Source organism: Sphingomonas sp. JC676, from assembly GCF_014489075.1.
Classification (GTDB): Bacteria; Pseudomonadota; Alphaproteobacteria; order Sphingomonadales; family Sphingomonadaceae; genus Sphingomonas.
Genome location: NZ_JACTGR010000006.1, coordinates 329671 through 374443, shown reverse-complemented (window position 1 = coordinate 374443; position 44773 = coordinate 329671). Strand labels below are relative to the sequence as shown.

Here is a 44773-nt window from a genome sequence, read left to right as displayed (position 1 = left end):
CAATGACCGACAATGGGCGCAAAGCGGACATGACCGGTGCCGGGTCGCCTCATAAAATCTCACGTCTTGTGTGGGGAAAAATGTGGGGTAGCCGCCCCTAGCTGCAAAGATTTCGCTGAAAAATCAGATCACTATCTCAGAATCTGAGATTCCTCCCGCTCCGCCACTTCCCTGTTTATTTGCCGCCGTTCCCTCCCCGGGCCGGCATCGCGATCAGCGCGATCGGGATGCCGACGAGCAGGATATGGATCCCGAGCGGCGTGAGCACCGATGCGAGGGTGACCGCACCACTTCCCGGAGCGGGCGGGAAGCGCAGCGGCAACACGATCCAGTACATGATCCCATAAAGCAGCGCGCCATAGACCCCGCCGATGAGCAGGCGCGGCCCCCGCAACCAAGGCAGCAGGTTCGTCACAGCGACAAACGCGGCGACCATCGCGGCCATGATGGCGACGTGCACCGCGAGGCCCGTAGCAGCGCCCGCCCAGCCGCTTGCCAGCGGCCATTCCCCGAACGGACCTGAGGCGATCCCTTGCAGCATGCGCGGGACCGATTTTCCGCGCAGCAGCGTCATGCCGATCGCCGCCGCGATATCGAGCGTGCCCGCAACCAGCGTTGCAACGGCGATCAGCTTCCCGCGCATATCGTTCCTCCCTCTCGTGCGGGCGGGGTGACCGGCGCGACCCGGTTTCGCCAGCCGCATGCAGCCCGGCGAAGCTGGCTGGCCCTGTGAAGCGGGCGAACGTCGGAAATTCGCAGTCGAACGTCGTCAAGCCGATGGGGCGGCTCGTCGGCAGCTAGTCGTGTGCGTTCGCCCGCTGGCGAATTGGAATGGTGGCCGCCTTCTCCTTTTGTGGATCGGATAAGCAAAAGGGGCAACTTCATGATCATCACTACTCGTGCACGCCTTCTCGCGACGGCCGTCCTGTTGTTGAGCGCGGCGACACCCGCGTTCGCCCAGGATAGCACCGCGACCGCTCCCCCAACCCAGGCCGATAGCGGCGACACCCAGGAGGAGATCGTCGTCACCGGCTCGCTCTTCGCCAGCTCCACGATCACGCCCTCGCCGGTCACCGTGCTGAGCGCTGAGTCGATTGATCAGCGTGGCCTCAACACCGTGCAGGATGCCGTGCAGCAGCTATCGTCGAACAACGGCCCGGCGCTCACCAATTCGTTCACCGCGAACGGCGCTTTCGCCGGCGGCGCCTCGGCGGTGTCGCTGCGCGGTCTCTCGACCAGCTCGACCCTGGTGCTCTTCGACGGCCTTCGCGCCGCCTATTTCCCGCTGGCGGATGACGGCTCGCGCAACTTCGTCGACCTCAACACCATCCCCGACGACATCGTCGACCGGATCGAGGTGCTGCGCGACGGTGCCTCGTCCAGCTATGGCGCCGATGCCATCGCCGGCGTCGTCAACATCATCACCAAGCGCGATTTCAAGGGATTTGCCGGCCGCGCGGAGGCGGGAATCTCCGAGGACGGGCTGGGCGCGAACCAGCGGCTGACGCTCACCGCCGGTACGGGCGATCTCGATAGCGACGGGTACAACGCCTATCTCAGCGGCTTCTATTTCCGCACCGAGGCCGTCTACAACAAGGACCTGCGCGCACCGTTCAACTCCGACGACCTTCGCGGCATCTGCAGCGACCGCACGGGGTCGCAGCATTGCGGCCCGAACAATGTGATGAACGGGCTCGACGGCGACGGCCATTTCCCCAATCTCGGTTTCGTCGTCGGCGCCTCGACCTTCTTCGTGCGCCCCTATGACGCGACCAACTCCGCCGCGCTGGGTCGCTACCAGATCCTCAACGCCGCCGCCGGCTGCCGCGTGGGAACTTCCTACAGCCCCACCGCGGCGGAGCTCGCCGCGAGCAACAACGGCTCGGTCCCGACCAGGCTCTGCCAGCAGGACACGACCAACGCCTATGCGCCGGTCTCGCCCAATATCGAGCGGTTCGGCGCCTCGGCGCGCTTCACCACCAAGGTGGGCGACAATGCGGAAGCCTATCTGCTGTTCAACTTCCAGCAAAGCACGACCAATTTCACCGGCGGCCCGGCGGCAATCCGCGCCAACGCCAATACCGGCATCCGCTATCCGCGCTTCTCGACATCGACGGCGGCCGGCGCGGTGGCGCCGGGTTCGGGCATATTGACGCTTCCAGTCTATGTGTGCCCCCAGGGCGTGGGTTCGGCGAATGGGCTGGGCACCGGCTGCAACGCGGGTAACGGCGTGCTCAATCTGAACAATCCATTCGCGGCCCAGGGCCAGGTTGCCCGCCTGGTCGGCACGCTGGCGGACACCCGCACCTTCAACGAGACGCGCAGCAAGGTGTATCGCGCGGCCTTCGGGATCAGCGGTACGGCCTTCGACGACTGGAACTACAGCCTCAACGCCACGGCGATGCACACCGACCTGCGGCTGCGCACCGCCGGCTTCGTGTACATCCAGCATCTGCTCGATGCGATCGCGCAAGGGACGTACAATTTCGTCAATCCGGAACGGAACAGCGCCGCGATCCGCGACTATCTCTCGCCCGAGAACATCACGCACGACAGCTCGGACCTCTACCAGGCGCAGTTCACCGTGGCCAAGAAGCTGCTCGACCTGCCGGGCGGTCCGCTCCAGCTCGGCTTTGGCGGCTCGATCTTCTACGAAGCGGTCGACGCACCGAGCGCGAACGACGACTATAACGGCCCGACCCAGCGCTATTTCACGCTCAATGCCTTCGGTACCAAGGGCAACCGCACCGTCACCTCGGCCTTTGGCGAGATCAACGCGCCGATCCTCGACATGCTCGAGGTCAACGCCTCGGGCCGCTACGACCATTATTCGAGCGGGCAGAGCAATTTTTCGCCCAAGATCGGCGCGAAGTTCACGCCGATCCGCGAAATCGCGCTGCGCGGCACCTATTCGCGTGGGTTCCGCATTCCAAGCTTCGGCGAGGCGAATGCGCTGCCGACGACGGGGTTCGTCTCGCAATCGGTCGCCAATATCCCGGCGAACTTCCTGGCGCAGTATGGCGCCGCCTGCCGGCCCGACAATGCGGCCGGCTGCCCCACCTATGTCACCGCATATTCGATCGGCCTGACGACGCTCGCGTCCCCCAATCTGAAGCCCGAAAAATCACGCAGCTTCACCGCCGGAATCCTGTTCGAGCCGATCCGGAATCTCTCAGTCACGGTTGACTATTTCAACATCAAGAAGACCGGGGCCATCACTGCGCCGTCATCGGATCCCGCAATCTCGGCCTATTATGCCGGCGCCGCGATCCCCGCGGGCTATAACGTTATCGCCGACGCACCCGATCCGAACCATCCCAATGCGCTGCCCCGGATCGCGTTCGTCGAATCCCAGCTGATCAACGCCAATACGATCAAGTCCGAAGGCTTGGATTTCGGAGTCAATTTCACGCACGATTTCGGTGGCTTGCGCTGGACGAGCAATCTCGACGCGAGCCTGATCCTCGAGCTCAGCACGACGTTCCCGGACGGCAGCAAGGAAACCTATGTCGATACGCTCGGCAACTTTAACCTGACCGCCGGATCGGGCACGTTCCGCTGGCGCGGAAGCTGGATGAACACCATCGAAAGCGGGCCCTTCGCCGCAACCGGCACGGTCAACTACACTTCGGGCTACGATATGTCGGCGATGGACCAGGGCACCGATTATGAGGATTGCGGCCTGGCGCCCGACTATGTCGGCTGCCGCGTCAAGCGCTACATCACGGTGGATCTGAACGCGACGGTGAAGGTCACCGACCATTTCAGCTTCTACGTGAACGCGATCAACCTGCTCGACGCGATGCCGGGCATCGACCCGGTCACCTATGGCGCGTTCAACTACAATGCCGTGCAGGTCGGCAACAACATCCTCGGCAGGCAATACCGTGCGGGCGCGAAGTTCCGCTTCTGACATTTGGAGGGCGGCGGTTCCGACCCGCCGCCTTTCCTACGCCTGGTCGCGCAGCATTTCGCGCAGACGCCTGGCGTAGACGCGGCCCGTGGCGATCCGCGTGCCGTCGCGCAGGATGATGTCGCGCCGACCGGTGGTCGACTGGCGCAGCTGCGCGATCGCGGCCAGCCGGACCAGTGCGGCGCGATGGACGCGGACGAACTTCGCCGAATCGATGCGCGCCGAAAGCGCCTTGATCGAGATCCGCAGCAGATGCGAACCGGTGGGCGTGTGCAGCCGCACATAATCGTCCTCGCTGCTGACCCAGTCGACCTGGTCGAGCGCGACATGGGTCAGGCTGCCGCTGATCCCGCGAATCCACAGCTCGGTCTCGTACGGCGAAGGGCGGCCGGCATGGAACTCGGCGCGGAGGTCGGCGATGATCCGCCGCATCTCCTCGATCTCGCGCGAGGAATTGTCCGCCGACAGCCGCTCATGCGCACGCCCGATCGCCTCGTGCAGTCGCACCGCCTCGATCGGCTTGAGCACATAATCGACCGCCGAAACCTCGAAGGCGCGGATGGCGAAATGATCGAACGCGGTCGTGAAGATGACCGCGGGCCTCACCCCGGACGGCAATTGGTCGAGGATATCGAAACCGGTGCCGTCCCGAAGGCGGATATCGAGCAGGACGACATCGGGCCGCAACTCGACGATTGCGCGAACCGCGTCGCGGCAGGAGGCGGCCGATCCGATCAACCGGACGCCGGGCATCGTCTTCAGCACGATCTCGAGCCGCCGCAGCGCCAGCGGCTCGTCATCGACGGTGAATATGGTGCAGTCGGTCATCGCGTGAAGGCCAGCGGCATCGTCACCCGTGCCGCGAACGATCCTCTGGCAGGCGTGAGAGTGAGGCTCTGCGCATCTCCGAAATATTCGGCGAGCCGTTGGCGCACATTGGCGATGCCGATCCCCTCGGCCCCCGACAGCTTGCGCTCGACTTCGGGGTTGCCGGCATCCTCCACCAGGATCGACAACCTGTCGCCGATCCTTTCGGCGGTGATCGAGATGCGCGTCGGTGGGCGGGACAGCGCCACGCCATGCTTGATCGCATTTTCGACCAATGGCTGGATGATCAACGCCGGCACTGCGGCGGACCGCAGCTCGTCCGGCAACACGATCTCGACGGTCAGATCGGGATAGCGCATCTGCTCGATTGCGAGATAACGCTGGTGCAGTTCGAATTCCCGATCGAGCGGCACGTCCATCAGCGGATCGATCGCAAGCGTCGTGCGGAAGAAGGTCGAGAGGCGCGCCAGCATGCGCTCCGCCTCCTGCCCGCGGCCGTCGAGGATCAGCGCGGAGATCGAGTTCAGGCTGTTGAACAGGAAGTGCGGGTTGATCTGGTTCGACAGCGCCCGGAGCTTGGCGGTATGCGCCATGCCGCGCAGTTCCGCCGCACGCTGCGCCTCGTGGCGCGCATCGAAATTATACTCGATCGCCAGATAGAGCCCGGTCCAGGCGATGAAGAACCAGGTCCACATCGACAGCACATACACCGCGTCGTTCCAGTCGACGATCACCAGTCGCGCGGCGCGGCCATACAGTGCGGCGAAGGCGAAATAGTTCGCCCAGGCATAGGTCTCCGCAACAAAGGGCGCGACTGCGGACAGGACGATCGCGCGCGTGCGGAACGAACGATGCGAGAGCCGGCGCAGCAAACGGTGGAAGCCGTAACAGATCGCGATGCCGACCGCCGACATCGCGATCCGAAGCACGGCCGCGTCGAAGGCCCTGTGGCTGCCCTGCAGGATGGTCCCGAGCGTGAAGAGCGCGAAACTCGCGCCCCACATGCTGAGCGTGAGCGTCAACTTGGCCCATATCTCGGCGCGTGCCTGTGGCCGTCTCGCGCCGGGGCCCACCTCCTCGACGAGAAAGAATTCGCGTTGGTCAGCGGGCATGGGAGCGTCCACGCCGCTTTAATTGCAGAACGGCCCAGACGTGTCGACATACGCTCAGCCGCTCAGAATCGACGTTCGGCCTCCCGTCCCGATATGGGCGCGGCAGCCGGCCAGGCCGAGGGATCGCCGAACTGGCAGCCGCGCTGCTCCGCGTTTCCGATCCACAATGCGGTCGATCCGCGGGCGTCGGGCTCCACCCGCAACACTAGGCCCCAGCCGCGACGGGCTTCGATCGGATCGCTGGCGCCGGCGGCCGCGAACTTGCGGCGGATACGATAGGTGATCACGTCCAGCGAAGCCGCGCTGGCCCCGGCCCCGGCCAGCGCCTCGGCGATATCGCGATGCGCCGCTCGGCCGCGCCGGACCAGCAAGGCCATCAATGCCGTTTCCGCGGGTGACAATCCCATTGCCGTGCCATGCACGAATATCTCCGGCGGCTCGGTCGTCACCGCCAGCGCGCCGCGCCACAACAATGCCGGTTGCTCGCCCGGATGGAACGAGACGAAGCTGCGCTCGATCATGCCGCGTTGGTAAGGTCGATGGCGCGGCGCGATCGAGTGCGCCGCTGCCGAACGACTTGTGGAAACAGCCCAACGGCGGTGGGGCGATCGAACGCTCGATTCCGACGGGCCGGCCGACGCTCTCCTACCCCTTCAGTGCCTGTACTCGCGTCATCGCCAGCGCCGCAAGCAGCAGCGAACCGGCGGCAAAGGCCATCGTCCAGATCGGCTCGGTGGGGAAGAAATACTTGGTCACCGAGCCCATCACCGTGGCCACGAGCAGCTGCGGCACCACCACGAAGACGTTGAACAGCCCCATATAGATGCCGAGCTTGCGCTGCGGCAGGCTGGAGGCGAGGATTGCATAGGGCATTGCGAGGATCGAGGCCCAGGCGATGCCGACGCCGATCTCGCTGATCAGCAGGAATTTGGGATCGCGGATCAGGAAGAAGCTGGCATAGCCCGCCGCGCCGCACAGAAGCCCGAAGATATGCGTGCGCGCCTGGCCGATCCGGCGCGACAGCAGCGGCAGCAAGGTGAGCGCGGCGATCGCCGCAACGCCGTTATAGGTGGCGAACAGCACGTCGACCCAGTTCGCCCCCTCCTGATAGAGCGGGCTCTTCGCGTCCGGCGCGCCGTAGAATGCGCCGGCGACGATCGGCGTGGTGTTGATCCACATGATGAACAGCGCGGACCAGCTGAAGAACTGCGCCAGCGCCAGCCGCTTCATCAATGGCGGCATGCCCGAGAAATCGCCGACGATATTACCGAGCATGCCCGCGGTTCCGCCCCGCTTCACGCTGACGATCGCGATCATGCTGGCAAGTCCATAAGCGGCGAGCAGCCCGCCCAGGAGATAGACCTCCTTCTCGAGCCCGAACGCCACGACCGCCGCGATCGTTGCCGCCCCCGCGCCGATCCAGGCCAGGCTGGGGCCGAAACCGCGGGCGGCGAGCGCCTGCACGGTGTCGCCACTCTCCTCGACGGCATCGTGGTGGAACCCGGCCATCTCGTCGGGGGAATATTCACGGGTGGTCAGCACGGTCCACAGCACTGACAGGAACAGTGCCGCGCCGCCGAACCAGAAGGCGTAGCGCACCGTATCGGGAACGCCGCCACCCATCGCCTGGTTCGAGACCCCGAGATGCTCGAGCGCCCAGGGGAAGATTGATCCGACCACCGCGCCGGTACCGATGAAGGCGGTCTGCACGGCATAGCCGGCGGCGTGCTGGTCCTTGTCGAGCATGTCGCCGACGAACGCGCGGAACGGCTCCATCGAGATGTTGAGCGACGCGTCCAGCACCCAGAGCATCACCGCGGCGAAGAGCAAAGCCGGGCTTTCCGGCATCACCAGCAACGCAAAGGCCGCGAGCAACGCACCGGCGAGGAAATAGGGGCGGCGGCGGCCGAGCCGGCCCAGCCAGGTGCGGTCGCTCATATGCCCGATGATCGGCTGGACCAGCAGCCCGGTGAGCGGCGCCGCGACCCACAAAGCGGGCAGATCGTCCAGGCTGGTGCCGAGCGACTGGAAGATGCGGCTCATGTTCGCATTCTGCAGCGCAAAGCCGATCTGGATCCCGAAGAACCCGAACGAGATGTTCCACAGCCCCGCCCAGCTCTGGCGCGGTCGGCGCGTAGCGGCCTCGTCGGTCATGTTTTCCCCTCCCGTTTCGCGCTTCATGCGGTTCGCTCCGCCAGCACCATCGCATGATCGCGGAAATTGAGCAGGCAGCCGTCGAGAAACGCATCGATTCCGGCCAGATCGGCGACCGGGGCCGAGGGGCGCAGCCGCGCGGCATCGGGGAAGGTGCCGTAACCGGCGAGCAGCACTTCCCACGACATCGGCGCATAATAGCCGGCAAGATCGCGATCGGTGACCACCGCGCCCACGTCGCGGCCGGTGAACCAGGCAGTCATGATCGCCTTGAGATCGTCGGACAGCCGGTCGTTGGCGGCATTGTCGCTCCAATAGGGCGTGTCGGCGCGCCGGTTCATCCGGTAATGCGCGACGATATAGTCACGCACGCCTTCGTAGCGCCGGGCGATGCGGGCGTTGAAGGCGTCGCGCTGCGCGGGCGTGAAGCCGCCTTCGGCATAAGCGCGGATAAAGCCTTCGACCGTCGCCTGGACGATATGCAGCGCGGTTGCCTCGAGCGGCTCGATGAATCCCTGGGCGAGCCCGATCGTCAGGCAATTGGCGGCCCAGCTCCGCTCGACCCGGCCGACCTTCATCGTCAGGCGCCGCGCGGTGACGTCGCTGTCCAGCAGTCCGAGATGCGCGCGCAGCTCGGTCTCTGCCGCGTCGTCCGAAAGATAGGAGGATGCATAGACATAGCCGTTGCCGGTGCGGCTGGTGAGCGGGATATCCCATGCCCAGCCGCACGAGAGCGCGGTCGAGGTCGTATGCACGTTGAGGCTTTCGCCGCGCGGCGTCGGCATCACCACGGCACTGTCGTTGAACAGATTGCTGGCGAACGGGAGGAAGCGCACGCCGAGCGCCTCCTGCGCGATCACCGATCGGAAGCCGCTGGCATCGACGAACAGGTCGGCGGCGAGCGGAGCGCCCTCCTCCAGCTCGAGCTGCGCCACATTGCCATCCTCGCCCAGCACGACTTGGGTGACACGCCGCGCGAGATGGGTGACGCCCCGCGCGACAGCATGATCGCGCAGGACATGGCCGACCTTATGCGCGTCGAAATGATAGCCATAGCCGATCGCGAAGGGGAAATTGGGCGGCGCCAGCGGCGCGCGGCGCGCGGCGGCGATACGGCTGTTGAGGAAGAAGCGGTCGGGCTGTGCGGGGACGTCCGCGCCGGTGCGGCGAGCGAGCGCGCTTGCCTGGAAGGCGGGCTGCGTATGGAGATCGATCCCGCCCGCGAAGGGGTGGAAATAGCCGGGTGTGTCGGCTGCCCAGCCATGGAACGCGATGCCGGCCTTGTAGGTCGCGTCCGCCGCCGGCATCCAGCCTGCCTCGGCGATGCCCAGCGTGTCGAACAGCGCCTTGAGCTGTGGCGTCGATCCTTCGCCGACGCCGACGATTCCGATCTCGGGGGATTCGACCACGGTGATCGCGGCGCCCGGCCATGCCTGAGCCATCAGGCATGCCGCCATCCAGCCGGCGGTGCCGCCGCCCAGGATGGCGATGCGGAGGGACGACGGCGCCGCGGAGGCACCGCCGTGCGCGGTTGTCACCGCCGCCTGGCCTTCTTGCCGCTCGCGACGAAGCGCACCGCCTCGCCGCCGCCCGGGGCCAGCTGCAAGCTCAGCTGCTCGCCCTTCTTCACCTCGCGCCGCTCGATCGTGATCGAATGCTGCGCGTCGGTGCGATAGTCGGCGCCGGGGCCGTCGCGATAGATCTCGGCGGTATAGCTGCGGCCGGCGTCGAGGAAGTCGAGCGACACGGTGAGCGTGCGCGCATTCTCGTCGGTGACGCTGCCGAGATACCAATTGTCCGATGCGCTGTCCTTGCGGGCGACGGTGACATAGTCGCCGACCTCGCCGTTCAGCACGCGCGTATCGGACCAATCGACCGGAACGTCGCGGATGAACTGGAACGCGCCCATATGCTTGGCGTAATTCTCCGGCGTATCGGCGGCCATCACCACCGGGGAATAGATGACGACATAGAGCGCGAGCTGCTTGGCCTCGGTAGAATGGATGCGGCTTCCGCCCGATCCGGTGAGGCTCAGCACGCCGGGGGTGAAGTCCATCGGGCCGCCCAGCCACTGGGTGAAGAACATGTTCGCTTCGTGCTCGGGCGGATTCTTCCCGGCCCAGCTGTTATATTCCATGCCACGGCCGCCCTCGCGGCTGACCCAGTTCGGATAGGTGCGGCGGAGCCCGGTGTCCTTGATCGGCTCGTGGCTGTCGATTGACACCTTGTACTTCGCTGCCGTCTGGACGACGCGGAGATAGTGGTTCGACATCCACTGGCCTTCGTGCCACTCGCGATGCTTGCTGCCATCGGCGTCGACACGCTCGATCTGGCCGGCATCGGTGACATAGCCGGTCTTCACCACCGGGATGCCATGGTCCGCCGCGAACTTGAAGGCGCGGTCCAGCTGGTCGTCATAATGGCTCGCCGATCCGCCGGTCTCGTTATGGCCGATCAGGTGCACGCCCTTCGACTTGGCATAGCGGGCCAGCTCGGTGGCATCGAAATCGGGCGTCGGCGTGTCGAACTGCATGTCGTTGCCGTTGCCGAACCAGTCGCCGTCCCAGCCGACATTCCAGCCCTCGACCAGCACGCCGGGAATGTTGTTGGCGGCAGCGAAGTCGATATATTTCTTCACGTTCGCGGTGGTGGCGCCGTGCTTGGGCCCGGTCGCCCAGGTCCATTCGCCCTTGATCATGTTCCACCACACGCCGACGAACTTGCCGGGCTTTATCCAGCTGACATCGCCCAGCTTGTTCGGCTCGTTCAGGTTGAGCTCGATGTGCGACATGTAGAGCCCGGGTGCGTCGTCGGCTAGGATCACGGTGCGCCACGGCGTGGCGAACGGGGCGTCGCGGCTGACCTTGGGCGCGCCGGCGCCGGGGGTGAGCACCGCGGTCAACGTGTTGCCGTCGCTCCGCTGCAGGTTCATCGCCGAATAGTCGACCAAAGCCGCCTCGTGCACCGCCGCGTGCGTGCCGTCGGCGAGCTTGACCGTGAACACGGTCTGCGCGGTGCCGACCGCGTTCAGCGGTGTCCGGTTGTAGACATATTCCTCGCGGTTCCACCCGAAGGCTGGCTTCCACCAGGCGGTGCCGTCCTGCGCGAAGGCGAACTGGGTCAGCTCCTCGGCGATGTTGGCGTGGTGGAGGTTGGGCTGGTCGGGGAAGGAGTAGCGGAAGCCGATCCCGTCGTCGAAGATGCGGAACGTCACGTCCATCTCGCGTTTCAGACCGGTCTTTTCGCGGAAACGCAGCGCGAATTCGGTGTGATTGTCGCGGATGGTCTTCCACTCGCCATAAGGCTGGGCCCAGCTCGTATCGCTGGAAGTGGTCGATTTACTGATCAGTTCCACGTTGCGCTCGATCTTGGGCGCATCGGTGAACATCATGCCCAACCGGCTCTCGGCCAGGATCGGCTTGCCCTTGCGGGCGACGGTGTAGGAGGGACGGCCATCGCCATCGATGAAGATCGAGACGGCAATCGACTTGTCAGGAGAGGTCGCGGTGGCGAGCGGCTTGGCGGCGGGGGCTGCGGCCTGCTCGACCGGATTGGCATCCTGCGCGCGCGCGCCGGTCGCGGCCAGCAGCGCCAGCGTGATCGCTGCGCCGATCGTCGGGTTCTTCATGATCCTCATCCCAATTTCGTTGTGACCAGGGCGCCATAGCCCTCGAAGTGCCAGCTTTGCACGCCGGTTTCCATGACCGGCCGCCAGCGATCCGGCTGGGACGGGCTCCAGATTTGCGGTTCGGGCGACAGGTTGAAGACGCAGAGCAGGGTCTCTTCGTCGCTCAAACGCTCGAAGGCGAGCATCGCCTCGCCCGCTTCCACCACGCGGATGTCGCCGGTCAGCAGCGCTGGATGCTCCTTGCGCAACGCAAGCACCTGCCGCGTCCAGTTGAGGAGCGAGTCCGGATCCGCCTCCTGCCGGTCCACCGCCAGGGCAGTGTGATCGGCGCCGACCGGCAGCCACGGATCGACCGAAGAGAAGCCGAGCTGCGCCGCGCCCGACTGCCAGGGCATCGGCGTACGCGCGCCGTCGCGGGAAAGGGTGCGCGGCCAATTGGCGATCGCCTCGGGATCCTGCAGATCATCGAACGGCACGTCGACCTGGGTTAGGCCGAGCTCCTCGCCATAATACAGGAAGATGTTACCGCGCAGCGCGGCGAGCAGCAGCATCTTCATGCGGGTGAAGCGCTCGCGATGCTCGAGGGACGCCCATCGCGACACGGCACGGGGAGCATCGTGGTTCTCGAACGCCCAGCTGGGCCAGCCCGTGCCGGGGCGCTCGGGCCATTTCGCCACCGCGTCGGCAACCGCTTTGGGCGTGAGCGCCGGCGCATAGAGGAAATCGAAGCCATAGGCGCTGTTGAGGCGGCGGTCCTCGGCAGTGAACAGCTTCATCTCGCCGTCGCTGTTCGGGCCGCCGACTTCGGCGACGGTGAAGCGGGCGTCATATTCATCGAACACGCCGCGGAGGCGTTCGAGGAAGCCGGGGATCGCGGCGTGGCTCTGATTGTATTTGTGGAGCTGGAAATCGAACGGGCGCGTGCGCGGCTTGCCATTGTCGGGCGCGGGCGGATTGTCGCGGAATTCGGGATCGAACATCATGAAATTGATCGCGTCGATGCGAAACCCGTCGACGCCGCGATCGAGCCAGAAGCGGGTGATGTCGATAAAGGCGGCCTGCACGTCGGGATGATGGCCGTTGACCTGCGGCTGCTCCTTGAGAAAATTGTGCATGTAATATTGGCCGCGGCGCGCGTCCCAGGTCCAGGCCGGACCGCCGAACACCGATTGCCAGTTGTTGGGCGGCGAGCCGTCCGGTTTGGCGTCGCGCCAGACATACCAGTCGGCGCGCGGATTATCGCGGTTGGCGCGACTCTCGACGAACCAGGGATGCTGGTCCGAAGTGTGCGCCCAGACCTGATCGATGATGAGCTTGAGGCCCAGTTCGTGCGCACGCGCAACCAGCGCATCAAAATCGGCGAGCGTGCCGAAGATCGGATCGACGTCGCGATAATCGGCCACGTCATAGCCGAAATCGGCCATCGGCGACTTGAAGAAGGGCGACAGCCACACCGCTTCGACGCCCAGCTTCGCGACATAGTCGAGATGCGCGGTGACCCCTTGGAGATCGCCGATGCCGTCGCCGTTGGAATCGGCGAAGCTGCGCGGATAGATCTGGTAGATCGCGGCACCGCGCCACCATTCGCGGTTGGCGCCGGACTGGGTAAGCGGAACTGGAAGGGTCATCGAGGGGCCTTCATGGCGCATACGGCATAGCCGAACGGCGCGAGGGTGATGGTCAGGCTGCCGGGCGCCGAGGCGCGGGCGGCGCACCCGGCGCCGGCCAGGGTTTCGGCGGAAACGGCTTCGGCGCCGATCTCGACCTGGCGCTGGAGCGGCACGGCGGAGGAATTGAACGCCAGCAATATTTCGGTCCCCGTCGTCGGATCGAAACGCGACAGCGCGAGCAGACCGGGCGCATCGCTGCGCGCACGCAACATCTCGCGACCGCGGGTCAGCGCCGGCGTCGCGACGCGCAGGCGGGCGAGTTTGGCGATTTCCTGGAACAGGGGATTGTCCTGCCCGAAATGTGCCGTCGCAGTGGTGGTATCGGTCCCGAGCAGGCGGTTGTCGTTGTAGCTGGCGACCTTGCTGGCGAACATGTCCTCGCGCGCATCACGGTCGCGCCCGTCGCCCACGAAACCCTGCTCGTCGCCCGCATAGATGGTGGGCACCCCGCGCAAGGTCAGCAGCATCGCATGCGCGAGCTCGACCCGCGCCAGTATCTCGGCCTCGCTTGCGGCAGGGAATGCCTTGCGCACGAAAAAGGCGAGCCGGCCGTCATCGTGATTGCTGATAAAAGTCGGCAGCTGTGCGGCGGTCTCGAAGCCGTTCGGATAGAGCGCGTCGCCATTCACCAGTCTGTCCCAGGCGCCGGGCTCCTGCGTGCCGGTGACGGTCTGCAGGATCGCCTGGCGCGTGGCGAAATCGAGTACGGCCGGCAGGCGATCGACCAGAGTGTGCCGCGCCAGCATCCCGACATCGAGCGTCTGCAGCGCGACTTCGCCGAAGATGTGGAAATTGGGGATGCCCTTGGCCTTCGCCCGGGCCAGCATCGCCGGCACGAACGCCTGCCAGAATTCGGGCTCGACATGGCGCGCGGTGTCGATGCGGAAGCCGTCCACGCCGTAGCGGTCGATCCAGCCGCCGAAAATGTCGATCATGCCCTGCACGACGCGCGGATTCTCGGTCATCAGATCGTCGAGGCCGGAAAAGTCGCCGAGCGTGCTGCTCTCGCCCGCAAAGGTCGAGTTGCCGCGGTTGTGGTAATAGATCGGATCGTTGAGCCAGGCCGGCGCCTTCACCGTTTTTTCCGCGTCAGGCACGAACGGCGTGTAGGCGTAGCGCGGATCGGTGAGGTGCGCGAAATTGGCCGCGCTGCGGTCGTCCTCGCCCGTGAAGCCCGGATTGATCGGCGCGCCCGCAATGCCGCCGCGGCGTCGATAGGGATAGTTCGCGCGATCGCGATACGGGCAATCGGCCCCCGGCGGACATTCACGATACTGGATCACGTCCGCCGTGTGGTTGACGATGATGTCCATATAGACCTTCATCCCCCGCGCATGCGCGGCATCGACCAGCGCGGCGAAATCCTTATCGGTGCCGAAATGCGGATCGACATGGGTGAAGTCGGTGATCCAATAGCCGTGATAGGCGGCCGATTCATGCCCCGGCGGGCCCTGCACCGGCTTGTTGCGGAAGATCGGGCCGACCCAGATCGCGGTCGCGCCGAGCGCCTGGATATAGTCCAGCCGGCGGATCAGGCCCTTCAGATCGCCGCCGTGATAGAAGCCCGCGGCGGTCGGGTCGTATCCCGTCTTCAGCCGGTCGCCGGTCTGGCCGCCGCGATCGTTGGACGGATCGCCATTCTCGAAGCGATCGGGGAGCAGGAAATAGATGATCTCGTCCTGCGGCAGACGCGCGCGGAAATCCGGCGTCTGCTGCGCGCGCGCGGGATTGCTCCCCATGCTGCCAAGCAGAAGGGCAAGGATCGCCGCCGTTCGTATCGCCAGACCGTGCAAGCGCTCCCCCTTCGCAGGCCCGGTCTGCTGCCGGGCATGTCGCGCGCCGTTCTGGGTGCAGCGGCGCCGGAAGCCAAGCGCATGGCATACGTATTCAAGATCGCTTCCCCCACCCCTCCACCTGCTGTATTCCATTGTGATGGAAGCCAAGCTCAAGGCACGCGGCACGGCGGGAGGCAACGTCAAGCCGACCTCGTTCGATATCGCTGCGCTGGCCGGGGTCTCGCAGCCGACCGTCAGCCGCGCGCTGCGTGGCGATCCGACGGTGAGCGAGGCGACCCGGATGCGCGTCGAAGTGATCGCGCGCCAGCTGAACTACACGGTCGACAAGCACGCATCGTCGCTCAGGCGCGGGCAGAGCATGACGCTCGCCTTGCTGTTCTTCGAGGACCCGCTGCCCGACGACAGCTATATCAACCCCTTCTTCCTCTCGATGCTCGGATCGATCCTGCGCGCCTGCGCAGCGCGCGGCTATGACCTGCTGACTTCGTTCCAGCAGCTCTCGGCCGACTGGCACATGGATTATGAGGACAGCCGCAAGGCTGACGGGATCATCCTGCTCGGCTATGGCGATTACGAGCTCTACAAGTCGCGGCTGGAAGCTTTGGTCGCGCAGGGCACCCATTTCGTGCGCTGGGGTTCGGTCGATCGGCTCGGCCTGGGCACTACGATCGGCTGCGACAATCTCGCCGGCGGGCGCACCGCAGGCGAGCATCTGATCGAGCGCGGACGGCGCAGGATCGCCTTCCTGGGGCATTGCGACGATCATTATCCCGAGTTCCGCGACCGCTATAGCGGGTTGGTCGAGGCGATGCGCGCCGCGAACCTGCCGGTCGATCCGGGTCTCCATGCCGATTCCTTGTCGGTCGAGGAGGACGGGTATGAAGCGACGCAGCGATTGCTGGCGCGCGGCATCCCGTTCGACGCGATCTTCGCCGCATCGGACCTGATCGCGCTGGGCGCGATGCGCGCGCTGACCGAGGCGGGATTGCGCGTCCCCGACGATGTCGCGATCGTCGGCTTCGACGGCATTCCGGCCGCGGCGACCACCCAGCCGCCGCTCACCACGGTCGCGCAGGACTATCGCCACGCCGGCGAGCTGCTGGTCGATGCGATCGTGCGGCAGATCACCAACAAGCCGGCCGACACCACGCTGTTGCAGCCGCGCCTGGTGGTGCGCAATTCGACCTAGGACGGCGGACGCCGAGGAGCAGCGCTCCATATCTGTCACCCCGGACCAGTTCCGGGATCCACGCTTCCGCGAGCGAGCCGGCAGAGGCCCGGTGCATTCGTCTGCCCCCCGGTGGGCCCCGGAACCAGTCCGGGGTGACGAAGAAGAGAAGGTGCTCGGAGCCTGGGACGTGGACTCGTAAAATGGACTGTCTGCTAACGCCACATTTTGCAGAAATTGACGGCTTCTCCTTTTGCGGACAGCCTGACGGGATGAAGCGCCGCACCCTGCTCATCGTCATCGCAACGCTGCTCGTCGGCATCTCGGTAGGTTGGACAGGTCGCGGCTTTATCGCGAGCGACCGCTGCCTGGACCGCGGTGGAGCTTGGGATGATGGCCTCGACGCCTGCAAGCTGCCAATTGGGAATGGCCGCTAACCACCATCTCCGACATTCCGGGTTTATGTTCACAACCTAGCCCTGCCGCGCCGCACAGTTGCGCGCGATGAAATCGGCATGGCCGGGCAGCGCCTCCGCCTCGCGCCGATAGAGCAGTTCCAGCGTCTCCATATATTCGGCGAGATCCGCCGCCGGGATCTGATCGGCCAGGGGATGATGGCGCCGCGCCTCGACGCCCTGCCCAGCAAGCACCTGCAGCCACCCATCCTCGGTGAACAATTCCTCATGCTCGCGCACGATCGTGCCGGCGTCGCGCCAGAGCTCGATCTTGGCGAGCAACGTGTCGGGCAAGGTCATTTCGCGGCATGCCTGCCAGAAAGGCTCGGGCCTGGCGTTCGCCCAATAATGCAGGATCAGGAAGTCGCGGATCCGTTCGATCTCGAAATCACTCTCGCGATTATATTCGTCGCGCAGCGCATCGGCGACCGGCAGCGTCGGCAACAGCTTGAGCAGCCGCGAGACCGCGGCTTGGATCAGATGGATGCTGGTCGATTCGAGCGGCTCGAGGAAACCGCTGGCAAGGCCCATCGCCACGACATTGCGGTTCCAGGCGCGCCGGCGCCGGCCGGTGACGAAGCGCAGTGGGCGCGGCTCGGCCAGCGGCTTGCCTTCCAGATTGGCGAGCAAGACGTCCGCCGCCGCCTGGTCGCTGGTGAAGGCGCTGCAATAGACATGGCCGTTGCCAGTCCGGTGCTGGAGCGGGATTCGCCATTGCCACCCCGCTTCGCGCGCGATGGCACGGGTATAGGGAAGCGGCGCACCGACATTGGCGGTCGGCACCGCGAGCGCGCGGTCGCAGGGCAGCCAGCGCGACCAGTCCTCATAGCCGGTCTCAAGGGCTCCTTCGATCAGCAGCCCGCGAAAGCCGGTGCAATCGAGGAACAGGTCGCCATCGATGCGCTGGCCCGATTCCAGCACGAGCGCGGCGACGTCGCCATTCTCGACCCGCGCCACCTCGGCGATCTTGCCCTCGATCCGCTCGACGCCGCGATTTTCGGCGAAGCGGCGCAGGTAGGCGGCGTAGAGCCCGGCGTCGAAATGGAAGGCGTAGGGAATGGGCGGGATCGCCGCGGCGGTGAGCGGACCACCGCGATGCATGCGGCCCGCGCGGGCCGCGGTCTCGTTCATCGAATAGGCGTGGAGCGGCTTGGCGATGCCCAGACCGCGCGCCCGGAGCCAGTAATGCTGGAAGGCGATCAGCCCGACATCGCGCCCGATATCGCCGAACGCGTGCATGTAGCGATGGCCGGGCTCGGTCCAGCCGTCGAACTCGATGCCCAGCTTGAAGGTGCCGCCGGTTGCGCGCAGGAACGCGTTCTCGTCGAGCCCCAGCGCCTCGTTGAACAGGCGGATCTGGGGGATCGTCGCCTCGCCGACGCCGACCGTGCCGATCTCCTCGGATTCGATCAGCCGGATGCGGTAGCCGCTTTCGAGGAAACGCCCGAACGCCGCGGCGGCCATCCAGCCGGCGGTGCCGCCGCCGGCGATGACGATGGTGACCGGGTCCTGCTGCATGCTTCAGCCTCGCGCATCGAAGAAAAGGGCTGCCGCCGCGTGATGCGACGGCAGCCCTGTATAGCCGGGAGGGGCCGGGATCAGAATTTGTAGGAAAGGCCGATATAATAATCGCGGCCGTAGCGCTGGTAATCGATCACCTGGCGCGGATCGTTGTTCTGATAGGTGACGAACGGACGGTCGGTCAGGTTCTTGGCCTGGGCCAGGATCGAGAAGCCCTGCAGGAAGCCGGACTGGAACTCGTAGCCGATCTGGGCGTCGAGAATGCCTTCCGACTTGGCGGTGCGATAGGTCGGCGCGGCCGAGAGGCCGGCGACTTCGGCCAGGAACGACGAGCGATAGCGGTAGCTGGCGCGCGCCTGGAAGCCCCATTTCTCGAAATAGGCGGTGCCGCTGAGCGTCCAATCCGAGAGACCCGGCAGCGTGATCGCCTGGTTCGGATTATTGGCATATTTGATCGACGAGTAGGTGTAGTTGCCGGTCGCAAACACGCCGAACCCGTCCAGCGCGCTGGTCATCACCTTGAACGGCAGCGAGATCGTGGCTTCGCCGCCCAGCACCTGGCCGCGGCCGGTATTGGCCGGTGCCGCGACGGTGCCGAGGGTGAGCCCATTGGCGATGACGATCGCCTGCTGTGCCGGCGTCAGTGCGCCGAGCAGGCCCGAGAAATCATAAGGCAGCTTGTTGTTGGGATCGACGAAGTCGGTCAGGTCCTTGAAATAGCCCGACAGCGCAACATAGCCGCCGCCCGCGAAATATTTCTCCACCGACAGGTCGATGTTGGTCGATTTGTACGGTCGCAGCGCCACGTTGCCGCCGGTCGACGTGAACACCGGGTTCAGCCCTGGATTGGTGTTGTTGAGCTGGATGTTGCCGAAGTTGATCGCCACGTCCTGCGTCACGCGTTCCTGGTCGAGCCGCGGCCGGACCATCGTCTGCGACGCGCCGAGCTTGATGTAGCCGCCCGGGATCAGCTCGACCGACATGGTCGCGCTGGGCAGGAAATCGGTATAGGTCACCTTCTCGAACGCGGGTGCGATCGTGACGGCGCCGTTGTTGACGCTGGCGATCTGACCGTCCGAGCTCTGATCGCTATGGACCACCTGCAAGCCGATCGAACCCTTCAGCGCCTTACCACCTACCGTGCCGTCGATGTTCAGCTTGCCATAGCCGGTCCACACCTTCTCCGTCACCGTATTGTCGCGCACCAGCGACACGGGGCGGCCGTCGAACGCGGCGTTGAGCGCGTTGTGGTAGACGTAGAGCGGATCCCAGGTGAGCATCTTGGGGATGCCCAGATAGTCGAGCGGGATGTTCTCGCCCAGCAGCGCGGCGGTGGGCAGCGGCGCGGACAGCGGCGTGCCGCTCGCAACCGTGCAGTTGGTGCCGCCGCCGGTGGGGCACAGGAAATAGGAGGTGAAGGCGCTGGTCTTCTCGCGCTGCGAATAATTGCCGCCGACTTCCCAACCCCTTATTGCGCCGCCCCCGAACTCGCCGTTCAGGCTGGCGCGGAGCGACTTGAGATCGTCCTTGAAGCTCGGGCGGTTGAGGAAGCCCGACTGGACCACCTGCTGCGTGCCGTTATTGCCCCAGCCCTGCGGGTCGGTCAGCTTGAAGATGTTGGTGTCGGTATAGTCGAGCGTCGGCACGATGCGATAGGTGCCGTTACCGTTCTGGGTGACGGTGACGGTGTCGGGCAGGCCGCTCTTGGCGAAGCCCGAACCGGTGTTGGTCTCCAGCAGGAAATCGGTGCGGGTGGCGCGCGACCAGCTCGCATCGACGTTGAAGTGGATGGTGTCGGTGAGCCTGAAATCGTTGTTCCAGCCCAGCGAGATGTTCTCGGCCTTGCGCTGGTTATAATCGTTGCGCTGCACCGCGAAGACATTGCTGAAGGTCGTCTTGGTCGCAAAGCCGTCGTCGACGGTGATGCCGCTCTTCACCGGATCGGAGAAGCCGAGCGGGAACTCGATGCCGCGCAGGAGCTGCGTTTCCTCGAAATGCGAATAGAGCGCGTCGAAGGTCGAGTGGAAGCTGTCCGACGGCTCCCATTCGATCGTGCCGACCGCGCCATAGCGCTTCAGCTCGTTCGACTGGACATAGGGCTTGGCGCCACCCAGCACGAACGGGTCGGCGGCGGTGCCGCTGCCCGCATAGCCCCAGGCATTGTAGCGCTCGTCCTGCGACGGGGTCTTGGTCGCCGAGACGCCGATCGCGATGCCGAGCGTGTCGTTCGCGAACTTGTCGACATAGGTCGCCGAGGCGCGATAGCCGTAGCGCGAGCCATCCGGATTGAGCTTATCGATGCCGTTCATCTGGCCGCGCACGTTGATCGCGATGATCCGGTTGGGCTGATCGAGCGGACGCAGCATGCGCAGATCGACGGTGCCCGAGATGCCGGCCGCGATCAGCGAGGCGTCGGCGGACTTGTAGACATTGACGTTACGGAAGAATTCCGACGGATACTGGTCATATTCGACGCCGCGATTGTCGCCGACGGTGACCTGTTCGCGGCCGTTGAGCAACGTCGTCGAGAAATCGGGGCCGAGGCCGCGGATCGACAGGCGCTGATCGCGGCCCTCGAGCCGCTGCGCGGTGACGCCGGGCAGGCGGGCAAGCGCGTCCGCGATCGAGACGTCGGGCAGCTTGCCGACATCCTCGGCGGAGACCGAGTCGACGATCAGCGTGGCGTCACGCTTGATCCGCGCGGAATTGGCAAGGCTGGCGGTGATGCCGGTGACGACGATCGCGGTGCCGTCATCGACAGTGTCGTCGAAGGTCTGCTGCTGGCTGGCTTCCTGATCGGGCGTGGGGTTCGCCGCGGGCGCCGGCGCCTCTACGGTTGCGACGGAAGTAGGATTGGCGTTCGGTGACTGCGGGTTCGGCGCTTCCTGCGCGAACGCGGCGCCGCCGGTGACCAGGAAGATGCTGCTGAGCGCAACGGTGCTGGAGCGCAGCGCGAGACGCGCGCGCGCTGAAAAACCGGAATCGATATGGGACACTGAAATCCTCCCCTGTCGGTGTCATGCCCCCGCCCGCTCCATCACGGACGATCGACTGACCCATTCCCGGCGCTTGTGGACGGGGGGGTGCCTAGTGCCAAGTCGGCCACATACGTATTCAGTTGGCAGCCATGCAGGGCGTTGTTTTTCCGCAACAGCAGCGTGTTACCGCGCAGCATCCAGGAAGGTGTTGACCGTCAGCCGCCCGACGGCCGGGTCTTCACTCAACACCATGGCCTGCGGAATCGCTGCGCAATGGAGTGTATTCGAGCGATAGAGGATCGCGCGATTATAGTGTCCTTGGTGCATCGCAATCTGTTCGAACAGTGGCGTGTCACCGGCGATGTAACTTGCGTCTGGCAGGCCCGCGCGCGCGATGTCCGCCTGCAGCGCGGCGCGATATTCGGGCAGGCGCGCGGCATGGATCGATTCAAAACCGGTGCTGCGGTGCCGGTAGAATGCGGTCCCGCTGCTCTCGTCGCGCGACAGGAAATGCAGCAAGGCGAGCCGGCTCGGCGATACCTCGTCGAAATGCGGCAGCCGCTGGATCGGCGTGAGCGCCGATCCAGGCCTGGTCACCAGCGAGTAGAATGCGTCGACGATCTCCAGCTTCGCGATGCCGAACACGCTTTCGGCGATCGGCTCCAGCTGCACCAGCAGGTCGCGCAGCATCGCGGGCGCGACGGCGGCGCGCACGCCCGGATAATGCTCGCCCATCGGCCGCAGCGACAGGAACGAGACATCGTCGAGGAAGCGATCGGCATCGGCGAACCGGTCGATCACGACCACCGGCTGCTGCTCGATGCCATGCGGTACGACGGAGACTTGCCAGGACATGGCATCGCTGTGGCATCGTCGGCCTTGCAAGATCAACCGGGATCGGAGCCGAGCGCACTTCCCGCCCGGCCCCAGCTGCGCTATCCTGCGGCTCTCGCGTGACTGGCGATCTGGATGGAGCACCATCGGGAAGCGCGGGGTTTTCGGCCGCGTCGCCTGGGCACCCTTCCCGACGGAGGATCGCATGCCCGAACCCTTGCACATCGCCTTCCTGCTCTTCCCCGACGTCACCCAGCTCGACCTGACTGGCCCCGCGCAGGTCCTGTCCCGCCTCGGCAACGCCAAGCTCGATCTTGTCGCGAAGACCCGCGATCCGGTGCGCACCGACGCGCAGTTCGCGCTCCTGCCCACCGCCACCCTCGCCGAAATACAGCGCACCGACATCCTCTGCGTGCCGGGCGGCTTCGGCACCGTCGCGGCGATGGAGGATACCGAGACGCTCGACTGGCTGCGGCGCATGGCGGCGGAAGCCCAATGGGTGACGAGCGTCTGTACCGGATCGCTGCTGCTCGCCGCCGCGGGGCTGCTGACCGGCTATCGCGCCGCCTGCCATTGGGCGTCGCGCGAGCAGCTCGCCTGGTTCGGCGCCGAGCCGGCGGCCGAGCGCGTGGTGTTCGACCGCAACCGCGTGACCGGCGGCGGCGTGACCGCGGGGATCGACTTCGCGCTGGCGCTCACTGCCGCGATCCGGGGTGAGGCGCATGCCCGCTTCGTCCAGCTCAGCCTGGAATATGATCCCGCACCACCCTTCGACAGCGGCTCCCCTGAGCGCGCCGACGCGGCGACGCTCGAACGCTATCGCACGATGGTCGAGAAGTTCGCGCCCGGGCGCGCCGAAAAGGTCCGGCGCATCGCGGAGTCGCTGCGTGGCTGATCCGCGTTTCGTGCCCGTCCATCCGCCGCGCCCGGCGCAGATGTCCTCGGCATGGCGCAGCCTGTTCAACGAGCATGCCCGCAATTCAGTCGCGGGCTGGTCGCAGCTCGCCTTCACCGAATGGCATACCAGGCGCAACGTGCTGGGCACGATCGTCCATATCCCGCGCCACCCCGCCGCGATCGAGCGGGTGCTGCTCGGCAACGCCGCCAATTACGAGAAGCCGCGGCTGGTCAAGCGCGTGCTGGCGCCGCTAATCGGACGCGGCCTGCTCAGCTCGGACAGCGAATTGTGGCGCGCGCAGCGCCGCATCGTCGCGCCGAGCTTCGCGCCCGGCGCCGTCGCCCAGCTCGCCGGCCTGATCGCGCAGGCGGCCGAGCGGCGCATGGCGACATGGCCCGATCGGGGCCGGCTGGATATCGCCGCGGCTGCCACGGGCACCACCATGGCGATCATCGCCGATGCTTTGTTCTCGGGCGATCCGCGCCTCACCAGCGGCGCGGCGGCGCGCAACATCGAAGCGGCACTGCTCGCCGCGGGGCAGGTGCGGATCACGGCTTTGCTCGGCTTTCCCGGCATCCGGCTCAACCGCACCGCATGGCGCGGCGAACGCGGGCGGCGCTATCTGCGCGAGACGCTCGCCGCCATCGTGCGCGAGCGCGGGCCCGAGGGCGGTGACGATTTCCTCGGGGCGATGATCCGCGGGCTGCACGAACGCTTTCCGTCCGAAGAGGCGATGGCGCTCGCGACCGACAATGCGGCCACCTTCTACGTCGCCGGCCATGAGACCACCGCCAATGCGCTGGCGTGGAGCATCTATCTGCTCGCCGGCGACCAGGCGGTGCAGGACCGGGCACGCGAGGAGGTGCGCGCCGAGATCGGCGGCGACCCCGAAACGCTGGCCGATCGCCTGCCCTATCTGCGCCAAATACTGGACGAGGCACTCCGCCTCTATCCGCCTGCGCCGCGTTTCGAGCGCGAGGCGATGGCCGATGACGAACTGCACGGCGTTCCCATCGCCAGGGGCAATATCGTCTCGGTCTGGCCCTGGCTGGTCCACCGCCACCGCAAATTATGGGACGATGCCGACGCGTTCGACCCGGATCGCTTCGCGCCGGGCCACGAGGCGGGGCGCCACCGCTTCCAGTACATCCCCTTTGGCGGCGGCCCGCGCGTCTGCGTCGGCGCGCGCTTCGCGATCGTCGAGGCGTTGGTGATCCTCGCCCACTGGCTCGCCGCGCGGCGCTTCACGCTTGCCGATGGGTTCGCGGTCGATCCGCTTGGCAGCGTCACGCTGCGTCCGCGCGGCGGACTGGTGGTCGAGGTGTCGCCGGCCTAGTCCAGGCTGGTCTTGGCCGTCTTAAGATCCTCGACGAAGCGGCCAAACTCGTCATCGGCCTCTCCACGATCCTGGATGCGCAGCAAATAGCTCGGATGGATGGTGATCCAGCCCAGGCCACCGCCTGGCAGATCGATCGGCTTTCCGCGCTCGCGCCCGATCGTCACCGTCTTGCCGAGCAGCGCCCGCGCCGCGGTGGCGCCCAGCGCGACCGTCACCTCGGGCTTCACCAGCAGACTCTCCCACTCGATCCACCAGCGGCACGCGGTGATCTCGCCGGCGTTGGGCTTTGAATGGATGCGGCGCTTGCCACGCTGCTCGAATTTGAAATGCTTGACTGCATTGGTGACGTAGACGCTGTCACGCGCGATCCCCGCCCCCGCGAGTGCGCGGTCGAGCATCTGCCCCGCCGGGCCGACGAATGGTCTGCCCGCCAGATCCTCCTGGTCACCCGGCTGCTCGCCGATCAGCATCATCCGCGCATCGGCCGGGCCTAGGCCGAAAACGATTTGGGTAGCGCGCTTGTAAAGATCGCAGCGGGTGCAGGACGCGGCCTCGTCGCGCAGCGCCGCCCATGCCGCCGCGATATTGCTACCCTGTCGTGTCCGCGCCGCTTGCGCCATCGCCGTCTCCCGCGCCCGCCCGGAAGCGGCTCAACGCTTCGGAGCGGCTTTCGGCATCGAATCGATCCACTGACGGATCAATGCCACGCCTTTCTTGTGGACGGTCGCGCGGCCCAGTTCGGGCATGGCGATGCCGGGATCGGTCGATTCCATCCGGAAGGTGAGGATCGAGGCGTCGGCCGCGCCGGGCACGATATCGAAATCGCGCGTGCCGCTGCCCCGTCCCGCCGCCGTCGGCCGCTTGAAGATGCCGCGCGATTCGGCATCGGTACGGGCCAGCTCAAGAAACAGGCCCGAGTTGGACGCTGCGCCCGCCGGGTTGTGGCAATGCGCGCAGTTGATCTCGAGATAGGCGCGCGCCCGCGCTTCGAGCGGTGAGCCCGCCTCGTCCCAGCGCGCGACGCGTGGCGCATCGGCCGGCAATCGGTCCAGCATGCCTGCCGAGAGCAGTATCTCGAGCTGCCCGCCATGGTTGAGGTACCGCGCCTTCACCCCGATCGGGGTCACTTGGCCGGCGAGCCCGTGGCAATCCTTGCATTGGTTCTGATTGGGCACGGCATAGCTGATATCGTGCGGTTCGCCCGCGTTGTCGGTGAAATGGACCGGGATGCGCGTCCCGGCGCGCCGCACGTCCGCATCGGTGCCGTCAGCATTCCAGACATAGGGTATCGGCACCCAGCCCTCGGCGCGATGGAGAAGCACGCGCGTCTCGAGCGGCTTGAACGCACCGTTCACCTGATAGCCGAAGGTCTTCACCAGCGCCGAGCCGACCGGCAGGTCGAGCGCCTTGTCCGGCTCGTACTTGGCCTGCTTGCCGGCGGGGACGTAGATGTACCGTTCCTTCTCGGCATAGTCCGAGAAAAGCGCGGTCTCGAGATCGTAGCGCATCAGGCGCTGCGCGGGCGCGCGCGCCTTCAGATCGGTGAAGAAGTCGAATTCGGAAAGATGCGCGGGAAAGCCCTGGCCGGTGATCGCCGCGTCATTGACACCGCCCGGCCGGCCGAGCAGCGCCGCCGTGAAGATCGCAATCGCACCCAGCAACAGCTTCATGCCTTGGACCTCACCGGGCAGCCGCCTCCATCGCATCGGACAGCTTGACCGGCGGCAGCGGCGCGGGCGCGGCACCGGCAAGCTTCGGCATGTCGGGCCTGGCGGTCTCGATCGGCGCACCAAGCGCGAGGCCGAGCGAGAGCACCGGCACGGAATCGTTGACGACCAGCTTCACCTCCGCGCCGCCGGTGCCGTCCCAGAAGATCGGCGGCAGTGTGCCGCCTAGCGCCGCCGCGAGCTGGACGCCGCCCGGCATCGCCGGCGCGAAACCGGCGCGGCCATGCTTGTTGGGCTGGATGGTGATGTTGCGCGGGAGCGGATCATAGCCCTTGTCCTCGAAGGGCTGGCGATAGGCGACGACCATGATGTTGGCGGTCCCGTTTCCGCTCAGCTCGTTGTTGGCGACCAGCACGTCGTTCTCGGCCATGATCAGCACGCCGGTGCCGGTCGGCACGGTGGCAACGGTATTGCCCTTGGGCGCGAAATTGGGCGTGTCGTTGTCGACTACCTTGTTGTTGCGCACCGAGACATGCCCCTCGCCGCGCCGGGGCAGCGCCGGAAGGTCGAACACCAGGATGCCGCCGGTATTGTGCGTGGCGAGATTGTCATGGACGTCGGCATGGCCGCTATTCTCGATCTCGATGCCGGCGACATTGAACATCGCCGTCGAGTTGCGGACGATGATCTTGTTCGACTGGCCGACATAGATGCCCGCGTCCGAAGCACCCTTCACGGTGACGCCGTCGATCAGCACGTCGCTGCTCTCGACCGGATATACGCCGTACGCGCCGTTGCTCGCCTTGGGCCCGCCGGTCCATTCGACGCGGACATTCTTGTAGACGATGCGGTCCGCACCCTTGGACTTGATGCCGTCGCCCTTCGAATCCTCGACCGCGAAGTCGCGCAGCACCACATCGTCCGAGGTGACGAGCAACCCTTCGCCCGCGCCCAACTGGCCCTTGAAGCTGAGCACGGTCTTGTCGGGGCCCGCGCCGCGCACCGTGACGCCGCGCACGTCGAGGCTCAATCCGTCGGTCAGCTCGAACCGGCCCGCGCCGATCCGGACGACATCGCCGGGTTTGGCGTCGAGCAAGGCACCCTGCAGCCGCTCCTGCGCGTTGGGCCCGGCTTCCACGGTGATGTCGCGCGCCAACGTCGGAGTCGCGGCCAGCAGCGCGGCAAGCGCACAGAGTCGAAGCATCCCTCTCTCCCTCGGGTATTTTTCGGCGATGATACGCAAGCCCGGGGGAATTGACAGTCCTGTCAGTTACGCGCGCCAATCATTCGCGTTGGTCGCCTGGGAGATGCGCCTCGGCACGCGCCAGCTCGCGCGGCTTGCGCTCCTCGAACACCTTGCCGAGCCGCTCCTCCTCGGCGCCCGACAGCTCCTTGGCCGCGGTGGGGAACATCTCTTCCTCCTCCTCGTCGATATGATGGGTGTAGCGGTGGCGCATTTCCTTGAATTTCGGCAGCCACGCACTCGAGTGCATCTCCATCTCGACCAGTTCGCCGAGCATGTCGTCGACTTCCTTGTGCTCGCTCACCGAATGCCGGGCGTCCTCGCGCAGATCGGGCCTGGCGAGCATCGTCGCATAAAGCGATTCCTCCTCGGCGGCGGCATGCGCCTGCAGTTCCTTGCGCAGCGTTTCGAACAGTTCGCGCCGCTCCGCGCTGTCGCCCGAGGTTTCGGCCAGCCGCGCCATCAATGCGCGTTGCCGGTCATGGTCGGCGATCAGATCGGCAAAGATGCGTGCGTCGGCCATGGTTCGTTCTCCCAGTTTCGCCTGTCCAACGGATCGCGCGGGAAACGGTTCAAGCGTCCGGCGCTTCGCTGACCGATCGGCGCGATGGACGCTCGCCGCCACGCCGACTAAACCGCGCGCGATAAGGGGTGGGAAATGCGGCGTGCGATCGATCGGCAACTGATCTGGCTGGCGCTGGTGCTCGCTATCACCTGCACCCTCGGCTGGCTGTTCAAGGCGCATTGCACGCCCGGCGGCTGGACCGACGGCGAGCAATATACCACCGGCTGCTACAACGACGCCCTGCCCTTCTGGCGGATGCGCGGCGTCGACAAGGGGCAGCTCCCCTATCTCGAGGCGCGAATGGAGTATCCGGTGCTGACCGGCGCCCAGATCTGGGTGGAGGGGGTTGTCACCCACGCGTTGTTCGGTTCGAAGGCGCATGATTTCCAGTTCCTGGCGGTGGTGAGCGCGGTCAACGCGCTGTTCGCCGGGCTGATCCTCTGGCTGTTCTGGCAGGCCGGCATGGACCGGCCAAGGCTATGGGCCTGGGCGGCGGCGCCGCCGCTGATCCTCTATCTCGGCCATAATTGGGATCTGGGCGCCGGTGCGCTTGCGGTGGGGGCGATGCTGCTCGCGCGCAGCGGCAGGCTGGTACCGGCAGCAGCGACGGCCGCGCTGGGCGCCGCCGCGAAGCTGTTTCCGGTGCTAATGCTGCCGCTGATCGGTCTGGGCGCAGTGTTCGGCGAAGGCGATTGGAAGCGCCGGCTGCGTCGCGCCGCCGCGTGCACCGCGGCCGCGCTCGCCGCCTGGGGCGTGGTCAACCTGCCGATCGCGCTGATCGCGCCGGCAAACTGGTCCGAATTCTATCTTTTCTCGCAGGAGCGCCCGGGCACCATGGCCTCGATCTGGGCGATAGCGGGCAATATGGGCTGGTGGGGGCCCAGCATCGCCGAGCGCAATTTCTACGCCGCCGCGCTGTTCGTCGCCGGCGCCGCGCTGATCGTCGCGCTCGGCTGGCGGCAACATCGTACGCATCTCTGGGTGCTGTTCACCCCGGTGCTCGCCTGGTTCATGCTGACCAACAAGGTCTATTCGCCGCAATTCGACCTGTGGCTCTATCCGGCGCTGGTGATGACCGCGCCGCGGCTGTGGCCGGTGGCGCTGTTCGTGGCCGGCGACATCGCCGCCTATTTCGCGGAATTCTGGTTCTTCGCCGGGATGGAGAATGCCTGGCCCTACGCCACGACCACCGACATCGCCATGTGCGCTGGTTTCCGCGCCGCTGCGATACTGCTGATCATCGTCGATGCCGTGCGGCGCGATCCGCCGAAGTGGCTCCTGCGCAAGGCCTGAGTGCGCTCAGGGCAGCGGCAGGGTGGCCTCTTCCGCCTTGCGCGCCTTCACATCGGCCTTGGCCTTGGTCGCCTGGCGGACGAAGCAGCCGGTGCCGCCGCCAGCGCCGACCGTGGAGCAGCTGCCGGTGCCGAAATTGCCGGCTTCCAGCGCATCCTGCGAACGCACCGCCCAGCTCTCGGTCTTTTGCGGAGCCCCGGGCTGGTCGCGCAGCGTCTTGGGGATGCGGAAGCGCTCGGCCTCGTCGAGCCGCTGGCAGACGACGATTTCCTCGCCATTGTCGTTGGTCGGGCACTTGTCCTGGCCATAGATGATCAGGACGCCGTTCTGCGCGGCATTCTGCGCGTGCGCCACACCCGGTATCAGCATTGGCAGCGCGACGGCGCCGGCCAGGAACGCGATCCTCTTCAGCATCGGTCTTCTCCTCGAAAGTCCGAACCCGGGCATTGTACATGCCCCGATTGAACAGCGCCTGTCATATACGTTTGGACAGCGCAATTGCGACCCGGCACCCCGCGCGGATCATACCAGACAGTAACGGATAGCCCGGCGTGGTTTCCGCGCCCGCGGCGATCGCCGTGTCGCGATGCTCCAACTCCTCGTCCCGAAACTCGGCCACCGCCTTGCTCAGCTCGGGATCGCTATCGCCGAGCAGATCGAGCTGGCTGCGATAATGGCGGTCGATCTCGGTCTCCACCGCCGCGGTGCACGCCATCGCCGCGCGCGGCCCCATTGCCGCCGTCACCGCGCCCAGCGCGAATCCCGCGACGTTCCAGAACGGCTGGAGCACGGTCGGCCGCACGCCTCTTCGCGCGATCATCGCGTCGAAAAAGGCGCGGTGGCGCTCTTCCTGATTGGCCATGCCGGCGATCATCCGCGCCGAAGGCGTGCGATCGCCCATCACGGCGAGCTGCCCGGCATAAATCCGCGTCGCGCCATATTCGCCGGCCTGGTCCACCCGGACCATCGCGTCGGTCGCCTCGCGTCGGTCGCCAGGCTTCCAGCTCATCTCAGGCCCCTGCGCACCGCCAGCGCGAAGATCGCCACCGCGCCGCCGAGCGAGAAGATCGCGTTGAAGCCCGCGAGACTGATTCCGAACAATTGCCATTGCGGTACGTCACAACGCACGAGCGGCTTGCGCAGTGCCTCGTTCAATATGTCCATCGGGTTGCCGGCGGTCAGATTGGTGGTGCAAGCGGTGATCCCCTGCCACCATTTATACTCGACGCCGGCATGGAAGACGCCGATCGCCCCGCTCAGCGCGATCAGCGCGCCGGCGACCAATACGAACAGCATCGTCACTGGGCGCGGGCGCACCACGAACGCGAGCAACGCGACCAGGATCGCGGCATAATGCGGCCAGCGCTGCCACATGCACATCTCGCAGGGCACCAGATGGCCGATGAACTGCGAACCGAGCGCCCCGGCCATCAGCGCGAGCGGGAGGAGGAGCGCGATCCACCGCGCCGTGCGAAGGCCGTCCGAGCGCATCGCCTTACTTGCCCTTGGTCGCGACCTGCGGCTTCGGCCCCAGTCGTGCGATCGTCTGGAGGGCGTAGTTGAGCTGGAAATCGTCGATGCCCTGCTTCTTCAGCTGTTCCGGAGTCGCCGAGAAGCGCGGATCGGCGCGGACATCCTCTTCGAGGACGCTGTCGTCCACCTTCTCCTGGTTGATCAGGTGGCGGCGCAGATCGGCTTCGCGCACCACCGGCCGGTCCTTGTAATCGGGATCGGAGATCTGGGGGACGAGAATGTCCGGCTTGATGCCGCCTTCCTGCACCGAATGGCCCGAAGGCGTGTAGTAGCGCGCCGTGGTGAGGCGCAGCGCGGCGCGCTGGCCCATCGGCAGGATCGACTGGACCGAGCCCTTGCCGAAGCTGCGCACGCCCATCACCAGCGCGCGGTGATGATCCTGGAGCGCGCCGGCGACGATCTCGGACGCCGAGGCGGTGCCCGAATCGACCAGCACGACCACCGGCAGCCCGCGCGCGAGATCGCCCGGGAACATGGATTCGGCATAATAGCGCTCGATGTCGTTCTTCTCGCGGCCACGCTGCGAGACTATCTCGCCATGGGTGAGGAACACGTCGGACACACCGATCGCCTCGCTCAGCAAGCCGCCGCCATTCTCGCGCAGATCGACGATATAGCCGAGCGGCTTGTGGCCCAGTTTCTTGTCGATCGCCTGGATCGCCAGCGCGGTGTCGCCCGCGGTCTGCGCGGTGAAGGTGTTGATGTTGATATAGCCGACGTTGCCCTTGATCTCCCACTTCACCGGCTTCTGGACGATGACTTCGCGCACCAGCGTGAACTGGAGCGGCTTGTCGGCGCCCGGGCGCACCACGGTGAGGCTGATCTTGGTACCCGGGGCGCCGCGCATCTGTTCGATCGCCTCGTCCAGGCTGCCGCCGACGATGAACTTGCCGTCGAGATGGGTGATGAAGTCGCCCGACTTGATGCCCGCGCGTGCCGCCGGCGTATCCTCGGTCGGCGCGATCACCTTCACCGCGCCGTCGACCTGAGTGACGGTGAGACCGAGGCCGCCGTAGTTGCCGTCGGTCTGGATCTTGAGATTGTCGAAATCGAGCCCGTCGGCATAGCTGCTGTGCGGATCGAGCGCCGAAAGCATGCCCTGGATCGCGCCCTTCACCAGCGTCTTGTCGTCGACCTTGTCGACGTAGTTCGCCTTCACCTGGTTATACACCTCCATGAAGGTGTCCAGCTCGCGATAGCTGTTGGTGTCGACGCCCGCCATGGCGCCCGAGGCAATCGGCACGAGCGCGAGCGCGCTGACGGCGGCGGTGACTTGAAGGAACGAACGCAGCATCAATTGGCTTTCTGGAAATACGCGTACTTATCTAGTGCAGGATAGCGGCTTTTCCACGGCGGGCAAACCAGAACCCCAGCTCGGGGCCCTGGCCTCAATCGAGCAGCTGGGTGAGGTCCATCGGTGTGCCGCGGCGGCGCAGCTCGACGGTGACGCGCGGCGCATCCCCGCCCGCGGCGCGACCGATCGCGCGGCCCTGCGCGACCTTGTCGCCGACGCGCACCGAAAGCGCCCCCAATCCTGAGACCAGACTGGTCCAACCCTTGCCGTGATCGATGATCACCACCCCGCCATAATCCCGGAATCCCGCAGCATAGACGATCGCGCCGCCCGCAGGCGCCACCGCCTGCGCGTTCGCGGCGCAGGTCAGGGTCACGCCCCGCGCGCGCACGCCGGTGGCCGAAAGCTCGCCCAGTCCGGTGACGACACGGCCGGAAACCGGCAGGCGATACGCCGCCGACCCCTGCCGCTGGAAGGCGGCCGGCCCGGCCTCGCCATTCTGCGCCGGGCGCGGCAGCGGACCCGGCAGCGCCGCCAGATCGGCCTGGACTTCGCTCGCCGCGCCAGCGCTCTCCATCTGGTCGACAATATCGCGCGCGCGTTCGCCGAGTGCCATCGCGCGGTCCGACTCGATCATCGCGCTGCGGCCGAGCTCGCTCGAGCGCAGGCGATGCCGTGCCTCGAGCTGGACCAGCGCATTGCGCTCGCCCTCCAGCCGCACCCTGCCTTGGCGCAGGCTGGCGACCGCCGTCTCGGCCGCGATGCGCAACCGCTTGACGCGGCCGAGCTCGGCGCGAACATCGGCGGTGCGCGCCGCGACCACCGGCATCGTCGTGCCGAGCACGGCGCGGACATGGACCATGTCCTCGGTCGATCCGGGCTGGACCAGCCCGAGCACCGGGGGGCGGCGCGCCATTGACTGCAGCGCCGCGATCAGTCGCACGACCGGCCCCTGCCCGGCGGCGACGCGCGCGCGTTGCGCCGCGAACAGCCGGTCGACGATCGCGATGCGCGCCTGCGCGGCCTGGATATCGGCCTCGGCCGCCTTGATCCGTTCGGCGGCGGCGGCCTCCTGGGCCCTGGCCTGCACCGCGCGGTCGCGCTCGCCGGCGGCGGCGCGCTCCAGCGCCTGCGAGCGCGCCTGGGCGGCCTGGGACTGGGCCTGCGCAGCACGAAGCCGTTGCTGCTGGTCCGCGATCCCCGGAACCTGCGCACCCGCAAGGCTGCCGGTCGCGAACATCGCGGTCAGCGCGGCGGCGAGAGCGAGGCTGCGCGCCGGTCCCATCAGCCTTCGCGATGATAGGGGTGGTTGGCGAGGATCGAGGCCGCCCGCCAGAGCTGCTCGGCGAGCATCGCGCGCGCCATCATGTGCGGCCAGGTCGCGCGGCCGAAGGACAGGAGGAGATGCGCCTCAGCCCGCTCGGCATCGCCGAAGCCGTCCGCGGCGCCGATCAGGAAACGCGCCTCGCGCACGCCATCGTCGCGCCATGCGCCCAGCCGTTCGGCGAACACGCGCGACGGCAAATTCTCGCCGGTCTCGTCGAGCAGGACGATTCGAGTCGCCGGCTCGACTGCGGGCACGCGCCCGCCGGTATCGGGAAGTTCGGTCACGCGCACCGGCCAGGAGACCCGCTTCAGATAGCGGTCGACCAGCTCCGCCTCGGGGCTGCGCCCGATACGCCCGCGCGCGACGATATGGAGCAGCATCTAGGCGGCTCCGACGGGAATCAGGCCTGGCCCGCGGCGGCCGTGTCTCCGAACGCCCACATGCGCTCGAGATTGTAGAAGCTGCGGACTTCGGGGCGGAACAGATGGACGATCACGTCGCCCGCATCGATCAGCACCCAATCGGCGGTGGGCAGGCCCTCGACGCGGGGGCTGCGGCCGAACTCGGCCTTGATCTTCTCGGCGAGCTTGGCGGCCATCGAGGCGACCTGACGCGTCGAGCGGCCCGAGGCGACCACCATGAAATCGGCGATGCTGCTCTTGCCTGCAAGCGGGATGGAAACCGTCTCGACCGCCTGGTCATCGTCGAGCGACGCCATCACGAGTCTATGCAGTGCTGCAACGCCGTCGGCGTCGGTCGAGCGCTGCACATTGGGGGAAGTGGCCAAGATAACTCCTAGGGTTGAACGCGTTCTGTGCCGAGGTGTGGATACGGCGCCGACCCCTTCAAAACACGGTTCTGAAGCAAGCCGAGGAATCGCCGGTGCCAGACGGGATCGGCGGCCCGAAGGCGTGTCGCCGAGGTAGGATCGGGGCGGAAGCGCAACAGCACGAGTGCCGGCAATCTCCATCGCGTCCAATTCTTTGCCTGACCTGCGGGCCGCACAACGCGCCGCAGCCAACCCATCGCAGGACTTGCGTGGGCCTGACGATCATAACCCGGACGGGCGATCACCGCAATCGGAACCTGCCGGGCGATATGGCGCCAGCGTTCCCAGCGGTGGAACTGGGCCAGATTGTCCGCCCCCATCAGCCAGATGAAGCGGTGGCGCGGATAGAGCCGCGGCAGCTTGGTGAGCGTATCGGCGGTGTAGCGCGTCTTCAGGCGCTTCTCGATCGAAGTGACGCGGATCGGCGCATGGCGCGCCATCGCCCTGGCGGAAGCCATCCGCGCGGCGAACGGCGCCATGCCCTTTTCGGGCTTGAGCGGATTGCCGGGCGAGACCAGCCACCACACTTCGTCGAGCTCGAGGGCGCGCAGGGCATGGAGCGAAAGCCGCCTATGTCCCTCATGCGCCGGATTGAACGATCCGCCGAGCAGCCCGATGCGCTTCAAGGTCGCGTCTGACCCGTGCCGCGAACGACCCATTTATAGGTCGTCAGCCCCTCGAGCGCGACCGGGCCGCGGGCGTGGAGGCGGCCGGTGGAGATGCCGATCTCGGCGCCCAGCCCGAACTCGCCGCCATCGGCGAACTGGGTCGAGGCGTTCCACATCACGATCGCGCTGTCGACCTCTGCCAGAAAACGTTCAGCCGTTGCCGCGTCCTCGGTGACAATCGCGTCGGTATGGTGCGAGGCGTGCCGGGCTATATGCTCGATCGCGCCGTCGGCGCCGTCGACCAGCTTCACCGACAGGATCGAGTCGAGATATTCGGTGTCCCAGTCGTCCGAATTGGCGGCCTGGGTGCGGGGTTCGATCGCACGGATTTCCGGATCGCCGCGCAGCTCGCAACCGGCATCGGCGAGATCCGCCAGGATCGGCCTGGGATCGGCGAAGCCGCGGTCGATCAGCAGCGTCTCGGTCGCGCCGCAGATGCCGGTGCGGCGCATCTTGGCGTTGAGCGCGAGCGAGCGCGCCATCTCCGGATCGGCGGCGCGATCGACATAGGTGTGGTTGATGCCGTCGAGATGCGCGAGCACGGGCACCCGCGCCTCGGCCTGGACGCGCGCGACCAGGCTCTTGCCGCCGCGCGGCACGACCAGATCGATCAGCCCCTCCGCCGTCAGCATCGCGCCCACCACCGCGCGATCGGTGACCGGGACGAGCTGCACCGCGTCGGCAGGCGCACCGCCCGCTTCGAGCCCACGCGCCAGCGCCGCGTGGATCGCGCGGTTGCTGCGGATCGCTTCCGAACCCCCGCGCAGGATTGCGGCATTGCCCGCCATCACCGCGAGCGCGCCGGCATCGGCGGTCACATTGGGGCGGCTTTCATAAATGATGCCGATCACCCCGATCGGCACGCGGATCCGCGTCAGCACCAGCCCGTTGGGGCGCTCGGCACGGTCGATGAGCTGGCCGACGGGATCGCTCAGCCGCGCGACCGCCTCCACGCCCGCGGCCGCCGACTCGACGCGGCCGGCATCGAGCCGCAGCCGATCGAGCAGCGCGCCGGAAAGGCCCGACGCCTCGGCTGCCGCCATGTCCTCGGCATTGGCGGCGACGATTGCGGCGCTGTCCTCGCGGATCGCTGCGGCGGCGGCGAGCAACGCCCGGCTCTTGGCGTCCGTCGGCATCGCCGCGAGCACGCGTGCGGCGGCGCGGGCGCGCTTGCCCATTTCGGCGATCAGCATATTCGTATCGGCATCAGCCATGCTGCACCCGCTAGCACGGCTGGGGCGAAGCTGGTAGGTCTTGGGCGCATGGGGGATTTTGACGCAGCAGGGGAACTTGTGACGGGCGGGCTGCTGGGCCGCGCCGTCGAGCCGCATCATGGCGAAGGCCAAGGCCAGGCCGGCGGAATCTGCCTCAATTGCGGCACCGCACTGATCGGCCCGCACTGCCATGAATGCGGGCAATCGGGCCATATCCACCGGTCGCTCGGCGCGATCGGGCACGAGATCCTGCACGGCGTCGCGCATTTCGAAGGCAAATTGTGGAAGACGCTGCCGCTGCTCGCCTGGCGGCCGGGTGACCTGACCCGGCGCTACATCGCCGGCGAGCGCGCGCGATTCGTCTCGCCGATGGCGATCTTCCTCTTCTCGGTCTTCACGATGTTCGCGGTGTTCCAGATCCTCGGCATCTCGACGCCTGCCGAGCTGAACACCGTCAACGGCAAGCCCCTGGCCACGATCCAACAGACCCGGCAGGAAGCCGTCGAGGAGCGCCAGGATGCGATCAAAGAGCGTGACGAACGCCCGGTAGGCGATCCGAAGCGCGCCAAATATGAGCGGCGCATCGCCGAGGCCGAGAATGACATTCGCGGGCTGGACACGGCCGCCAAGGCGATCGGGGAGAACCCCGTCAAGGTCACCACCAAGCTGACCGGCTGGCACGCACTCGATCACGGCATCGAGAAGTGGCAGAAGAACCCGGCGCTGATGCTCTACAAGCTGCAATCGAGCGTCTACAAATTCTCCTGGTTGCTGATCCCACTATCGCTACCGTTCGTCTGGCTGCTGTTCTTCTGGAAGCGCCAGTACAAGCTCTATGACCATACCGTGTTCATAACTTATTCGATCGCGTTCATGTCGATGCTGTTCATCGTGCTGACCGTGCTGGGCGCGGTGGGCGTGAGCACCGGCTGGCTGGTGACCGCGGGAATGCTGGTCCCGCTCGTCCATATGACGCGGCAGATGAAGCAGGCCTATCAGCTCGGCTGGTTCTCGGCGGTCGTCCGGACGCTGATCCTGTCCTGGTTCATCACCATCGTGATCACATTGTTCGTCAGCCTGCTGGTGCTGATGGGCATGTTCGGTTGAGCGCCTAACAGGGATAGCGGCGCTTCATGATCGCGTAGAAGGCGGTCTTCATGCTCATCCCGCGCTGCTTCGCCGGGATCTTCTCGAGCTCGGCGATCAGCTGGCTGCTGTCCATCTTGACCTGGCCCTTGGGTGGCGGACAGCTGTGCGGGGCCTTGCCGGCCGCGCGCGCGGCCTGGAGGTCGGCGCGATAGACGGTGCTGATATCGGCCATCTCCTTCTGCAGAAGACCGAGATCGGACGACAGCAGGGCTAGCGCCCCCTTCGCCTTCAGCGCATTGGCCTTGGCCAGGAACTCCGCCACGCTCATCGACTGGACCGGGCCGGCCAGAAGCGAAAACAGCGCCGCGGCGGCGAACAGCCGCATCATGCGAAAAGCCCTCCCTCGATCGTCTCGAGGAAGGGCTACGCAGTTTTCGTGTCCGTTGGAACCCGGGTTCAGGCGCCCTGGGGCGTCGGATTGCCGAATGGGCCCTTGGGGCGGCGGATCTTGGGGATCGAAGTGCCGCCGGTGGGAACCGGCGCAGCGCGCGTGCTCGCATCGTCACGACCGATATCGTCGCCCGCGATCAGCCGCTTGATCTCCTCGCCGGTCAGCGTCTCATATTCGAGCAGCGCATTGGCAAGCCCGTGGAGCTGATCGATATGGTCGGTCAGCAGCTGCTTGGCGCGGTTGAGACCGCCCTCGACCAATTTCTTGATCTCGGCATCGATCAGCAGCGCGGTCTCGTTCGACATCTGCGCCGCACGCGCCATGCCATAACCAAGATAATTCTGCTCATCCTCGGCATATTCGAGCGGACCGACCGCATCGGACATGCCCCAGCGGGTGACCATCGACCGCGCGAGGCGCGTGGCCGACTGGATGTCGCTCGACGCGCCCGACGAGACGCGGTCGTAGCCGAAGATCAGTTCCTCGGCGACGCGGCCGCCCATCGCGATCGAGAGATGCGCATACATCTGGTCGCGGTGCATCGAATTCTGGTCGCGCTCCGGCAGGCGCATCACCATGCCCAGCGCGCGACCGCGCGGGATGATCGTCGCCTTGTGAATCGGATCGGACGCGGGCTCATGCATCGCGACGATGGCGTGACCGGCCTCGTGATAGGCGGTCATCCGCTTCTCATCCTCGGTCATGAGCATCGATTTGCGCTCGGCGCCCATCATGACCTTGTCCTTGGCGTCCTCGAATTCGCTCATCGCGACGAGGCGTTTGCCGCGACGGGCTGCCAGCAGTGCTGCCTCGTTGACGAGGTTCGCAAGGTCGGCGCCCGAAAAGCCTGGCGTGCCGCGCGCGATGACGCGGGCATCGACGTCGGGCGCCAGCGGCACCTTCTTCATATGGACCTGGATGATCTTCACGCGGCCCTCGATGTCCGGGCGCGGCACGACGACCTGGCGGTCGAAGCGGCCCGGGCGCAGGAGCGCGGGATCGAGCACGTCGGGACGGTTGGTCGCGGCGATGATGATGATGCCTTCGTTCGCCTCGAAGCCGTCCATCTCGACCAGCAGCTGGTTCAGCGTCTGCTCGCGCTCGTCATTCTGGTTGCCCAGACCCGCGCCGCGCGAGCGGCCGACCGCGTCGATCTCGTCGATGAACAGGATGCACGGCGCGGACTTCTTGGCCTGCTCGAACATGTCGCGCACGCGGCTCGCGCCGACGCCGACGAACATCTCGACAAAGTCCGAACCGGAGATGGTGAAGAAGGGCACGCCCGCCTCGCCCGCGATCGCGCGGGCCAGCAGCGTCTTGCCGGTGCCGGGCGAGCCGACCAGCAGCGCGCCCTTGGGAATCTTGCCGCCCAAGCGGGCGAATTTCGACGGGTCCTTCAAGAACTCGACGATCTCCTGCAGCTCCTCGCGCGCCTCGTCGATGCCGGCGACGTCGTCGAAGGTGACCTTGCCTTCCTTCTGGGTGAGAAGACGTGCGCGCGATTTGCCGAAGCCCATCGCGCCCGAGCCCGAATTCTTCTGCATCTGGCGCAGCACGAAGAAGGCAATGCCGAGGAACAGCAGGAAGGGCAGCGACTGGACCAGGATATACTGCCAGATCGAGGCCTGCTCTTCCGGACGCGCGTTGATCACGACGCCCTTGTCGCGCAGGCGCTGGGTAAGTTGGGGATCGTTGGGGATGTTGGTGCGGAACTTGCCCTCGGTCATGGTGCCGGTCACCACCCCGGTGCCGACCGAGATGTTGACTTCCTTGACGTCGCCCGCCTCGACCTTGTCGAGGAAGGTCGAATAGGGAATCGTGTTCCCCGCCGGCTGACCGCCGCCCGGGCGATCGAACAAGGTGACGAACAGCGCCAGCGCCGCCAGGATTCCCACCCAGATCAGCAGGCTCTTCATCCAGGGATTGCCGCCCCCATTGTCCGGACCCTGCTGCTTGCCGTTGTCGCTCATATCCTGCCCAACACCTTTCAGAGGCTAGTAGATAGGCATGTGGACGTTAATGACAATGGAACAACGTCGATCAGAGTGATCGGCGCGGCGGAGACATGCGGAAGGTTGCAAAGGTTGCGCGGGTGCGGGCCTCGATTCCGGCATGCGTGCCTCCCGAAGCGTTTTCCAACTGGTCCAACAAGGCTTCGATGTTTGCACCGTCGGGAAAGGCGGGCGTCGTGATTCCCGCCCGGCTCCGCATCTCGCGAATCGCGCGGCGGACGAGGCGGCGGCGGATCTCGCGGGGGAGATCGACGATCTCCAGGCGAATCTCGTCCGCGGCGACCGCGGCGCGCTCCGCCCAGAAGCGATCGGCGAGCGCGGCGAGCGTCGCCTCCGCCTCGGCGGCATAGCGCGCGGCGGCGGCGAGCGCGCGAACATCGAGCTCCACATTGTTCGCCAGCAGCGCGCGGAAGCGGGTGCGGTCGTGGCGATCATCGGCGTTCGAGGGATCGTCGACAAAGGGCAGCCCCGCCGCGACTGCCAGATCGCGCAGCTCGGCGCGGCGCCAATCGAGCAAGGGGCGCAGCAAATTCAGGCCGTTGGCGCCCAGTTCGCGCCGATCGCGGATCGCGGCGAGCCCGGCGACTCCCGAACCGCGCGCGGCGCGCATCAGGAAGGTCTCGGCCTGGTCATCGGCGTGGTGCGCGGTCAGGAGCGCGCAGCCGCGAACTTCGGCGGCCCAGTGTTCCAGAAGAAAATAGCGCGTTTCCCGTGCCTTGGCCTGAATGCTCGCGCCTTTTATCGGCGAAGCTGGCACCAGCACCCAATGCGGCACGCCAAGCGCGGCGCAGGCTTGCGCAACCATCGCCGCCTCATCGGCGGACGCCGCGCGGAGGCGGTGATCGACGGTGGCGGCGACGACCGCGCCCGGAAACGCCGCATGCGCCAGCGCAAGCATCGCCATGCTGTCCGGCCCGCCCGATACGGCGAGCGCGAGCGGCGCATCGGGCGCGGGCGCGCGGCCCGACAGCGCCAGCAGATCGGCGCGGAAGCGCGCCGCCCGGGGCCCTAGCGGATCGGCTAGAGCGTCACTGGCACTTGTTGGCGGCACGTCCCTGAGCGACCCCGGCCTTCATCTCGGCGTTGAGCCGCTCGCCATAGAGTTGGGTCAGCTCGGTATAGACCTTGCAGATCTCGCTCGACGGCTTCTTCAGCTTGGTGAGCGCCTGCGCCAGATAATAGAGGCTGTCGCCGGCGCGCTCGCCATTGGGGTTCTTCTTGTAATTCTCGTAGAACGCCACCGCGGCGAGGCTGGGCGCCCCGGCGTCGAGATAGGCGCGGCCGAGCAAGTTCTGCGCATAGCTGGCGCGGCGGTGCGTCGGATACTTCGTCGCCACCGCCTCGAGCTCGCGGCGCGCCTCGGGATAGAGCTTGGCCTGCCACAGGCGGAAGCCATAGGCATAGCCGTCCTCGGCGGGATCGCCGCTATTGGGTTTCTCGATCGCCGCGACCTGCTCCGCGCGCGGGCCGGTCGGCTTCGCGGCGGGCTTGTCGGCGGCGGGCACGACTCTGGTGAAGGGCTTGTCGACCGGCTTCGCGATCACGGGCAGCGGCGCGTCGATCACCGTGGTGCCGCTCGCATCGCCCATCGCGTCGCCGGCGGGCGGGCGCGAAGCGGTCTCCAGCGTGGCGAGCCGCGTATCGGTGGCGCGCTTATAGGCGTTGAACGCCTCCTCGAGCAGCCGCAGGCGATTCTGGTCCTGCTCGATCTGGCCGGTCATCTGCTGGATCTGGCCCTCGAGCGCGCCGACGCGCTGAGTGAGATCGGCGAGCGGGGTATCGACCGGCGAGCCGGGGACGACCGTGCTGGTCTCGGGCGTGATCTGCGCCTCGACCGTCTTGCCGGCGCCGCCGGGGAATATCTTGCGCTGCACGGCACGCATCTCGCGCTCGAGCCGGTCGACGCGGCCCTCGACCGTCACGATCGCCGTCTGCGCGGCGGCGGTGCCGCTCACGCCCATCGCGGCGAGGACCGCCGCAGCCATCACGAAACGCATAGTCAAACCCCCGGGTGGCGCAGTTTCAGCCGGAAAAACAAAGAAGACACGAATATAGCGAAGTATCGACGCCAGCCTCAAGGCGCGGCGCTCGAATTGGCGGGCGTCGAATAGTCCAGGCCTGCCGGCGTGGGCGGGCCGAGACGGCGCTGGCCGGTGCGCGCGGGCGTGGACGTGGCGCCGGGCGTCGGCGTTGCGCCCGGTGCCGCGCGGGCGCGGAGCGCGGCGGCGCTGACATCGACGCTGACCGCCTGATCGCCGGCGCCGAGCGGCGGCACGTTCGAACCGTTGATCGTCACCTGGAGCTTGTCGGGCCGGCCGATCCGGGCAATCGGATGCGCGACTTCGATCGGCACCTCGTAGCGCTCGCCCGGCGCCATTTCCTTCTCGAACAGCCGCTTGCCGGTCTCGTCGCTGACGCGCAGCCAGACCGTGTCGAGCGCGACGAGCGTGACATGCTCCTGGCCTGCCGGAACCGGCACGGCGGCGGTGCCGTTGTCGGGCGCCGGCGTCGCAGCATTGTCCTGGACCTGGACCAGCCCGTCGGTTGCGGGCGCGCCGCCGCGGAAGAGATTGGTGCCGTACCAGAGCCCGACGCCGACCAATACCAGCACCGCGACGATCAGCCCGGCCCATGCGAGGCCGCGCGGCGGCACGCGGCTGGGGTCGTCGAGAGGATATTCGGCCATCGGCGCGGCGCGCTCATACTGGCCGAGCTCGGCGCGCACATCGCGCGCGATGTCCACTTCGTCGGCGCCGATCGCGCGGGCATAGGCCTTGGCGAAGCCCATCGCATAGGTGACCGAGGGCAAACCGGTATAATTGCCCTTCTCGATCGCTTCCAAATGCCGGAGCGGGATGCGTGTGCGGTTAGCGACCTCGGCGAGATCGAGTCCCTGCGCCTCACGCGCGGCGCGCAGCTTCTCGCCTACCTTGGCGGGAAACAGCGTCGGGTCTTCGGCGTGCTCGCCTTCCATCAAATACCTCCGGTGAACGGGTCTTGCCTGTGTGCCGCGCACCTGTTGCTGGGCGGTGTCGGCCAGCGCGCAGCGAGTGTCAACGCTGCCCGATGCCCAATCGCCCGCAGATCAGGCCAGTTCGACCGAATGTTCCTGCGCCCAGGCTTCGAGCGCGGCGCGCAGCGAGGTGCGCGGGTCGGCGAGCTGGATCTCGACCACCTTCATCAGGCTGGCACGATCGAGCGAGCGGACCATCGCCTTGATCGGGCCGACCGCCGCCGGGGTGATCGAAAGCCGATCGATGCCGAGCCCGATCAGCGCCATCGCCTCGAGCGGACGCCCGCCCATTTCGCCGCAGACCGCGACGGGGACGCCGGCGGCGTGCGCCTGATCGGTGACGCGCTTGAGGAAGCGCAGGATCGACGGGCTCAGCCAGTCATAGCGCAGCGCCAGCTTAGGATGCGCGCGATCGGCGGCGAAGAGGAACTGGGTGAGATCATTGGTGCCGATCGACAGGAAATCCACCTTGGGCAGCAGCAGATCGAGCACTTCGGCGAGCGCGGGCACTTCGAGCATCGCGCCGTAGCGGATCTCGGCGGGCATCTTCTTGCCGCGCGCCGCGAGCCAGGCGCGTTGCGCCTCGAACAAGGCGCGCGCCTCGTCGAATTCCCAGGGTTCGGAGACCATCGGGAACATGATGTTGAGCGTGCGGCCGGCGCCCGCCTCGATCAGCGCGCGCGCCTGCGCCTTCATCAGCCCGCCGCGCTCGAGCGCGAGGCGCAGCGCGCGCCAGCCCATTGCCGGGTTTTCCTCGTCGCCTTCCTCGTCATGGTCGAGATAGGGCAAGGCCTTGTCGCCGCCGATATCGACAGTGCGGAAGGTGACCGATTTCTCGCCGACCCCCTCGAGCACATCTTTGTAGAGCCGGCGCTGCGCCTCGCGCTGGGGCAGGGTCGCCGAGACGAGGAACTGGAATTCGGTGCGGAACAGGCCGATGCCGTCGGCGCCGGTCAGGTCGACCGCGGCGATATCGTCGCGCAGGCCTGCATTGACCATCACCGTGACGCGGTGGCCGTCAAGCGTGATCGGCGCCTCGGAGCGCAGCCGGGCGAATGCGGCGCGACGCTTCTGGCTGAGCGCGAGCTTGGCCTCGAACGCCTCCTGCATCGCGCTGCTGGGGCGGACGAGCAGGCTCTCCTCGCTGGTATCGAGCAGCAGCATGTCGCCTTCGGCGATCAGCTGGCGGACGTCGCGGACGCGGCCCAGCACCGGCACGCCCATCGCGCGGGCGACGATGGTGACGTGCGCGGTCAGCGAGCCTTCCTCGAGCACCACGCCCTTCAGCCGGCGGCGGTCATATTCGAGCAGTTCGGCGGGGCCGAGATTGCGGGCGATCAGGATCGAATCCTGGCGCAGGCCCATCGACGCTGCCGTGCCGAGCTGGCCCGAAACCGTACGGAGCAGCCGGTTGGAGAGATCCTCCAGGTCGTGCATCCGATCGCGCAGCAGCGGATCGTCGATCTCGCGCATGCGCTGGCGGGTGCGCTGCTGGACGCGCTCGATCGCCGCCTCGGCGGTCAGGCCCGAATCGATCGCCTCGTTGATCCGGCGGCTCCAGCCTTCGTCATATGCGAACATCTTGTAGGTCGCGAGGACCTCGTCATGCTCGCCGCCGCCGCCGAATTCGGCCTGGCTGGCCATGCGCTCGATCTGCTCGCGCATCTTGTCGAACGCGGCATAGACGCGGTGCCGCTCGGCCTCGATATCCTCCGCGACGGTGTGCTCGATCGTGATGCGCGGCTGGTGGAACACCGCGACGCCGGCGGCCATGCCCTCGACCAGCTTGAAGCCCTGGGCATGGGTCGCCGCGGTCGATTGCGGGCGCGTCGTGCCGCCGCCGGTGGAATCGACCAGATCGGCATTGGCGATCAGCTCGGAGAGCACCATCGCCACGGTCTGCAGCGCCTCGATCTCGACATCGGCATAGCGGCGCGGTTCGGCGTGCTGGACGGCGAGCACGCCCACCGCGCGCTCGCGGCGGATGATCGGGACCCCGGCGAAGCTGTGATACGCCTCTTCACCCGTTTCGGGGCGATAGGCGAAGGCCGGGTGCATCTCGGCCTCGTCGAGATTGAGCGTCTCGACATGCTGGGCGATCGTGCCGACCAGCCCCTCGCCCATTGCCAGCTTGGTGACATGGACCGCCTCCTGCGCGAGGCCGCGCGTGGCGAACAGCTCGAGCACGCCTTCGCGCAGCAGATAGATCGAGCAGACCTCACTGTGCAGCACCTCGCCGATCGTGTTGACGACCGAATTGAGCTTCGACTGGGCGGGAAGC

The 44773-nt window shown here is 66.7% G+C and carries 37 protein-coding genes, 1 pseudogene and 1 riboswitch (1 of these 39 cut by a window edge); of the genes and pseudogenes, 7 read left to right on the top strand and 31 right to left on the bottom strand.

All coding sequences use genetic code 11. The features are described 5' to 3' along the window. Positions 1–175: 175 nt before the first annotated feature. Positions 176–643 carry a hypothetical protein gene (locus tag IAG41_RS20350; RefSeq protein WP_187730490.1) on the bottom strand — a complete coding sequence of 156 codons (468 nt, stop codon included), beginning with the start codon at positions 641–643 and terminating at the stop codon, positions 176–178. A 240-nt stretch (positions 644–883) separates the two neighbouring features. Between IAG41_RS20350 and IAG41_RS20345 the strand changes: the two genes are divergently transcribed. Then, positions 884–3913: a TonB-dependent receptor domain-containing protein gene (locus IAG41_RS20345; RefSeq protein WP_187730489.1), complete on the top strand. Its 3030-nt coding sequence runs from the start codon at positions 884–886 to the stop codon at positions 3911–3913. Positions 3914–3949: 36 nt separating this feature from the next. Here IAG41_RS20345 and IAG41_RS20340 read toward each other — a convergent pair whose 3' ends face one another. From IAG41_RS20340 to IAG41_RS20305, 8 genes are all read right to left on the bottom strand, one after another. After that, positions 3950–4741, bottom strand: coding sequence for a LytR/AlgR family response regulator transcription factor (locus tag IAG41_RS20340; RefSeq protein ID WP_187730488.1), 792 nt, complete (start codon positions 4739–4741; stop codon positions 3950–3952). After that, positions 4738–5853 carry a sensor histidine kinase gene (locus IAG41_RS20335; protein ID WP_187730487.1) on the bottom strand — a complete coding sequence of 372 codons (1116 nt, stop codon included), beginning with the start codon at positions 5851–5853 and terminating at the stop codon, positions 4738–4740. The genes IAG41_RS20340 and IAG41_RS20335 overlap by 4 nt, the downstream gene beginning before the upstream one ends. 62 nt (positions 5854–5915) lie before the next feature. After that, the gene (locus IAG41_RS20330) at positions 5916–6374 is read right to left on the bottom strand and encodes a hypothetical protein (protein WP_187730486.1); all 459 of its coding nucleotides are present in this window, start codon (positions 6372–6374) and stop codon (positions 5916–5918) included. Between the two features lie 124 nt (positions 6375–6498). Beyond that, on the bottom strand, positions 6499–8007 hold the full coding sequence (locus IAG41_RS20325; protein WP_187730485.1) for an MFS transporter: 1509 nt from the start codon (positions 8005–8007) through the stop codon (positions 6499–6501). Between the two features lie 23 nt (positions 8008–8030). Beyond that, a complete protein-coding gene (locus IAG41_RS20320) occupies positions 8031–9545 on the bottom strand; it encodes a tryptophan halogenase family protein (protein WP_316251192.1) in 1515 nt (504 codons plus the stop codon). Further along, complete coding sequence (locus tag IAG41_RS20315) at positions 9542–11635, bottom strand: glycoside hydrolase family 97 protein (RefSeq protein ID WP_187730484.1); 2094 nt, start codon at positions 11633–11635, stop codon at positions 9542–9544. Before IAG41_RS20315 ends, IAG41_RS20320 begins: the two co-directional genes overlap by 4 nt. Before the next feature lie 5 nt (positions 11636–11640). Continuing rightward, complete coding sequence (locus IAG41_RS20310; protein WP_222950783.1) at positions 11641–13263, bottom strand: alpha-glucosidase family protein; 1623 nt, start codon at positions 13261–13263, stop codon at positions 11641–11643. Beyond that, complete coding sequence (locus IAG41_RS20305; RefSeq protein ID WP_187730526.1) at positions 13260–15044, bottom strand: alpha-amylase family glycosyl hydrolase; 1785 nt, start codon at positions 15042–15044, stop codon at positions 13260–13262. The genes IAG41_RS20310 and IAG41_RS20305 overlap by 4 nt, the downstream gene beginning before the upstream one ends. 193 nt (positions 15045–15237) lie before the next feature. Between IAG41_RS20305 and IAG41_RS20300 the strand changes: the two genes are divergently transcribed. After that, positions 15238–16290, top strand: a complete 1053-nt coding sequence (locus IAG41_RS20300) for a LacI family DNA-binding transcriptional regulator (RefSeq protein ID WP_187730482.1) — start codon at positions 15238–15240, stop codon at positions 16288–16290. 182 nt (positions 16291–16472) lie between these two features. Beyond that, the gene (locus IAG41_RS20295) at positions 16473–16706 is read left to right on the top strand and encodes a hypothetical protein (protein WP_187730481.1); all 234 of its coding nucleotides are present in this window, start codon (positions 16473–16475) and stop codon (positions 16704–16706) included. Positions 16707–16742: 36 nt separating this feature from the next. Here the strand turns inward: IAG41_RS20295 and IAG41_RS20290 are convergent, their stop codons facing one another. The 3 genes from IAG41_RS20290 to IAG41_RS20280 form a co-directional block, all read right to left on the bottom strand. Then, complete coding sequence (locus tag IAG41_RS20290; RefSeq protein WP_187730480.1) at positions 16743–18242, bottom strand: tryptophan halogenase family protein; 1500 nt, start codon at positions 18240–18242, stop codon at positions 16743–16745. 80 nt (positions 18243–18322) lie between these two features. After that, complete coding sequence (locus IAG41_RS20285; protein ID WP_316251191.1) at positions 18323–21241, bottom strand: TonB-dependent receptor; 2919 nt, start codon at positions 21239–21241, stop codon at positions 18323–18325. Positions 21242–21406: 165 nt separating this feature from the next. Further along, on the bottom strand, positions 21407–22078 hold the full coding sequence (locus IAG41_RS20280) for a DUF6445 family protein (protein ID WP_187730479.1): 672 nt from the start codon (positions 22076–22078) through the stop codon (positions 21407–21409). Positions 22079–22166: 88 nt separating this feature from the next. Next, positions 22167–22247: riboswitch (ZMP/ZTP riboswitch) on the top strand. Between the two features lie 15 nt (positions 22248–22262). Between IAG41_RS20280 and IAG41_RS20275 the strand changes: the two genes are divergently transcribed. Then, complete coding sequence (locus IAG41_RS20275) at positions 22263–22952, top strand: DJ-1/PfpI family protein (protein ID WP_187730478.1); 690 nt, start codon at positions 22263–22265, stop codon at positions 22950–22952. Further along, positions 22945–24291 (top strand): cytochrome P450, encoded by a 1347-nt coding sequence (locus IAG41_RS20270; RefSeq protein ID WP_187730477.1) that lies wholly within the window; start codon positions 22945–22947, stop codon positions 24289–24291. The genes IAG41_RS20275 and IAG41_RS20270 overlap by 8 nt, the downstream gene beginning before the upstream one ends. Here IAG41_RS20270 and IAG41_RS20265 read toward each other — a convergent pair. The 4 genes and pseudogenes from IAG41_RS20265 to IAG41_RS20250 all read right to left on the bottom strand — a co-directional run. Further along, positions 24288–24941 (bottom strand): annotated as a pseudogene (locus IAG41_RS20265) (UdgX family uracil-DNA binding protein); the annotation flags it as partial. The gene IAG41_RS20270 and the pseudogene IAG41_RS20265 overlap by 4 nt on opposite strands. 3 nt (positions 24942–24944) lie before the next feature. After that, a complete protein-coding gene (locus IAG41_RS20260; protein WP_187730475.1) occupies positions 24945–25964 on the bottom strand; it encodes an SO2930 family diheme c-type cytochrome in 1020 nt (339 codons plus the stop codon). A gap of 10 nt (positions 25965–25974) precedes the next feature. Further along, the gene (locus IAG41_RS20255; RefSeq protein ID WP_187730474.1) at positions 25975–27165 is read right to left on the bottom strand and encodes a parallel beta-helix domain-containing protein; all 1191 of its coding nucleotides are present in this window, start codon (positions 27163–27165) and stop codon (positions 25975–25977) included. 79 nt (positions 27166–27244) lie between these two features. Then, positions 27245–27727, bottom strand: coding sequence for a hemerythrin domain-containing protein (locus IAG41_RS20250; RefSeq protein ID WP_187730473.1), 483 nt, complete (start codon positions 27725–27727; stop codon positions 27245–27247). A gap of 135 nt (positions 27728–27862) precedes the next feature. Here IAG41_RS20250 and IAG41_RS20245 point away from each other — a divergent pair, with 135 nt between their 5' ends. Next, entirely contained in the window at positions 27863–29062 is a 1200-nt protein-coding gene (locus IAG41_RS20245) for a hypothetical protein (RefSeq protein WP_187730472.1), read from the top strand. Between the two features lie 6 nt (positions 29063–29068). On the opposite strand, the gene IAG41_RS20240 is transcribed toward IAG41_RS20245, so the two are convergent. The 9 genes from IAG41_RS20240 to IAG41_RS20200 form a co-directional block, all read right to left on the bottom strand. Further along, positions 29069–29476, bottom strand: a complete 408-nt coding sequence (locus IAG41_RS20240) for a hypothetical protein (protein ID WP_187730471.1) — start codon at positions 29474–29476, stop codon at positions 29069–29071. A 61-nt stretch (positions 29477–29537) separates the two neighbouring features. Further along, positions 29538–30071, bottom strand: coding sequence for a demethoxyubiquinone hydroxylase family protein (locus IAG41_RS20235; protein ID WP_187730470.1), 534 nt, complete (start codon positions 30069–30071; stop codon positions 29538–29540). After that, positions 30068–30553: a disulfide bond formation protein B gene (locus tag IAG41_RS20230; RefSeq protein WP_187730469.1), complete on the bottom strand. Its 486-nt coding sequence runs from the start codon at positions 30551–30553 to the stop codon at positions 30068–30070. The genes IAG41_RS20235 and IAG41_RS20230 overlap by 4 nt, the downstream gene beginning before the upstream one ends. Before the next feature lie 4 nt (positions 30554–30557). Continuing rightward, a complete protein-coding gene (locus IAG41_RS20225) occupies positions 30558–31889 on the bottom strand; it encodes a S41 family peptidase (protein ID WP_187730468.1) in 1332 nt (443 codons plus the stop codon). A gap of 94 nt (positions 31890–31983) precedes the next feature. Next, positions 31984–33174 carry a murein hydrolase activator EnvC family protein gene (locus IAG41_RS20220; RefSeq protein WP_187730467.1) on the bottom strand — a complete coding sequence of 397 codons (1191 nt, stop codon included), beginning with the start codon at positions 33172–33174 and terminating at the stop codon, positions 31984–31986. Beyond that, positions 33174–33596, bottom strand: a complete 423-nt coding sequence (locus IAG41_RS20215) for a 23S rRNA (pseudouridine(1915)-N(3))-methyltransferase RlmH (protein WP_187730466.1) — start codon at positions 33594–33596, stop codon at positions 33174–33176. Before IAG41_RS20215 ends, IAG41_RS20220 begins: the two co-directional genes overlap by 1 nt. A gap of 20 nt (positions 33597–33616) precedes the next feature. After that, positions 33617–33934 (bottom strand): ribosome silencing factor, encoded by a 318-nt coding sequence (gene rsfS / locus IAG41_RS20210; protein WP_262408796.1) that lies wholly within the window; start codon positions 33932–33934, stop codon positions 33617–33619. A gap of 77 nt (positions 33935–34011) precedes the next feature. Continuing rightward, positions 34012–34671, bottom strand: coding sequence for a nicotinate-nucleotide adenylyltransferase (locus IAG41_RS20205; protein ID WP_262408784.1), 660 nt, complete (start codon positions 34669–34671; stop codon positions 34012–34014). Further along, positions 34668–35927: a glutamate-5-semialdehyde dehydrogenase gene (locus IAG41_RS20200; protein ID WP_187730464.1), complete on the bottom strand. Its 1260-nt coding sequence runs from the start codon at positions 35925–35927 to the stop codon at positions 34668–34670. Before IAG41_RS20200 ends, IAG41_RS20205 begins: the two co-directional genes overlap by 4 nt. A 48-nt stretch (positions 35928–35975) precedes the next feature. On the opposite strand from IAG41_RS20200, the gene IAG41_RS20195 reads away from it, so the two are divergent. Next, complete coding sequence (locus IAG41_RS20195) at positions 35976–37034, top strand: DUF3667 domain-containing protein (RefSeq protein ID WP_187730463.1); 1059 nt, start codon at positions 35976–35978, stop codon at positions 37032–37034. A gap of 4 nt (positions 37035–37038) precedes the next feature. On the opposite strand, the gene IAG41_RS20190 is transcribed toward IAG41_RS20195, so the two are convergent. The 6 genes from IAG41_RS20190 to ptsP all read right to left on the bottom strand — a co-directional run. After that, positions 37039–37404, bottom strand: coding sequence for a hypothetical protein (locus tag IAG41_RS20190; RefSeq protein ID WP_187730462.1), 366 nt, complete (start codon positions 37402–37404; stop codon positions 37039–37041). A gap of 68 nt (positions 37405–37472) precedes the next feature. Beyond that, entirely contained in the window at positions 37473–39458 is a 1986-nt protein-coding gene (gene ftsH / locus IAG41_RS20185) for an ATP-dependent zinc metalloprotease FtsH (protein WP_410468100.1), read from the bottom strand. Between the two features lie 49 nt (positions 39459–39507). Continuing rightward, positions 39508–40530 (bottom strand): tRNA lysidine(34) synthetase TilS, encoded by a 1023-nt coding sequence (gene tilS / locus IAG41_RS20180; protein WP_187730460.1) that lies wholly within the window; start codon positions 40528–40530, stop codon positions 39508–39510. Then, a complete protein-coding gene (locus IAG41_RS20175) occupies positions 40508–41476 on the bottom strand; it encodes a tetratricopeptide repeat protein (protein WP_187730459.1) in 969 nt (322 codons plus the stop codon). The genes tilS and IAG41_RS20175 overlap by 23 nt, the downstream gene beginning before the upstream one ends. Positions 41477–41553: 77 nt before the next feature. Beyond that, on the bottom strand, positions 41554–42453 hold the full coding sequence (locus tag IAG41_RS20170; RefSeq protein WP_187730458.1) for a helix-turn-helix domain-containing protein: 900 nt from the start codon (positions 42451–42453) through the stop codon (positions 41554–41556). 111 nt (positions 42454–42564) lie between these two features. Continuing rightward, on the bottom strand, positions 42565–44773 hold the 3' portion of the coding sequence (ptsP, locus tag IAG41_RS20165) for a phosphoenolpyruvate--protein phosphotransferase (RefSeq protein WP_187730457.1). Its footprint extends 68 nt past the window's final position; the window shows 2209 of its 2277 coding nt (coding positions 69–2277); its start codon lies off the right edge, out of view; its stop codon occupies positions 42565–42567.

Coding starts and splice junctions, on each gene's coding strand:
- IAG41_RS20190 (WP_187730462.1), bottom strand. CDS start 37,404: ATGATGCGGCTGTTCGCCGCCGCGGCGCTGTTTTCGCTTCTGGCCGGC.
- IAG41_RS20245 (WP_187730472.1), top strand. CDS start 27,863: ATGCGGCGTGCGATCGATCGGCAACTGATCTGGCTGGCGCTGGTGCTC.
- rsfS (WP_262408796.1), bottom strand. CDS start 33,934: ATGGCGTCGCTCGACGATGACCAGGCGGTCGAGACGGTTTCCATCCCG.
- IAG41_RS20230 (WP_187730469.1), bottom strand. CDS start 30,553: ATGCGCTCGGACGGCCTTCGCACGGCGCGGTGGATCGCGCTCCTCCTC.
- IAG41_RS20280 (WP_187730479.1), bottom strand. CDS start 22,078: ATGTCCTGGCAAGTCTCCGTCGTACCGCATGGCATCGAGCAGCAGCCG.
- IAG41_RS20220 (WP_187730467.1), bottom strand. CDS start 33,174: ATGGGACCGGCGCGCAGCCTCGCTCTCGCCGCCGCGCTGACCGCGATG.
- IAG41_RS20315 (WP_187730484.1), bottom strand. CDS start 11,635: ATGAAGAACCCGACGATCGGCGCAGCGATCACGCTGGCGCTGCTGGCC.
- IAG41_RS20310 (WP_222950783.1), bottom strand. CDS start 13,263: ATGACCCTTCCAGTTCCGCTTACCCAGTCCGGCGCCAACCGCGAATGG.
- IAG41_RS20335 (WP_187730487.1), bottom strand. CDS start 5,853: ATGCCCGCTGACCAACGCGAATTCTTTCTCGTCGAGGAGGTGGGCCCC.
- IAG41_RS20345 (WP_187730489.1), top strand. CDS start 884: ATGATCATCACTACTCGTGCACGCCTTCTCGCGACGGCCGTCCTGTTG.
- IAG41_RS20195 (WP_187730463.1), top strand. CDS start 35,976: ATGGGGGATTTTGACGCAGCAGGGGAACTTGTGACGGGCGGGCTGCTG.
- IAG41_RS20170 (WP_187730458.1), bottom strand. CDS start 42,453: ATGGAAGGCGAGCACGCCGAAGACCCGACGCTGTTTCCCGCCAAGGTA.
- IAG41_RS20350 (WP_187730490.1), bottom strand. CDS start 643: ATGCGCGGGAAGCTGATCGCCGTTGCAACGCTGGTTGCGGGCACGCTC.
- IAG41_RS20225 (WP_187730468.1), bottom strand. CDS start 31,889: ATGCTGCGTTCGTTCCTTCAAGTCACCGCCGCCGTCAGCGCGCTCGCG.
- IAG41_RS20235 (WP_187730470.1), bottom strand. CDS start 30,071: ATGAGCTGGAAGCCTGGCGACCGACGCGAGGCGACCGACGCGATGGTC.
- IAG41_RS20290 (WP_187730480.1), bottom strand. CDS start 18,242: ATGCAGCAGGACCCGGTCACCATCGTCATCGCCGGCGGCGGCACCGCC.
- IAG41_RS20175 (WP_187730459.1), bottom strand. CDS start 41,476: ATGCGTTTCGTGATGGCTGCGGCGGTCCTCGCCGCGATGGGCGTGAGC.
- IAG41_RS20340 (WP_187730488.1), bottom strand. CDS start 4,741: ATGACCGACTGCACCATATTCACCGTCGATGACGAGCCGCTGGCGCTG.
- IAG41_RS20200 (WP_187730464.1), bottom strand. CDS start 35,927: ATGGCTGATGCCGATACGAATATGCTGATCGCCGAAATGGGCAAGCGC.
- IAG41_RS20330 (WP_187730486.1), bottom strand. CDS start 6,374: ATGATCGAGCGCAGCTTCGTCTCGTTCCATCCGGGCGAGCAACCGGCA.
- IAG41_RS20215 (WP_187730466.1), bottom strand. CDS start 33,596: ATGCTGCTCCATATCGTCGCGCGCGGGCGTATCGGGCGCAGCCCCGAG.
- IAG41_RS20300 (WP_187730482.1), top strand. CDS start 15,238: ATGGAAGCCAAGCTCAAGGCACGCGGCACGGCGGGAGGCAACGTCAAG.
- IAG41_RS20305 (WP_187730526.1), bottom strand. CDS start 15,044: ATGGGGAGCAATCCCGCGCGCGCGCAGCAGACGCCGGATTTCCGCGCG.
- IAG41_RS20295 (WP_187730481.1), top strand. CDS start 16,473: ATGGACTGTCTGCTAACGCCACATTTTGCAGAAATTGACGGCTTCTCC.
- IAG41_RS20255 (WP_187730474.1), bottom strand. CDS start 27,165: ATGCTTCGACTCTGTGCGCTTGCCGCGCTGCTGGCCGCGACTCCGACG.
- IAG41_RS20240 (WP_187730471.1), bottom strand. CDS start 29,476: ATGCTGAAGAGGATCGCGTTCCTGGCCGGCGCCGTCGCGCTGCCAATG.
- IAG41_RS20325 (WP_187730485.1), bottom strand. CDS start 8,007: ATGACCGACGAGGCCGCTACGCGCCGACCGCGCCAGAGCTGGGCGGGG.
- IAG41_RS20275 (WP_187730478.1), top strand. CDS start 22,263: ATGCCCGAACCCTTGCACATCGCCTTCCTGCTCTTCCCCGACGTCACC.
- IAG41_RS20260 (WP_187730475.1), bottom strand. CDS start 25,964: ATGAAGCTGTTGCTGGGTGCGATTGCGATCTTCACGGCGGCGCTGCTC.
- IAG41_RS20250 (WP_187730473.1), bottom strand. CDS start 27,727: ATGGCCGACGCACGCATCTTTGCCGATCTGATCGCCGACCATGACCGG.